Below are 57,671 nucleotides of genomic sequence, written 5' to 3' on the forward strand. Positions count from 1 at the left end.
CTTGAGCAAAATCTTTGGTAAAATCATTCATGAAGGAGTTCTTCTTTCTGTATGTGTTTTTTTGTTCAAACCAATCATACGAGAAAGGAACTCCTTTTTCTAATGTTTAAAGAAATAAATTTAAGGAATCATTCATCCTTACACAAACTATTTTACAGTCTCTAGTTCTACAGTAATGAGAACAAACTAAGGAGATGAATGGTTTAAATAATTATATTGATCATACTTTGTTAGTTCCGAGTGCTACGGAAAAGGAAATTGATAGAGTTGTGGCAGAAGCAAAGCAATATAGGTTTCATTCGGTATGCGTCAACTCTGCTGAGTAAGACACGTTAGTCAACTTTTGAAAGGTACTAATATTAAAGCTGTAACAGTAATTGGTTTCCCTTTTGGCGCATGTTCAACGATTGCTAAAGTTGAAGATGTAAGGGTAATGTTTGAAGCCACTGATGGTCAAATTGGTATAAAAGCAGCTGGCGGTATTCCATACTAGGACTGAAGCTGAATTAATGTTAAATAATAGAGCTACTGGTTTAGGAATTAGTTCAAGTTTAAATATTATTGATGGATAGATGTGATGTTCTTTCTGTGTAATTTTTAACTTTACTTATAAAAATCCCAAAATCAAAAAATCCTACTAAATCCCAGTACACATTATGTACTGAATTAGCAGGATTTTTATTTAGAGCAAATGTCTAAAACTAGCTAAATAATTTTTTAGATTTTTATTTTACAAGATTGACTTTGTTAATGTTGACACTCTTTATATATTTGCTTTCGCCGACTCTGTAAGCATACTTCTTGTAATGTTTGAGTGCCTTGTATTGATCACCGTAAACAGTGATAGTAGTGCCTTTCTTGAGAAGTTTATGTGATGCTTTCTTACCATTAGATTGGTAAACAAATGAATTTCTCTTCAATGTCACTTTAGTACCGGTAACATTTCTTACACGAATATATGCATCCTGGCCGACAATCTTATAGAAGTGTTGACCGCTAAATGTGTAAACCTTAAGTTTCCCTTCTTCGGTAACTAGATTAAGAAAACTGTAAGCTTTGGCAGAACTCTTTGTCTTTTTAAGGTCTTTAGTATAAAGAGTTGACTTGAACATTACTTTAGTGTCCTTGCCATCTTCTGTTGTACTCTTGTTGTCATTTTTCTTGGTGTCTTTTTCATCGTGAGCAGGAGTTACAGTTTGATTGCCCCAAAGTTGGTTGCTGCTTGATGCAGTATTATTATTTCCTGGAAGCAATGGAGTAGAAGGCTGGGTAGACTTTTCAGCTAATGCTTGTTCAGCCTTGTCTAGATCCTTAGCAGCATCTTGAAGGTCAGACAATTTAGCATTCTTGTCAGCTAAGACATCTTCAGCCTTCTTTAAAGCATTGTTAAAGTTCTTCTTAGATTCATCAGTGTATTTATCAAGATCCTTCTTTTTACCAGCATCAACCTTAGTTTGAAGATCTTCCTTAGCCTTAGCTAATTCTTTATCTTCGCTAGGCTTGTTGTCATCCTTGGATGGTTCAGCAGGCTTTTCAGCTAATGCTTGTTCAGCTTTATCTAAAGCCTTAGCAGCATCTTGAAGGTCAGACAACTTAGCATTCTTGTCAGCTAAGACATCTTCAGCTTTCTTCAAAGCTTCATTAAAGTTTTTCTTAGATTCATCAGTAAATTTGCTTAAGTCCTTCTTTTCGCCAGCATTAACTTTAGCTTGAAGATCTTCCTTGGCCTTGGCTAAATCTTCATCTTCACTAGGCTTAGTTTCTTGATTAAGATCCTTAACTTCTACAGACTTAATTTTGGATTCATTGCCATATTTATCAACTGTCTTGAATTGTACGGTCCCGTTTTTAGTAAGTTTAAAGCCATCGACTGGTACATCATTGAATGTTTTTCCATTATCAATGCTGTAAACTACCTTAGCTTCAGCTTCATCAGTAGTTGCTTTAAGGGTTGCGGATTTACCATCTTTTGCAACAACTTGTTCTACGCTAGGCTCAGCTAAAGTCTTAGCAGGTTCATAGTAGACAACTAATGCTTGTGAACTCGAATTCCCTTGGGAATCAGTTACTTTAACGTTGAAAGTATTCTTACCTTTCTTCAAATCAACTTCGTGCTTAAAGTTCTTTTTGATACCTTCTTTACTATTGTAATCAACATCACTCCAACTAGTTTCAACGTCATTACCATTGATTGACAAGTCATAGAATTTATAGTCATCACTTACAGTACCCGAAATCGTAAACTTACCCTTATTAGTGTATACAGTGTTTTCACTGTCTAAGTTTAGAGTAGGAGCTTCAGCGTCTACATAGAAGCTCAATCTCTCTTGAGTAGTTTCTCTAACAGTTGAATCACCAATCAATGCTGAAAAGATCTTAGCGCCATGAGTGCCAATGTTTAGTACTACTCTAAATGTTTGATCTGAATTAATCTTTACGTTTTTACCACCAATTTGCAAAGTGGTAGTTGGTCTTTTTACTTTACCAGTAAGGATTAACTTACCAGTCTTAGGATTGTAGTTTTTAGTCTTGGCATTAACGTTACGAGTACCCCACTTGATACCGTTATTGAAGGTAACATCACTACTTGAAACAGTAGTTTTACCACGATCACTAGATTTAATTGTTTGTACTACGCTAGATGAGTTGCCGTCAGCGTCAGTTGCAACAAGAGTAAAACTATTTTCACCAAAACTTACTGGTAATTCAGTACTAAATGTGTGATCAGCGTTAAGTTCAACTGGAACATCTTTCTGACCTTTTTGTTTAATCACTAAAGTCTTAGTGTCAGCACTTACTTTACCCGAAAGTTTTGCAGTGCTTTCAGAAGTTTGGGCTAATGTGGCTGATTTATCTTTGGTTACATCATAAGTATCATTCTTATCAACTGATAGGCTTTCAACTTTAGCTGGGACTAAGCTTACAGTAATGTCTTGTTTCTTAAGCAAAGTCTTATGATCAGAATCAGCATAAAGAGCAATAGTAGTCTTGTAATCGTCTTGAGAAAGTGGAAGTTCTGCGGTAAATAACTTGTTGTCATCACTTTCTACGCTTAAGTCATGAGTATGACCATCTTTATCAGTGTAAGTTCCATAGATTTTACTTGGGTAAGTACCAGAGAATACATAAGTACCACTTTTTGCATTGTAGTTCTTAGTTTGTGATGAGATCTTGTCTGGCAATCCACCATTTCTAAGAACTAAGCCGAAGCTGGTTTCACCTGGCTTATTGCCTTCACCTGAAGTAGTACCTGCATTTGCGGCATTATCGAATAATGCAACAGAAAAGCTATTTGTGCCTGCTTGAAGTGCCTTTACCTGAGCTGGAGATAAGTCGATTTCAACTTTCTTGAACCCATCTTTATCCGCTTTAACAGTAGGATCATATTCTAGTTGACCTAAGACACCATTGACAGAAACGTTTACTTCACCACTTAAACCACTAAGTTCATCTTTTGCTTCTGCAGACAAGTAATAACGAGTTTGTTCTTGTCCTTTAGCATCTTTGATCTTGCTTGATTCTAATTTAAGGTTCTTTACCACAGGTGCAACACTGTCAACTTTAACTGGGATATCATAATGTTGTTCAGTATTTGTTCCGTTAACGGTTGCAGAAATTCTATAAGTATAGTTTCCGTCAGGAGCATTAACAGTCTTGTTAGCTTGCTGATCGAAGTATGTACCATCCCAAGAAGGAGCGTCGTTAAAGTAAGTATAGCTTTGCTCTTGTGACTCATAGTAAGTCTTGGTTGCATTACTCAAAGAGGCTAAAGTATTGATTACTTTACCATTCTTATCCAAAATTTGGATCTTAACGTTGTTAGCATTTCTATACAAGTAGTAAGTAGGCTTAAACCATTTGTATTGTGCATTTTTAGCATTAGAGATTGCAAATTTTGAAGGATCAAAACGTAAGTTGCCAGAGGCATCTCTACTTAAGCCTGGGTTAGTATTATCAGCACTGTTACCTACAGTTACTAAAGTACCAAACATATTATTGTCAGGTTGGAATACATCTGGATCATTAAGACTAGCAAAGATTGGAAGATCTGAACTTGCCCAATCACCAAAGAAGCCCATATATGGGAGACGTAATTGTGAGGAGTCTGATCCATTAAATGTTAGGAAACCTTCAACATATTGATTTTCATTAAAGTTAGCAGGTAAAGTCAGAGTTAAAGTGAGTTCCTTAGTAGAATTTGCAGGAACTACAACGTCACCACTAGCTTTAATTGAAGCTCCGTCAATCTTCTTATCATATAAAACTGCGGAGCCATCAGTAGCAGAGGTGTAAACATCAGAATCTTTACCATTATTTGCTAATTTGTAAGTTAAAGGTTTATTAGTACGATTAGTAAATTTAACTTGGAATTTAAGATTTCTATTTTTAAAACTCTTGAGTTCTACACCAGGATAGCCATTACTGCTGACTACAGTTGAAGGATTTTTAGCTAGAGCTTGGATAGTAGCTTGGGCGTTGATAAAACCAGCACCTTGTCTACGTGGAGAAACGATAACATTATCATGGCTGATATCAGGTTGAATACTTGCAGTATTCATTTCTAAAGTTTTGATAAATGCAGTTCTTTCTTCTGGACTCATTTTTTGATAAGTTGTGTAGAAAGCACCATTCTTGTCATTCATTGTTTGACTAACAAGTGCTTGGGTACCAGCAATAAATGGAGAAGCCATTGAAGTACCAGACATGTTAGTGTAACCATTGTTGTTTTGAGTGGACCAGATATGTCCACCAGGTGCCGAGATATCTGGCTTAAATGCTAAGTTAGAAGCAGGACCATATGAAGTGAAATCAGACATTAAGTCTGTTTGACGAGCAGAGTTATTCAAAGCCTGGACAACAATGCTTACTTTCAATGCTTCATCAGGATGGGCTTCAACGTATTTTACTAATTCTTCTCCTGCTGAGGCTGATAAACCGGCAGTAGGGAAGCCAGCAGTAAGTGACATACCAGTCATATCGCCAGGTTTATTGTTAACAATTATTAAACCAGCAGCACCGGCTTCTTGGGCGTATTTCTGCTTATCAGTAAAAGTAAGATCACCACGTTTGACGATTGCAATTTTACCTTTCACAGCAGAAGTATATTGTTTGGCAGCACCTGTGCCTAATTTGTCATTCTTGTCTTTTACGACGTAAAATTTTTTATCATTAAAGAAAGCACGATCAGTACCTTCTGAAAGTTGAGTAGCTTCTGGATTTACAATAGTAGTTTTACCATCGGCAGATGTAATAGTCACTCCATCAGTAGTAGCCTTAGTATTTTCAGCAGAAGCAACAGTTGTTGCACTTCTTGCAGTACCGGGACTACCAAGAGTTTCCATGTCAGGGTTACCGTAGTAAGCTTTATTAACACCTTCAGTTTCTGAATTTGAAGTACCGGAGTTACCAGCAGAAATTACGGCTGCAGTACCTTTTTTAGTAGCACGTTCAACAGCAGCAACTTCTGGGTCATCTTCATTTTGTTGACCAGAAACTGAACCTAATGACATGTTTAAGACATCAGCGCCAAGCTTAGCAGAGTCGTCGATTGCGCCAATGATACTAGTAGAATCAGTAGAAGCTGAGCTATCTGAATTAGAAAAAGCTTTCATAGCTAATAACTGAGCTTCTGGAGCAACGCCAACAACGGAGTTAACAGAGTTAGCAGCAGTACCGTTGGCAGCAACAATACCAGCAACGTGCATTCCGTGTTGTTCGCTAGGATTATCATCGGTAATATTGTCATTATTGTCTGAATAATTGTGACCGTATGGTACTTTATCAGTAAAGTAACGACCATAACCAGTTTCTTTAGTAAAGGCATTAACTTTATCTTTGGTCAATTTTGCCTTGGAATCATCACTTAAGCGCAAATCCTTATGGTTCGGATCGATACCAGTATCAATGATAGAAACAACAGTACCTTCACCTTTGTATTTATAATTGTTCCAAACGGTTGAAACGTTAGCCATATCATCGGCTGAAGAGTCATTAGCGTAATAAACTTTGGCTAAAGTTACAGATTTAACGCCAGGAATATTTCTTAATTTTTGAATATCTTTTACTTTTGCCTTGGTAGCAAATCCATTAACTACGTAACCGTAACTTTTACCAATTGCTTGGTTAGTAATAGCTTTAACTTTTTCCTTAATAGAAGCTTGATTGGCAATTACTTCTTTGGAAGCTTGCTCAATTTCTGCGCTGCTTGAATTAGCACTTACTGAGCCATTAGTAGCAGCTGGTGCAGCTGACAATTGAACAATCACATCAACGTATACGTCTTGCTTTTGCTTAGGAGTTAAGTGCTTAAGATTAACTCCTTTTGCTGCTAATTGTGCTTCAATTGCTTTGTTAGTTAAACCGGTTGTAGCAGATTCTGCTGCTTGAGTACTTTTTGCAACAGTTTTGGTTTGACTTTCAACACTAGCCTTAACTTGTTGTTCGGCAGTGGCAAACACAGATACGACAGATAGGGTAGCAGCACAAACCAATACCCCTGCATATTTATTTCTCTTCATAAAATAGCCCTCCAAAATAATTAATAATAAGGCTTTAATTTTTAATTAATATTAATAATTTTTATTTCAATTTAATATTACTAATATTAATCAAATATTATATTGAGAAAGATCATAAAAAGCAACAGAAATTTCATACTAATTTTTTTATTTTGATTAATAAATGAAAAATAATTTTAATCTCAAGAAGACTTATTAATTCTGAAAATAACATCAAAAAGAAAAAAATGATTTTAAAATTGTATAGCTTATTATTTGTTATTTTATAATTTAGTTGAAATTAAAGTTAAAATCTGCTTTAATACTTTTAATAATTTAATGATATATTTTTTGGAGCAGACAAGATGGATAAATTATTAAAAAATTTAATGATGACTGCAACTGTTTTTTCTTTGTTGGGCTTGGCTGGATGCTCTACATCAAATAATGCTGAAGTTGCACAATATGGGAAAGATAAGAAAGTTACTCAAGAAGAATTTTATAAAGAACTTAAATCGTCCCCCTCAAGTAAGACCATTTTAGCTAATTTATTAATTTATGATGCTTTAAAAGCACAATATGGTAAAAAATTGGATGTTAAAAAAGTCAATACTGAGTACAGCAACTATAAGGAACGTTATGGTTCACAATTCGATAACTTTTTAGCCCAGGGTGCATATACTAAAGCATCTTTTAAAAGAATGATTCAAATCAATTTACTTAGTCGAATTGCTTTGGAATCTCAAATTAAGCCGACGGATAAACAATTGAAGGCAGCATGGAAAGATTATCAGCCTTCAGTCAGTGTGCAGCATATTCTGACTACTAGTAAAACAACAGCTGAACAAGTTATTGAGCAGCTAAATAATGGTGAGAGTTTTTCAAGCTTAGCTAAAAAGTATTCTGTAGATAGTTCTACAAGTAGCGATGGCGGAAAATTAGCTGCATTTAATCAAGAAAATAAAAATTTAGATTCAACTTTTAAAAATGCAGCATATAAGCTTAAGGATGGCGAATATACCAAAACGCCAGTAAAAGTCACTAATGGATATGAAATAATAAAAATGGTTAAACACCCAGATAAGGGAAATTTTGAAAGTAGCAAGGCAGAACTAACTAAGGAGCTTTATAATAAATGGGCTGCAAACTCTACTGTGATGAAAAATGTAATTAGCCAAGTGTTAAAAGATCAAAAAGTAAAAATCACTGATAAAGACTTGCAATCGGCATTGGATCAGTATAAAGGTTCGACAATGTCAGCAGCAAATTGATAACATAAAAATATTTCTAGGACATAATCAACTGTTGGGTTAGTAAATGTAAAGTAAGTTCCATTGAATTTATTTGAAAGCATGCCCTCAATCTCGTAAACTTATAAATATATAGAAAATGAGCAAAAATTACAAAAGTTAGTGAAACAAGCTGTGGATAACCTTGAAACTTTACTTAATACTTTTAATGAAATCAAGAAGCTAATGAATAAGCAATTAGATGAAGAGATGTATGATTATTAGCGTTGTTGACTGTAAAAAATGCTACCTTGGTTTGAGTTGACTGGACTAGTTTTAACGTTTAGTATTTCATAAAGATAATTAACATGACTAAATACTACACAAGCGGCGAATTTGCGGAAAAAGTGCATGTCTCGATTCGTACGATTCGCTATTATGACCAGAAGAATTTATTAAAACCAGCTGCGCGTACTAAGAGTGGTGCGCGGCGATATACAGATCAAGATTTTGCCAAATTGCAACAGATTTTGCTACTGAAATATCTGGGTTTTTCACTTAATGAAATTCGAGAGATGACGATCGGGGCGGGGGATGCACAATTTTTACTGGGTTCCTTGTAAATTCAAAATCGCTTGGGTTTTTAGCATTAATGGTCATAATTTTATCAAAACGATGCTTAAAGTAGGCAAAAGTCATGATGAAGTTAAGGTGGTTAATGACCAAATTGGTACGCCAACTTATACTTTTGATCTAGCACGCTTGCTGGTTGATATGATAGAAACTGATAAATACGGTTATTACCATACGACTAATAGCGAATTGTCTGAGACTGCTAGCGGTTTTGACGATAATGGTACTAAAACAGGCTATATTTCTTGGTACGATTTTACTAAAGAAATTTATCGTCAAGCAGGCTACGATACCAAGGTAACACCGGTAACGACTGAAGAATATGGTTTGTCCAAAGCGGTGCGGCCATTTAACTCACGCTTGGATAAGAGTAAGCTGGTTGAAAATGGTTTTAAGCCTTTACCAACTTGGCCTGATGCAGTTCACCGATATTTAGAGATTTTGAAGAAGCAAGGCTTTTTTGAAGAGTTGAAATAGACAAAAGATGAGGATTTGATGCTTCATCTTTTTTTTGATTGTCAAAAGGAATGCAATCAAGGCGTAAATATGTGAAAATGTAATTGCTTACGGCTTTTTTGATAATAAAGGGGTTTTTTCCATGACTGAAGATGCAAAACTAAAACAAGTAATTAACAAAGTCAATAATGCAATTGAGTGGATTTACAGTCTTGGCTGCATTGTTCCTAATTCTTTGAATACTGAACTCGATTCTGATGAAGACGATCTTTATCTTTACCTACAAACGCCTAACAATTTAATAATTCCGAGCATGTTTTTAAATGATCAAACTTATGATTATTTACTTGAGCAAGATGACGCTTCTAACGGTGAAGGAATTATTGTTAGTTTAGCAGGTAGTTTTTTTGATGCCACAGCTCCTGAACGACGTGCTGAACTTGATTCTACACAATTACGTCAGGATGTGGATTATCTTTACAACGTTTGGTATAGGTTGACGCGAAAAAATGAAACGATTAATAATTACTATCGTGATACAGCAGGTACCTCTATAGTGGAAATACGAGAAAATTTGCAAAAGGCTTTAACTGCTAGTGGCTTATATGGAGCAGATATATTAGCGCAGACTGAAAGCAAATTGGCAGAGCTGCCAGACGCGTATTTATTGGCTATTTCTAAGGAAGTCCAGCGCTCAACTGATGATGCTGAAGCAATTGGTCGTTTAGTTCATCATATGACAATGGAGATCCCCAATGATTCATACTTGTTCAAGCCAGATCCTGACTTTTCTTTGTTAGAAGATGCATCTGCTAATGTTGAGCAAACTGATAGTGATAATTCAAGCAATTTGATAGGTGATCCAATCGAGCGACCAGAGGCTGAAAAATTGGCTACTAAATTTCGTCAGGCTAGCGAGCTATTAGTACAAAATAATCTTATTCCTGTAGGTGCCTTTGGAATAGAGTATGATGAAGCACAACATGATTTGATTGTGTATTTGCAGTCGCCTAATGATGTGATGATTTTTCGAAATGATATTCTAGGTACTAAGATTGCAACAATGATTGAAAATGAGAGTGTAGAGCAATGTGCGGCTCATTTAGCCATTTCGTTTATCCTTAATTTTGCCCGTGATTTACAAGACACCGCAGGACAAATTAGTGATGATGATTGGGATGCTTATTGTGCCGATCTAGACTACTTATATCGTTTGATTTTTGGCTTTTCTCTCAGTATCCCTGACGTTGACAACTACCTAGCTAGCACTAATGAAAGATCATTGAATGATTTGCGGCAAAAACTGCGTAGCTGTGTTCAAGCTAGCAACAACGAAGACAAGAATGATTTAATTGAAATTATTAATAAGCTAGGCTATGGGTACCTCTATAGTTTACAAGCGTACATTGATTCGATCGGCGATGATCAAGCTGCAGATGCAATTACCAACTTTTTAGGTCACTCACTAATTTATTTACCTAACCAAGATATTGATGCTGGTTTTACTGCAGATCCTAATTTCTCTGTTTTAGATGAAAATAATCCACATGATACCTGGCAAAATGGTTCAATCGTCATTGACAATAATCAGGGTGATGCTTCAGGAATTGTAGCTGAGCTATATCCTAAAATTCAATCTGCCGCAGAAAATTTGGCTCAACGTTGCGATTTTGAACCTGGTTCAATCAATGTGCAGTACTCTGCTAAGCAAGGGTTATTAGGGATCCTGTTCCAAACGCCAGGAAGAGTTTTGAGTCCTTCTTTTGCTTGGAATGCACAAAATGCGGCTCAATTAGTTGAGATGGAGCCGGAGCAGTTAGAAACTCAACTAACGCTTGATTATGTTTTTGGTGCCTTTGGTGAGGCAATCGATGACCTCGCTAGTGAGATTAGCAAGAACCAAGGCAAAATAGACCAGGATAGTGTTGAACTAATTAATGTTGATTTGGCTTACAATTTTGAGAGAATTACTAAACTATCACGTACCTACGCTGACATGGATCTAGCACTTAAAGAAATGATGGGTAATGATTATGCGGAAAGAAAAATGCGCGACTTTTTGACTACTTCAATGCAAGTAGATGATAATGATGCGGCTTATCAGGTGGATGGACTGTTGATTCGAGCCACTTATACGCAGCTCTTCGCCTTATATCGCTTAATGCATGACTGCAAATTGCTGGAACCGAAGGCAACTACTATATTTGACCTGTTAAAAAATCAAGTAGAAAACCCAATCAAGTTCGATGTAGTCGATGATGTTGATTTGTTTGAAAATGATCATGATGATGAATAGTTTTTAAGGAGAAAGTAATGATTATTAGACGAGCAAGAAAGTCGGATTTTCCCTTTGTTTATCCGATATTAAAACAAATTTTTGATGAAATGCAGATGAAGTCGATTGAATCTTTGCCAGAAGATCAATTCTATAGCTTAATGAAATTAGGGTTCATTTCCGAGGATTATCGCTATTCATACCGCCGAATTTGGGTAGCTGAAGATCATGGTAAGGTGACCGGAATTTTAGATATGTATCCTTATAAGGACCAGAAGATCATCGATGTAGTCCTGCGTCATAACTATGCAAATGCTGGTTTACCCATTTCAACCGTGATTTTTGATGATCAAGAAGCTTGGCCACACGAGTGGTATATTGATGCGTTAGCTGTACATCCCGACCATTGGGGTGAACACATTGCTAGTCGTCTGATGGACGAGGCAGAACAAGTAGCGTTAGCTCATGGCTATCATATTATCAGCTTAAATGTGGACAAAGAAAATCCACGTGCGCAAGCTTTATACAAGCATAAGGGTTATGAAGTGCAGAAGTCGATGACGATTGGTGACCGCACTTACGATCATATGATTAAGAAAATATAGAGAAAAAGCAGCATTCCTAGAGTATAAGCTTTGGGATGCTGCTTTTATGTTTATTCAAAAAAGTGTTGGTATTCAATTACTGTGACATTATTTTTTTGCGCATATGCTTTGAAACCAGGCGTTGCCTCTTTGGCAAAAAAGTAAAGATAGCTTTGTTTAATCTTGGGTACTAGGAACGATCTTTCAACTAAAGTATCAATCATTTCCGGTTTAATCTTATCTTTTGCTCGCCATTTACATTCACCGATAATAGCTTGATTATTAGTGAAATCAGGTGCAACAATATCAATTTCTTCTTCACGCTTTTTAGCTGGATTAGGGCCCCACCACTGACCAATTGTACGAATGCCAATTGGTAAATCATTTTGACGCCAAAGCCAATCGCCACTAGCTTGTTCAAATACTGGACCTAAAAATCTGGGTAATTCACTCATAATATAGTCTAATAAGCGATCAACTTGTCCTCTAACAATTAAATCTGTCTCACCGTCGACAAACTTGAACCAGAAACGAAAGAGACCATCAACAATATAATAGTAAGCTTTGCGGTTATTTTTATTAAAAAGTGGTTGCTTTTTTTGAATGACGCCAATATCTATTAAATTTTTTAAATAGGGTGTAAGAGAGCTAGATGTAATATCAGTTGCTTGCACAATATCGTTGTAGTGATTGGAACCATTAGCAATAGTTTTGAGAATAGCATTATATGTAGCTGGATTGCGCATTTCTTCCTGCATTAGAACGTTCGGTTCATCACGCAGAGGAGCAACTGGTGAGAAAAACATTTGTCTAATATTATCTCTCAATGAAATCTCGGGATTGATATAAGCCAAGTACTGAGGAATGCCACCAGTGATGCCATAGTAACCTAATAAGTCGCTTTTATTAACACTAGGCAGCATTGTTTCTGATTCAAATAAGTCAAATGGTTCTAGTTTTAATTGCCCAGTTTTTCTGCCATAAAGTGGGCTCTTGTACCCCAGGACCTGTCTTTCCATGAATGACATCGATGACCCACAAAGAATTAACATGACATTATTGTATTTTTTATAGACATGGTCAATTACGTATTGAAGAATAGAGCTGACAGAATGTTCTGATCTGGCTAAAAAGGGATATTCATCGATGACAAAGACTAATTTTTGTTCTAAATGATTAGCAATATTTTGCACTTCTGTAAAAGCTTTTTCAAAATCAGCGTAGGATGCAGTATTAAAATCATCATTTTTTAAATCGTTGATTTTTTCTGATAAATTCTTGAGATTCATATCACCTGTTGATTCTATTCCTTGATAGTAAATAGCAGGTTTATTCTGAATAAACTCACTAATCAAGGCGGTTTTACCAACTCGTCTACGGCCATAGATTACGATCATCTCGAAGTTAGGACTCTGATATTTAGCATTGAGGTCATTGAGTTCATTATTTCTACCGACAAAATGTTGCATAGATTTATTCCTTTCTTTTATTTGATTATAACATAATTACGATTAGCCTTATTATAATTATGCTAATCGTAATAAGGTTAATTTCAGTGAAATACTTTTGTTAAAATCCGAACAATTTAGGCTAATTGTAGCCAATAAATAAACAAATTATTTACTTTTAGTACTTCATAGCTTTAACTCAGTCTTAAATCATGTTAAAATCTTATCAATGACAAAATTATGAATTCAAAGGGTAGACAGATAATGAACAACGACATTGAGAAAATTTTGTTTGATCAAGCACAATTAGATAAGCGCATGGATGAGATGGCTGCTGAATTGAATCAAAAATATGAGGGCAAGCAGCCGATTGTCATTCCCGTTTTAAATGGGGCAATGATTTTTGCTAGTGACATGATCAAGCGACTTAACTTTAAATTGACAGTTGATCCAATTAAGGCTTCAAGTTATGCCGGTACCGAATCAACAGGCAAGGTAAAGATCACTCAAGATATAAAATCTGATGTTAAAGATCAACCGGTAATTTTTATGGAAGATATTATTGATACAGGTCGTACGCTTCAAGCTTTAAGTGAAGTGATGAAGGACCGCGGTGCTGCTAGTGTTGAAGTAGTAGCGATGCTCGATAAGCCGACAACTAGAGTAGTTGATTTCCATGCTGATTACTATGGTTTTCAAGCTCCAGATGCATTTTTAGTAGGGTATGGTCTTGACTATAACGGCTTATATCGTAATTTACCTTATGTCGGTATTTTAAAACGTAAAATTTATGCTTAATGTAAAAAGTTGCTAGTATTCGTTGCTAGCAACTTTTTTTAATGTGATGGAGAAAAAGGCATTCAACGTCAGTATAAACTGTGATGACATTGTCCTGATAGTCATGAGCAATCCAGTCTAGAATTCGAATAAGAATCAAACTTGAAATGCTTTGGATATGCTTATTAGAAAGATTACTATTGAATAGTAATTTTTGCATTTCACGAAAAAGAGCTTGGTCAACTTGTGTTCGAATTTGACTTGAGGCAAGAGAATGTACATTTCGATAGTAGGTGGCATTAGTTTCAATTTCTATCAGTAAGTTGTGTGCTTTTTTATGTAAAGTACTTGATTGGGGATTGTTGAAGCAAGAATTGATTTCGAATTGCAGTACTTGACTAAATAGATCATTCAAATTTTTAAAGTTGCGGTAAAAAGTTCCGCGACAGATATTTGCAGCTTCACAGAATCTTTGAACTGAATACTTGTAAACAGTTCCTTGTGATAGGTCTTTTTTTAAGGCTTGTGCAAAGAATTGGATATGTATCCTGTCTTTTCTAGTTTTTCTTCTTGTAGTAGTGAAATACATCTTTATCCTCCCTTTTTTATGTTCATTGAACATATTGATATATAATATACCAGTTGCTATTTAATATAGCAATCCTTTTTTTAGATAACAATAATGTAATAGATTGTGTAAGCGAAAATCCCGCATGGATAACGCAAAAATTGCTTTTGAAAAAGTTTATTAATTGTAATCATAATTTACTATACTGTTATTAATTATGTACAGTTATTGCTGGAAACATTGATTTATCAAGGATTATAGACAAAATAGTAATAAGATAATAACTTAACACACTATTAGTATTAGCTAATGTATACAAACAATTAGATAGCTTAATTGAAAATGTGTGAATATCTGCATTTTTTTGACAGGATTTTGATGAAAAATGGGCAAAAATAAAAGAGCTCAAATAGTTGACTGAACTACTTGAGCTCTTGGATTAGGAAACTGTATTAAGTTTTTAACTACAGCGTTAGTTTTAATGATTGAATTTTCTGTAGTTTTGGATGTAACGTTTAGCAACACCCATCATGTGAACACTAACCTTGCTTTGGTCATCCTTTAAGCCACTGAAACTAATACCAAAGTATTTAGTCTTAGCATCGTAGCTCTTAGTACGGCAACCAAGTAAATCACCAGCGTGTTCCCATTCAGTGTATCTAGATGAGTCATTCATCTGACTGTCAGAGCCTGCAAAACCGCCAAAAAGCATTTGCTTTACGTTAAAGTAAATTTGGTTTTTCAATACTGACATTGGACGTAAGTTAGTATTGTATGTTGAAGAGATAGGCAAGCCAGCTTCATCTTCGTAGACTTGACCTACTTTTGAGTTAAGGCCAGAAGCCTTAGCTGCGCGTTCAATTCCAGTAACATAGTGGTCGGCATCCCAGCAAGATCTGTTATGGTTGTAGTATTCGTTAGCTACACGATTTGCAAAGTGCAAAGCACCTCGCTTGTAAGTCCAGTCTTGCTTGCCAAGTTGATGACGTGCAGAATTAATTAAGCTTAAAGTGTATTGGCTCAGTTCTTTTTGTTGAGACGCAGTTAATTTAGTCACGTTAACTAACGTATTATCTGAACCCGCATCACTATTGGTGTTTTCCTTCATGCCTTTTTTAGAAGCATCAATCAAAGCCTTACTTGCTTTACCAGTTTGGTTCCATTTAATAATGGCACTCTTGGTGTAACCAGCGGGTAATGTGATAGAAGCAGCTTGAACAGTAGAGTTGTTATTATTTGAAATAGCAACACTTCCACCTGCTAAAGCGGCTGCGATACCGATAAGTGATAATAGCTTAACATTCTTTGTCATTTTTCCTAATCCCCCTATATTACGAAAAGAATTCCCAATTTATAAGTCATTTTTTTGCTTAAGGAGTAGTCAATTCCTTAAAGATCGTTATATGTCTCTTCATGGAATGATACTAACATTATTAAAAACAAAGTCTATATATGAACAGCTTTAATAACGTATCTTGTTAAATAAAAACATATATGTTATTTTTTAGAGTGCTAGTTTATCAAGACTTAGGGCGACCTAAAATAAAAGCTATACGACTAATAAATAATTCAAAAGTTTTTTAATAAAGGCTAAATTTATATAAAAAAATATATAATTATAACCTAAGTTATCTATAAATTATCAAGTACTAATGACTAAGAGTTGGGATAAAATCAGCGTTTAGCAAAGATATGTTTTAAAAATATTATATTGTATAGAAAATAGCAGAAAGATATTAAAATTATAATTAATTTCAAAATTACACTACAAAATATGGAAGTGAAACTAGTTTGAGTCGTATTTTTTAATTAAAGCTATACGATCATCAAATACGGACTATTTATTTTTGTGGTTAAAGGAATATTCAAATTATAGTTTATCTTGGTCATGAAACGATTATTTTTTTCATTTTTACACTATTACTAATAAAGGCAAGTTAAACATCTGATTTGTTAGGCTTAAGGCAACATTTAAAAATATTTCGCGTAGTGAAACGCGTTCCAAAACTTGAAACAAAGTCTGAAGCTGGTGAAAACGAATACATTTGTGGAAGAAGATGATATAAATATATGCGTAAGGCAAATGAAACAGAGATAAAAACTTAGTTTTATTTAAAGGAGAAAATAGATTATGGATGGTAAGAAATATTCAGTAGTTATTGCTGGCGGTGGTAGTACTTTTACTCCAGGATTTGTCCTTGATTTAATCAAGAGTCAGGATAAATTCCCATTAAGACAGTTGAAGTTCTATGATAACGATGCTGAACGGCAAGAAAAGATTGCCAAAGCTGTTGAAATTATCATGAAGGAAAGGGCACCACAAATTAAGTTTTCTTACACAACTGATCCTAAAGAGGCCTTTACTGATGTAGATTTTGTTATGGGATCAATTCGTGTTGGTAAATATCACATGAGAAGCTTGGATGAAAAGATTCCATTAAAATATGGCGTGAATGGTCAAGAAACTACTGGACCCGGAGGAATGGCCTATGGTCTTCGCTCAATTCCCGCAATTTTGCAAATTATTGATTGGATGGAAGAATACTCACCAAATGCTTGGATGATCAACTACTCCAACACAATTGCAATCGTTGCAGAAGCTTGCCGTCGTCTTCGTCCAAATGCTAAGGTAATTAACATTTGTGATATGCCGATTGATGATATGGACAGAATGGCTGCCATTTGTGGTTTGGACAGTTGGCATGATATTGACTTTAACTATTATGGTTTGAATCACTTTGGCTGGTGGAAAGAAGTTCGCAACAAGAAGACTGGCGAAGACTTAATGCCTAAGTTGAAGGAATACGTCAAAGAGCACGGCTATTGGGTAGGTGGCGATTACGACAAGGATACTGAAGCTTCTTGGGAAGCCACCTTTAAGAAAGTTGCCGATGAATATAAGCTAGAGCCAGAAACTTTGCCAAACAATTACATGCAATACTACTACTTCCCACAATATGAAGTTGCTAATGCTGATCCGAAGCATACTCGTACTGATGAAATTCGTGAACACCGGCAAAAGATTGTCTTTGGCGAATGTGAAAGAATCGTAAAGGTGGGAACTGCTAAGAATAATATTTGGGATATTTCAGGTTTGCACTCTGAATATATCGTAGATATTTGTCATGCGATCGCATTTAACACTCATGAAAAGTTCTTAGCTAACTGTGCTAATAACGGTGCAATTTCTAATATGGATCCAGATTCAATTGTTGAAGTACCAGCATTGTTTGGTGCTGATGGCATTCAACCAATGGCTACGGGTAAAGCAGGTCGCTTCCAAAGAGGCTTGATGATGGAACAACAAACTTGTGAAAAATTGGTTGTTGATGCTTATGTTGAACATTCATACAATAAGATGCTACAAGCATTTGCATTAAACAAGACTGTACCAGATGCTTCCGTTGCTAAGAAGATTTTGGATGACATGATTCCAGTTAATGCTCCATACTGGCCAGAACTTAAATAATTAATTGTCATAACATAACTTCAATTCAAGAATAAAAATTAAGGTAGTTACTCAAATAGGGTGGCTACCTTTTTTGAGTACGACATGATATTCTTTTCTTAATAAGAAACAGTGATGAGAAAGGAAACAGAATGGATTTAGAAACAGCGGTCATGAAGAAAAAGGAAAGTTTTAATGAGACCGATAAAGCGATCGTTAGCTATTTATTGAAATATCCTGAAGCAGCAAGTCAGTTGAGTTTGCTGGAATTAGCTCAGAAATTATACGTTTCTAAGTCCGCTATTTTTCGCCTAAGCAAAAAATTGGGATTAAGTGGTTTCAGCGAATTGAAATTTGAATTGTCCGAGTTAGCTACACGAAAGGAGCAAAACGTTAAGAACAAGCAAACGCTAGATTTCAATACGGATTTACAAAAGATCATTGCTGAAACTTTTAAATATTTTAAGGGATTAAACTTACAACCATTTTTTGCGGATTTAGATCAAGCGGAAACGATCTATCTTTACTCTACTGGCTGGCAGCAGCAAATTATCGCGGAATATTTGGCGCATAACTTTTTCTTAATTGGTAAAAAAGCAATTATTTTGCCTAGTGCACGCGACGAAGTGGCATTATTAGGGCGGTCTGCACGGGAAAATGACATGCTGTTTGTTATTTCATTTGGTGGTTTTAATAAAACAATTATTGAAGAACTTAAGAAGATTGATGTCGTGAATACTGAACTGAAATTGGTGTCACTGACTAGCTGGCAAACGGGAAAATTAGCCTCTCTTAGCGACTATAGCTTTTTCTTCAAAACTACGCCATTTCAATTTAGTAAGCAAAATGCGGTAACTTTTAGTTCGGCCTATGTTTTAATTGATCTAATCATGAATAGTTATGGTCGACATTGTGATTTGAGATAAAGGGGAACAAGATGAAGAAAATATTATTGCTATCAACTGGGGGAACTATTGCTTCCGTTGCTTCTGATGCAGGCCTAGTACCCAAGGAAACCGGTGAAGAGTTAATTAAAATGTTGGGAAAGTTGCCGTACGACATTCAAGTCCGCGATATTTTGCAATTAGATTCTTCTAATATCCAACCAGAAGAATGGAAATTTATTGCAGAAAATATTTACAAATACCGCAATGATTACGATGGAATTGTTGTTTCACACGGTACTGATACTATGGCTTATACGGCATCAATGTTGTCGTTTATGCTGAAAAATATTAATATCCCGGTTGTGCTGACGGGAAGTCAGGTACCAATTAACGTGGTCCTAAGTGACGCTCACGATAACCTACGGTTGGCTTTTGCAGCTGCAGCAACTTGTCCACCTGATGTTTATTTAGCCTTTCATAATAAAGTTATGCTGGGCTGCCGCAGTGTAAAGGTGCGGACTACCAACTTTGATGCTTTTGAAAGTGTGAATGTACCACCAGTAGCAACCGTTTCTTCCGATGGATTAGTTTTTAATTCAGAACATTTTCAAAGAGAACATGACGGTCAGCCAACCTTGAATACCAAAATTAATTCGCACGTATCGTTGGTGAAACTATTTCCAGGTTTTGATCCTAATCTGCTTTTTGCGATGGTTAATAGTGGTTGCCGTGGAATTGTTATTGAAGCGTATGGTCTAGGCGGGATGAACTTTATTCGCCGCAACATGGTAGCCGCAATTGGTAAGCTAATTCGTCAAGGTATTCCCGTTGTAGCCAGCAGTCAATGCTTGTATGAACGTAGCGATTTGACCAAATATGAGGTGGGGCGTGAGGCTTTGCTGGAAGGAGCTATTTCCGCTTGTGATATGACTTCTGAGAGTGCGATTACCAAATTAATGTGGGCTTTAGGGCAAGGGATGGACGTCCATCAAATTGCTGATTTTTTTGATACAAATGTTGCTGGAGAAGTAACTCTTAAGTAAAGGTAAATAATATTACAATTATGTTAATTGTAAGCGCAGCCATTCCCATAACGATCGGCTTTTTATATAATAAGAAATATAAGGAGCTGGGAACATGAAGAGTACAGTTTTACAGAAAGTTTGGCTTGTATTTGCTGCTATAGGAATTGGGGCTTCCCTTTTTGTTAACAATTCGCATCAACTGATCGAATCTAATGCAACTACAATTTCAAACGCAATTATTAATACGAAATAAAGATGACAGTCACTTAGGTGGCTGTTTTTTTGTATAATAAAAGAATTGGATGTGAACAAGATGGATTTTGAAGAAGCTAGAAATAAATTACAAATGATTGAAGAAATGCTCAATCGGATGCCCTTGATTCATGGAGAAAATGATGTTTTCAAGGTTACTGCTGATGAGATGGATGACTTTTTAGCCAATGTAACGCCTGATATGGATGGCAAACAAGTGACGGAACAAGGAAAAAAGATTTTGCACACTTGTCTACAAGTACTTAAGTTACGGCAAAAGGATGAGCGGCTAACACCTGAACAAAGTAGCTTATTAGCAGATATTGAACAGATTAATTAATACAAAAATATGTTAAAATGGTTCTATAGAAATCGCTTACAAAGAGGTACGCTTTATGGAACTTTTAATTGCAACTCATGAAGGGTTGGCTGCGGGGTTAATGTCTGCACATGATATGTTGGCAGGCAAGAATGATCAGATCCTGACAATTGAATTAAACGACACAGGAATCAGAGATTTTAAGGCTCGTTTTGCTAAAGTCATGAATAAATATCAGAATAGTCAGATTTTGGTGCTAACTGATTTAAAAAATGGGACACCCCACTTAGTCGCTTCGGAATATGAAGATATGTATCCTGAGCGAGTACGGGTAATTAGCGGTGTTAATTTGCCAATGGTGCTGGAGCTTAGCCATAAGATGATCAATGCTAGCTTGAATGAAAGCACCGAAAAGGCAATTCAGATTGGTCGTAGTCAGATAGATGTTGACCAATTGGCAGCAGCCAAAGTTTAATATCAAAAAAGACGATAGCGTTGTAATGCTACCGTCTTTTTGTAACTAATTAATCTTCAATTAAATTATTGTCATTAATAAAAATATTTCTAAACTTTGCCCAACCTTTTACTAACTCAACTTGTGCAATTGAAAGTAAAGCTAGGGTAACTACGATTAACCATTGTCCAGCTGACAAACTGGTAATGTGAAATGCATCTTGCATTGCTGGGACAAAGAGAATAATACCCATGAAAAATGCAGAGATAATGAATGACACTGTTAACCATGGATTATTACCAGATGATCTTTTCCAGATGGGATCAGTATTTGAATGCTGGTTAAATGAACGAATCATTTGGGCCAATGCTAAAATACTGAAGGCCATGGTTTGTCCGACAACTTGATTGCCGATTTCTTTACCAATGAAGTAACCAATTAAAGTAAGCAGGGCAACAAATATTCCTTGGGTAATAACCCGAATAACTAGGTCTTTTTCGAATAAAGTACCAGCTTTAACTGGCTTGTGTTTCATAATGTTTTTACTTGCTGGGTCTACGCCAAGAGCAAGGGCAGGTAGAGTAGCTGTAGCTAAGTTAACCCACAAGATGTGTACTGCCAATAATGGCGCATCCCAGTTAAAAATAGTTGCCGCAAACAAAGTGGTAATTTCAGCAATGTTACCAACTAGCAAGAACTGAATTACTTTTTGGATGTTGCGGTAGACGCGGCGACCTTCCTTGATAGCGTGCGCAATTGTGGTAAAACTATCATCAAGCAAGATCATATCAGCCACGTCCTTAGCCACGTCTGTACCCGTTACACCCATAGCGACACCGATATCGGCAGCCTTTAAGGCAGGTGAATCGTTTACTCCGTCACCGGTCATAGCTGTTACCTCACCATTTCGCTTTAAGCTTTGAATGATGCGCAGTTTGTCAGCAGGAGAAACGCGAGCAAAAACGGTAGCCTTTTCAACAGCTTGATCTAATTCTGCATCAGACATTTGGTCTAATTCAGTTCCCGAGATTGCTAAGTCACCTGTCTGATAAATGTTTAACTTTTTCGCAATTGCCAAGGCAGTTACCTTGTGGTCACCGGTAATCATAATTGTGCGAATACCGGCTTCACGGCAGGTTTTAACTGATGCCGCAACTTCTTTTCGTGGTGGGTCAATCATGCCGACAATCCCGATAAAAGTCAAATTATTTTCCAAATCAGCATTTGCTTCAGGTAAGTTATCCACTATTTTGGTAGCAAAGCCTAGTACTCGTAAAGCGTCAGCTTGCATTTGGTGAGACAAGTGGGCAATTTGCTTTTTGTCTTGGGGTGTAATTTTACGCACGCCATTGTCAGTCATAATGTGTGTACATAACGGCAACATTTCGTCCGATGCACCCTTAGTGAAGACCGTTAATTGACCGTCAATTTTGTGCAATGTTGTCATCCGTTTTCTGTCCGAATCAAAGGGTTGTTCGAACAAACGGGGGAATTCTTTCTTTAAGTTGGATTGGTTAAAGCCAAGCTTTTGGGCAAAAGGAATTAAGGCTATCTCAGTTGGATCACCAATCTCTTTTTCACCATTCAAGCTGGCATCGTTACAAAGAGCGCTAGCATAGGCCAAAGTTTGATTGGTTTTATTTGCTGCAAGCTGATCAACTGCGTGACTTTGGCTGAAGTCATTCGTTGCTGCCTGTGTAACAGTCATTTTGTTTAAGGTTAAAGTACCAGTTTTGTCGGAACAGATGACAGTGGCGTTACCTAAGGTTTCGACTGCTGGCAACTTTTTGATCAAAGCGTTACGCTTAACCATGCGTTTAACGCCTAAGGCCATAACAATTGTCGCGGTTGCTGGCAGACCTTCTGGAATAATTGAAATTGCCAATGAGATAGCAACCAAGAATTGTGGTAAAAGTGGACGGCCATAGAAAGCACCAATTGCAAAGACCAAACTACAAATAATTAAGCCGATAATCGTTAAGACCATGCCGGCTTTAGCTAATTTGCGTTTCAATGGTGTTTGTACTTCAGTTTGATCTTCTAACATGCCAGCAATGGCACCCATTTCTGTTTGCATCCCAATTGCTGTCACGACGCCTTGACCACGACCATAAGTCACAATTGAGGAAGAAAAAGCCATATTGATGCGGTCACCAAGAGCACAATCTGGATTTAAAACAGCAGCTGCGTCTTTTTCTACCAGTACTGATTCACCAGTAAGGGATGCTTCTTGAATTTTCAAGTTAGCTGTTTCAATTAAGCGCAAATCGGCTGGAACCATGTCCCCATCAAGCAAGATAACAATATCACCAACTACTAATTCCTTGGCCGGTATGATTAATTCTTTGCCATTACGAATTACATGAGCAGTTGGCGCAGATATGTCACGTAACGCAGCTAAAGAAGACTGTGCCTTTTTTTCCTGAACTACTCCAATAATGGTATTAAGAACCACGATTGTCGCGATAATAATGGCTTCGGTATATTCGCCAAACATAGCAGATAAGAGGGCAGCTACTAATAAGATACCGATCATTGGATCAAAAATCTGCTCTTTGACCATTTGGATTACTGTTTTAGGAGGTTTAGCTGCGAGCTCGTTTAAACCAGCTTGCTGGCGTATTCGAACTTCGTCTTCAGTTAAACCAGTTTCGGTTGTTTTTGTATTTGTTAATACCTCAGACTGTTCGACAGCCCAAGGTTTTTGCCTGTGATTATCCATAGCGGACTAACCACTCCTTTCGTAAAAAAATAATGGAAAACGACCTACTAGCATAAGCCGTTCCCCATTTGAGAAACTTGTTCAGTTTTCATTTGCGTATCGGCAGCGTCATAGGCGCTTCTCGGTATGTAAATTATATAATATATAGTTTATCATATTGTGACATAGTGTCAATATGACTAATCATGGTGAAAGAGTTCTTTAATTTTTCTTAACCAATTGTCTTTAGTAGAAGGAGTAGTTTTCGTTTGTGACTCAGAGTTAGTTTGCTCTATATGCTGTTTACTGGAAAAATGTTTAACATGTTTCGTCTTTTTTGGTGCAGATGCGGACTGTTTTTTCTTATTATTTTGATGATCATGCAATTTCATTATTTTTGGTTGCTTATTTTGGCGCACATAATAATGGTCTTCATCAGTTTGTGCTTCCATCGCAATATCGGGACGCAAATAATATAGGTCTTGACCGTCATAGCTGTTAATTAAAAAGACAAGAATATCGTGTAAATCACAAATACAGTGCCAGGCTTGCTTTTGATCTGGTTCAATTTGGTTATCGTGGACAGCAGCGTTGCCCATGCGGCGTATTTCGTCAAATAAATCCATGATCGAAAGAGGGTAATCTAGTTCATTGCGTAAATAGTGTGTATTATTACGCAAATTACGGTGTTCGCCATCATGAACTGTGTAATATGGACTGAGATTTTCTAACTTAAAAATTTTTTTGATTAGACTCTCTAATAGAAGACGTGAATTTGAAATAACGTCACGATAATCATCAATTGTGTATAATTTGTGGATTTTTTCAGCGGTAGGAAAGGCTTCCTTGAAGCTGCTATTTTTTACAAAATCAAAATTTACTTCCACTGTGCAATCCCCTCCAAAATAAAATAATGCTACTAAATATAATAAGAACTTCGTCTTGATTTGTGAATAAAAGATGTTTGCTTTTTTTGATCAACTTGTTAATCTAAGTTAAAAGGATTTGTGAAAAGGTGTTTTGATCAATGAAAAAACATAAGAAAATTTGGATATCGGGAGTTATTATCCTGTTAATTGGTATTGCATGGCTAATTGGCAATTTTTATTACACTAAAGAACGTCAAATTGACCGCATTGTAGCTAAAATGCAGGATCCTAAAACTGAGCTGGCTCAGTATGTCACGGCTTCAACGCCTGATATGGATGTGACAGATAAATCGCTGAAGCCGCTTCAAAATTACTTTAAAGAGCATCACAGTGCAGCTAAACGTTTAGCCTATAATTTGCGTCATAATCGCGATCATGGTGAAATCAGACTGATTCAAGATGGACGCAATTTTTTGCTTTTTCCAAAATATAAGTTGTGGATACAAGTATATCGCCCACAGGTGAAGACCAATCACGCTAATTCAACTTTGACGGTTAACCAAAAGGATTATGGTGAAATGGAAGGTGGCAACCAGAATTACTATCAAGATTTAGGTATGGTCTTTCCTGGTCGCTATCATATATTAGTTAAATCTAAGGTTAATGGTCGCCATTTAGATGCTGATTCGATTGTTAACATTTGGTCAGATAAGACTGTTGATATGAAGATCAAAACGGCCACTTTCCAAGTGCGCAGCGTTCCTAATGGTACGATCTATATCAATGATCGTAAGGCGGGTAAATTGAACCAGCATGGTAGCTATACTTTCAAGGATTATCCGATTGCTAAGCGAATGGAAATCTATATTAAGAGTAAGGCAGATGGTCAAACTATTAAGTCCGAAAGGGTAACGGATTTGTCGCAATCGATTAGTTCAGAATTTTCTAATAGTGAGGATGACGTCACTGATTATGATGGTACTGCTGAATATCAAGGCAATGGCGAAAAAGATGTCTATCAGGATGCAGAAGGTGACTATATTGTTAACCCGATTTGGCCTGGCTTGATTAAGGTGGGGGATGCAGCTAAGCTATTGTACAACACCCTTAAGTCGCCAAATGCAGATGACTTTGAAAATGGAAAAGAAAATGCAGACTATAAGAAGATTGCTAAGCAACTAAAGGAATGGCATAAAAAGAAGAGTATCAAGAAATTAAGTGTAAAGATCAAGGTGCTCTCTGTTTTACCAGGTAAGCGTAATTATAGTCGGATTAACTATGAAGTAACCTTTATTAAAAAGTATAAAGATAAGAGTAAAAAGAAAGAACGATTGTCGTATCAAAACGCTGTTTTCCACCAAAAAGATGGCAAACAATTGATTCAGACTTTGGGCGACTGTAAGTTAATAAAAACTAAAACAAGTGACTAAAGATTAGTTAGAGTAAGACTTCCTACTGTTAAAAATAATAGGAAGTTTTTTAATAACAGTGAAGCTATATAAAAATATTGTTTTGCAAAAATAATTAAACAAACAAAATAAGATTAGGCCCGATTCGCCTAATCTTATTTTGCTATAAATGCATTAAATTCCACTTAGGTATCTTAATTTCGCCTTTCTCACTCATTGTCATAATAGTGATTGAAGCATTCTTAGGACCTGGAACCAAAGGAATATGGTCACCATAACGATACCAGAGACTTCTAATAGTGAAGCCGTGAGTAACTAGCAGAATGTTTTCAGCGCCATCCAATTGACTGATTAATTTAAAACCATCATCAAGACGAGCCCAATATTCTTCAGCGTTTTCTGCTTGGTGATAAGGATCGGCTTCTTTAATCCAATCCTTAATAGTATCGATGCTCTCATGAGCAAACATTTCTTGCCGTGTTCCGTAGCCGTGACTGCCACCAATCATTCGCCAAGCCATTTCGGAATCCATTCCTTCGAAGTAGCCGTAGAATTGTTCTCTGAAAAATGGACTAGCGATGTGCTGCAATTCGTCTTTGTTGGCGTTATATTTCATGATGATCTCACAGGTATCACTTGCTCTCTTAAGATCACTAGACAATGCAATGTCAAAAGGTACTTCGCTTAAAGCTTTACCAGCTTCTTCAGCGCCTTCAATTCCTGGTGTAGTTAATGGTGTGTCACACCAACCTTGCATCTTATTGTAGCGATTGATATAAGTTTGACCGTGACGGACGATATAAATTCTTTTCATATTTTTCTCCTCGTAAAAAGCTCACACTTTATTGTAGAAAAAAGAGGTGAGCTTTTAAAGTTAATTATTTTCGTGGTAGATCTTTTTAACAGTTTTAATATCTTGCGGTTGAATCGTATAGATCGAACCCTTTGGGTACATGACTGAGACATTATTAGTGTGGTTTAAGCCAATTGCGTGGCCTAATTCGTGTTCAGCAGTATTAACGATTCGATTGTAACTGTAACCATACCATTCGTTTTGCAAATAGTAACGGTTCAAGTTGACCGTGGCCTTTAACAAATGTCCTGTAGCAGGGTTATAGGTAGTTGCTGTTTCTCCTGCGGCATTAGTGTCGCTATTATCGACTGTATTAATGACGATTTGAGCGTCTTTTTTATCATTTATTTGGTGAAAAGTAAAAGCACCGGTACGATTCCAAGCGTTCATTGCATTGACTGCAGCTGATCTTAGTTGAGCATTATTGCTAATATCGATATAAACCTTAGCTTCAGGATTTGACCATACACGATTGTCTGAAGAATCGTCATTTTCTGTTTTATCTGTGTCAGTTTTGATATTAGTAGTCTTTTTTTCGTTATTGGGAGAAATGGTCGTTTCGTTAGTTAGAAGTTCGTTAATTCGATAGCTAAGTGTAGCTAGGGAGTCTTGCGTTGCGATACGAATATTGGGATTGTTCTGATAAGTCCAAACGCCAAGAGCGATAAGAGCAAGCAAGAGAACATTTCTCAGTAATTTAAAAAATCTTTTCATGTATATATCACCCCCAATATGTCAAGATTATAGTCTCTAAAGTTAAAGTTTTCATCAATTTTTATTTATATTTTTCTCACGAGCAGGAAAACTATTATGAAAGCGCTATTCATGGTAAAATAGTATGCGAATTTTTAAAGAAAAGGTGATTAGATGGCTACAGCCAAAACTGAAAAAAACGAAAAAGAACTTGAACAAAAGCACCTTGATAATATTATGGGTCAGATCAAGGACCGCGAAAAAACTTTAAAAAAATCTATCAAATCAGCTGAAGGCGAAGCAAGAGAGCTTAATTCACACTTTTTTGACGATGTTAAATTGGATTATGATGGTTATTCCACTTCAATGGAAACAGCACTGTCAATCCACCAGCAGCAACAATTATTGAGTGAACGTGAACATGCTTGGCAACATTCAGCTAAGCAGCTAGAGACTGTAGAGCGTTTAGAGAAGCGACCATATTTTGCTCGGGTTGATTTTAAAGAAAAAAATGAGGACCGAACAGAGACGATTTATATTGGTCTAGGTTCTTTTGCAGACAAGGACGATCACTTCTTGATCTATGACTGGCGGGCACCAATATCTTCAATTTATTATGATGGTAAATTGGGTAAAGTTTCTTACAATTCGCCTGAAGGTGAAATTACAGTTGATATGACTAAGAAACGCCAATTTATGATTGAAGATGGCAAGATTGTGAACATGTTTGACACTGATGAGTCAATCGGTGATCAAATGCTCTTGGAAGTTTTGTCAGAAAAATCATCAACGCAGATGAAGTCAATCGTAACGACGATTCAACGCGAACAAAATAAGATTATTCGAAACACCAAAGCAGATCTGCTTTTTGTCCAGGGTGCGGCAGGTTCTGGTAAAACCAGTGCGATTTTGCAGCGGATAGCCTTTTTGCTTTATCGTTATCGTGGCAACCTGACTTCAAGTGATGTAATCATGTTCAGTCCTAACCAGTTGTTTAATGACTATATTAAGAATGTTTTGCCTGAAATGGGCGAACAAAATATGGTTCAAATGACTTACTGGCAGTTCGTTGCGCGACGGTTGCCAGGTATGGAAGTTGAAAACTTGTTCAGACAGTTTGAAGATCAAACCGCAGACAGCAATATTTCTAAGTTTAAGGATTCAGTTAATTTCTTTAACTTGTTAACTCGTTATGCAGAGCACTTGAATAAGCGCGGTGTTATTTTCAAGAATATTTATTTCCGTGATAAGAAGAAGCCTTACTTTGATAAGGAAAAAATTAAGGAGATCTATTATTCTTTCAATGAAAATTACAAGTTGGCCAACCGAATTGATGCAACGCGTGAAGAATTGATCAAGATGTTGAATCGAAAGATTACGCCAGAAACTAAGAAGGCTTGGGTGGCACACGCTATTGAAGGAATGAGCCAATCTGAATTAAATGAGTTATATGATCGACCTGATCAAGAATTTGAGTCTGAGGCTAAGGAAGAGGCCTTTTTAGGTAGAAAAATTGTATTATCAGCCTTGAAGGGCGTGCATAAGCGTATTTTGCACAACCACTTTTTGAATATGCGAGCACAATACCTGAGCTTTTTGCGAGCTGTACCTAAGATGGTTGATCTATCTAAGTGGAATATTGATGAAAATGATTGGTTGGCTCATGTGGAAGAAGTTAAGAATAACTTTAAGCAGCACCATATTGCCATGAATGATGTTTCAGCTTACTTATATTTGTATGACATGATCACTGGTCGCAGGACTGACTTTGAGATGCGTTATGCCTTCATTGACGAAATTCAAGATTATACTCCATTTCAATTAGCTTACTTGAAGTATAATTTCCCACGGGCCAAGTTTACAATGTTGGGTGACTTGAATCAGGCTATTTTTACTAAGGATGAAAGTCGTAGCTTACTTAAGCAGATCTCTGGCTTATTTGATCCTGAAAAAACTGATGTGGTGCAATTAACGAAATCATATCGTTCAACTAAGGAATTGACCAATTTCACCAAGCAAATTTTGCGTCAAGGCGAAAAGATTGAAGCCTTTAACCGTAAAGGTCCTAAGCCTATAATTTGGGGCAGAAAAACCGATGATGAAGCAATTGATGTTTTAGTTAACGTTTTGCATAATAATGAACAAAATAAGCGTACGACAGCTGTTATTACCAAAGACTTAGCTGCAGCTAAATTTGTGCATGAAGAATTAGCTAAAAAAGGTGAAAACACGACCTTAATTGCGACTGCTAATCAGCGACTAGTTGATGGTACTCTAGTTGTGCCTTCTTACTTGGCTAAGGGACTAGAATTTGATGCGGTAGTCATGTGGGATGCCTCTAAAGCTGCTTACCATAAATTGGATGAAACTCAACTTGTTTATACTATTACCTCTCGTGCAATGTATAAGCTAGATATTATTTATACTGGAGAAAAGAGTCCATTGCTTGATGTTGATCCAGATACTTATGAAGAAAAATAATTGACAAAAGTTGCTAGATCATTTAAGATTTATTCAACATTAAAAACAACTTAGAACAGAAATAGTAATACTAGTCAAAGTAATAGAGAGTCTTTGCTGGTGGAAATAAGATATTTGCTAGTATGAATCACATCTGTGAGTTGGTCTTCTGAACAAAAGTAGGAAAATCCGGGATAGCCCGTTATAGCTAAAGGTTGATTATTGAACTTATTGAGGCAAGTTGCGTGAGCAATTTGTAAACATGAGGTGGAACCGCGATTACATTCGCCCTCGTAGCCGTTTGGCTATGAGGGTTTTTCTTTTAAAATAATCAACCTAGTGAGGCATTTCTGCGTGAGCAGGTGCGAACATGAGGTGGAATCACGAGCAGTCGTCCTCTTAGGTTAATCCTAAGAGGGCTTTTTTATTAGGAAAGAAAAATGAAGGTGAGAGTATGTCATTAAAATATATTGCAGAAATTTTACCCGCTCTTTTGTCAGGAGCAGGCATGACGTTAAGTATTTTTTTCTGGACCTTAATTTTAGCAACGCCATTAGGAATTTTGGTCTCATTAGGTGAAAAAAGTAAGTTTAAACCATTACGCTGGTTGGTTAACTTTTATGTTTGGATTATGCGGGGCACGCCCTTATTATTGCAATTGATCTTTGTCTTTTATGGCTTACCAATTATTCATATCGTCTTTCCCCGCTATCAAGCAGCCTTGTTTGCTTTTATTTTGAATTATGCGGCTTATTTTGCGGAAATTTTTCGTGGCGGCTTCCAATCGATTGATGAAGGCCAGTTTGAAGCAGCGAAAGTTTTGCGCTTGAGCCGCTGGCAAACGATGACCAAGATCATTATTCCCCAGGTAATAAAAATTGTTTTGCCTTCAATTGGAAATGAAGTAATTAACTTAGTTAAGGATTCATCATTAGTTTATGTCATTGGCTTAGGTGATTTGCTTAGGGCCGGCAATGTAGCAATGGCTAGAGATGTAACACTGGTACCGTTAGTTTTAGTAGGTGTAATTTATCTACTGTTGATCGGTATTTGTGCTTTTGTTTTGAAAAAGCTGGAAAACCACTTTTCTTATTACAAGTAGTTGAGGTGAGAATATGTTAGAAGTGAAAAATTTGAGCAAAGAATTTAACGGTCACCAAATTTTGCGTGACATCTCCTTTACCTTGAAAGATGGAGAAATTATGACAATTGTAGGCCCATCTGGAGCGGGGAAAACCACCTTACTAAGAATTATTGCCGGTTTGGAAACAAAAGATGCCGGTGAAATTTTGATTGACGGTAAACCTTATGATTCAGGCAAGGTTGGCGTTGTTTTCCAAGATTATAATCTTTTTCCTAATTTGAACGTTTTACAAAATATCACTTTGGCACCTACTTTGGTATTAAAAAAGAGTAAAACTGAAGCAGAGCAGGATGCACGATTATTGTTAAAACGTCTACAAATGAGTGGGCGTGAACAGCAGTATCCTTATGAGTTATCAGGTGGGCAGAAACAGCGAGTAGCTATCGCTAGAGCTTTGGCTATGAAGCCGCGGATTCTTTGTTATGATGAGCCAACTAGCGCGCTAGATCCTAATTTACGTAAAGAAGTTGAGAAAATGATTTTAAGCTTAAAAAAATCGGGTTTAACCCAGCTGATTATCACCCACGACTTGAATTTTGCAGAGAATGTGGCGGATCAGATGCTCAAGGTTCGACCGTTAAGCGAGGATTAGGCAATGAAAAAATGGATTTTAGGTATCGTCTTGGCCTTAACATTATGTTTAACTGGTTGCCAAAGCGTACAAAAAGAAGCTAATACTCAAGATACATGGAATAGGATTGCCAGAAAAAAGCAAGTGGTAATTGGCTTAGACGATAGTTTTGTACCAATGGGTTTTGAAAAGAAAAACGGCCAATTGACGGGTTATGACATCGACTTAGCTAAGGCAGTCTTTAAACAATATGGCATTAAGGTTTCTTTTCAAACGATTGATTGGTCAATGAACGTTACAGAGCTGCGTAACGGTACGATCGACTTACTCTGGAATGGTTACAGCATTACGTCAGAACGACAGAAAAAAGTAGCTTTTAGCAAGCCATATTTACGTAATCGCCAGGTTATAGTTGTGAAAAAAGATAGTGGCATTAGTTCATTTAAACAAATGAAGAATTATGAATTAGGAATGCAAACTGGTTCAACAGCAGAGCAGTGGTATGAAACTAAACAAGACGTGCTGCATGCTAAGAAAACAGTTTTATATGATACGATCTCTAACTCATACTTGGATCTGAATGCAGGACGAATTCAAGGAATTCTGTTAGATGAAGTTTATGCCGACTATTATATTGCTCACATGGCTAAAAGTAGCGAATACAAGGTAATTCAGAATGATCGCGTGCCAATGGACTTGTTCGCTGTGGGGATGCGTAAGGGAGACAAAACTTTGCGTCAGAAGGTCAATCAAGGTTTAGCAAGATTGCAAAAAAATGGTCAATTGCGTAAACTTAATGAAAAATGGTTTGGCAGAAACAATAGTTGGTTAGGCAAGTAATATGAAGATAGATAATTTTACTTTTAAAAAGATTGATGAAATGACAGCTAGAGAATTCTATTGCGTAGAAAGATTGCGCAACACGATTTTTGTGGCTGAACAGAAGATAACTCTACCAGATTTAGATGATGCCGACTTAATTGCCTTTCAAGTCTATTTACTCAATCAAAAACAGACGACTGCCTTAGCGACTTGTCGTCTGTTTCAAGAAGATGGTAAATGGATGCTAGGACGCGTTGCTGTGTCAAAAGAAGCGCGCGGACAACAGCTAGGATCGAAAATGATTACAGCTGTGCATAAATTTTTACGGCAAAATAAGATTGATGCAATTTACTGTCACGCCCAAATGCGGGTAAAGCCTTTCTATGATAGCTTGGGCTATCAAGTTGTAGGCGAACCGTTTGATGAAGGCGGCGTAGAACATGTGATGATGAAGAGGGACTTGGCTTAGGCTAAGTCTTTTTTGATTACTGGCACGATTTGATTAACTAAAAACTCATTTCCTTGATCAGTTAAATGTTGCCCGTCGGCTTGATAATATGTCGATTTGTCTTTTAAGTTTCTCATTGCAGGTAAAATATCCACAAATTGTGCACCATGTGCCTTTGCGACTTTTTGGGCGATATTGTTAAAAAGATCGAGTCTTTCAGCACCATAATATTGAAAAATGTCACTTTCTGGATTGGGATTGCACAATCCCACAACAATGGCTTTGCCTACTGCACTAAGGATTTGAGCCAAGTTCTTTTCGTAGCTTTCTGGACTAATGCCCCAAGCTGTTGCGGCATCGTTATTGCCGTATTCAACAACAACTAGATCATGTTCTGGGGGAATTTGCTCCAAATAATCGACGCCTTCAACTGTGGTAGCACCGCTTTTAGAAATGTTTTCCACCTGTGCATAATTAATTAGTGCCTGTTGAAATAAATTAGTTACTAGGTTTGTATTTTGACCATTACGATATCCGTTAAAAATGGAATCGCCGAATAGGATTATTTTTTTCATATTTTTAGCGCTTTCTATTATAATAAGTTAGTGTTTTAGAAGGAATATGGATACGATATATGAGAAATTATACGAGTTTTAACAGAAATGAATGGGCTAAATTAGCTCCCTTAGATAAAGTCAATATTACCAAAGAAGAATTAGCTGATATCAAGTCTTTAGGAGACGTGATTGACCTAACCGACGTGCATGAGATCTATACCAGTTTGATCAGTTACTTACACTTAGTTTACCAACAAAAAAAGAATGCGCAAAAAGCACAAATCAAATTTTTGCATAAAAGTTTTTCACCAGCTCCGTTTATCATCGGTATTTCGGGTTCGGTTGCAGTTGGCAAATCAACCACTGCGCGTTTATTACAATTGTTGCTCAGTAGAACCTATCCAGAATTAAAGGTACACTTGATGACCACGGATGGTTTTATTTATCCTAATGAGGAATTAAAACGGCGCAATTTAATGCCCCGCAAAGGTTTTCCAGAAAGCTATGATATGGCTTTACTTAGCAACTTTTTGCGTGATGTCTTGAGTGGCAAAAGCGATATTGTTTATCCGTTGTATTCTCAAGAATTAAGCGATATAGTACCTGGGAAATATGGTCATGTAAAAAATCCTGATGTATTGATTATTGAAGGAATTAATACATTGCAATTGCCCGAGAGTGGACAAGTTGTGACTAGTGACTTTTTCGATTTTTCAATTTATATTGACGCTGAAGAAGATTTGATTGAAAAATGGTACATGCAACGCTTTAGAAAAGTACTTAAATTAAATAAAAATAAGCCAGATAATTTTTACTATAAAATGGCTAATGGACCGCTGGAAGATGCAATTCAATTGGCTGAAGAAACCTGGCAGATGGTTAATCTGGTCAACTTGCGTGAATATATTGCGCCAACCAAGGAACGTGCTAGCCTGATTTTGCATAAGACTGACGGACATTTGATTGATCGGATATACCTGCGGCACATCTAATTTGGTATACTAGGTATTATGAATACGATTTATTTACTGTTGATAAAAAAATTTGCTTTGCCTCCAGCGTGTTTAGACTAGTCGAAAGGTAAGTTTAAATTAAAGGGAGAAGAAATAATGGTACAAGCAATTAATTTGAAAAAAGGTATGATTTTTAGCCAAGATGGCAAATTGATCAAAGTTTTAAAGGCTAACCACCATAAGCCAGGTAAGGGTAATACCGTTATGCAAATGGATTTGCGTGACGTTAAGAGTGGTGCAGTTGTCCACAAGACCATGCGTCCAACTGAAAAGGTAGACTTAGTTGAAGTAACTAAGAAAAAGGCTCAATACCTTTACGGCGAAGGTGATACTTATACTTTCATGGATACTGATACTTATGATCAATATGAAGTTTCAGCTGATCAATTGGGTGATGACGTTAAGTTCTTGATGCCTAACATTATGGTTGATATGGACTTTACAGATGATAACAAGATTATCGGTATTGAATTGCCATCAACTGTTGAAATGACCGTTAAGGAAACACAACCAGAGATTAAGGGTGCAACTGTAGCTGGTGGTGGTAAACCTGCTACTATGGAAACTGGCTTAGTTGTGCAAGTTCCTGATTTTATCAAGAATGGCGAAAAGCTAATTATTGGTACTGAAAACGGTGATTACAAGTCACGTGCAGATAGTCAACCTAGATAAAAGATAAGAAAATAATCCTCAACTTGTGCATAAGTTGGGGATTATTTTAGATTACAGCCTTTGTTCTAGCATTAATTTTTACGGTATGTTTGTGTTCACCGTGGATCATTTTAACTTTCCAAATTGAGTGATTATTGTCATCAGTTAACTCCCATGAAATTGGTGTCCCTCCACTAAATTCTTTTAGGGCAATTTCATTAGCTTCTTGGCGTGAAATTGTCTTTTTTAGGTTCAAGGACGCATCTTTTTCGTAGTCATAGTCAAGCACCTGCGTAGATTGACCTAGGATTTTGTTATTAGTTGCGTCAACCTGAATAGTGCAGTCTTTACGGTCATCATAACCCACTATGTCATAAACATAGATATCTTTACTTAAACTAAGCGTGATCGATTTGACTACTGCATGTGTATATAATGATTTGAATTTCTGGACGGCGGAATCCTGTGAGAGATTAATCTGTGGCAAGTTATTGCTAGAATAGCTGATCGTTTCCGGCTTAGCTGCTAAATTAGTAGTTCGAATGGTAAAGTTACTTACTTTTGACGACTGATTATTTAGATAGATCGTTGTCCCAATTATTCCAACAAGTAACCCAGTGATAATGCTGCTGGTAATGATAAAAAATTTTCTCATGAATTCCACCTCGTTGTTATGTTCTATATGTTTACTGATATTATATATTACATAACCGCAAAGTGACAGTTTATCACTAGGTGTTTTAAATTTTCTTATGGCTTTTGGTACAAAAATGCAATATTTTTAAACAAAAAGAAAAATTAATGCTAAAAGCGCGGGTAGCATTTGTACTAGGAAGATTTTTTTAGTTGCAGTGAATCCGCCATAAATTGCTACTATGACAATCAAACTTAGAATTAATTTCCATACGTTAAAAAGAATAGGGATAGGAAAAATAAAGAAAGCAACGATCAAAATTACACCCAACATCCCATTGTAGATACCTTGGTTAGCTAGTGAAACTTGAGCAGCTTCTTGTTTAACAAAATTGATATCCATGTCGAAAGCCTTAGCTTGTTGTTCAGGTTTACCAAACATTTCTAAGAAACAGATACCGATATGCTCAATAGCCACGATAAATGTTAGGATTGTTCCAATAAGTGTGAAAAGAGTGTAAGGACCATATTTTATAATTTCCATAAAAATTCCTCCAAATATTTTTCTATAATTATACAATAGCTAAGTGTAAAATAGTTTGCGGTGACGCTTAGTTACAAATTAAAAAGGAGCCAAATCCAATTTAGGACTTGACTCCAAAACAAAAAGACCAGTAGTCTGATGTTAAGCAAAAAATACATTAGAAGCTGGTCTTTTATGAACTCAATTGTAACTGAAATCGTAGGTATTTTAAAGTCTGAAACTAATATTATTAAACGTGAAAGAGCTTTGGCAGTCTTCTTTCTCAATTTGATTAGGAACTTAATGGCCTTAGCCTTGGAACAAGTCGATCAAGAGCTAAGCGAATCAATGAAGAATCAGGGCTACCAGATTGAAAAGAAGAATCAACGTTCAATCAATATGGCTTTTGGTGAAGTAACCTATGCTAGAAGAAGATATGTAAAAGCTGGTACGGAAAGCCGCTATCCGTTAGATGAATTGATGGGCTTTGATAAATATAAGCATTACAGTGTTTTAGCCGTCAGAAATATTTTAGAAGTAAGCAGCGCTGCCACCTATCGCAATACTGCCTTAGCTGTTAATTGCCTTTCAGGCTTTAATATTAGCCATGCTCAGTTTGGCAATCTGGTTAAAGCTGCTGGTCAAAAGATTAAAGAACAACAAGAAGCTGACAGTCGCTATGAGGCACAGACATCAAAGAAAAAAGTGCCAGTACTGTATCTGGAAGGCGATGGCGTCATGATTAAGGCACCAAAGGTCGGTTAGAGTTTCATCGCTATCAGGTTTGTGAAGGCATTCGTAATGTAACTTACAAACGCAGAGAGCGAGTTAATGCCAAGGAATTTGTATCGTTAAGCCGTTTAGATGCTTTGAATGAAGCTAAAGAATATTTAGCTAACGCTTATGATTTGACTGACACTTTGATTATTAGTAATGCCGATGGCGGAGCTGGCTACACTGAAAAAGACTTTGACGAAATTGTCAGTCGTTGTGCTAAACATGAGCACTTTTTGGATATTTTCCACCTAAACCAAAAGATTAAAGATCGTCTTTGCTTTGCCCCAGAGCTGCAGGGTAAATTGATCCATGCCTTAGAGTTTAAGTACGACCGTGGCTTAGTGAATACAATCTTGAATACCGCTGAAAGTAAACTGATTGATGAGCTAGATACTGCGCAAAACCATGAGCATCTGGCCCGACTTCGCAGCTATATCGATCGCCGCTGGAGCGATATCAAACCGTTCGAAATGCGCAATTTGAAGGCTGCTAAAGCAATCGGTACCTGTGAGAGCAATCACCGCAAGTACACTTATCGGGTTAAGGGACAAGGCAAATATTGGTCTAAAGCTGGCGCAGAAGGCATGCTCAGAATCTTAACCTGCATCAAGAATCATGACTTAGAGCAATGGCTCAACAGCGACTTTGAGACAGGCAGGCTGATCAGTTTGGACCGCAAGAAATTACAGGCAGCAGCTAGAGATAGCTTAAAGCGACGCCATGAAACGCATATTGGAATTAAACACGGAGGGTTAACAACAGAAGTTGCTGGCGGAAGTTATTTAAGTAAATTCAATCGAATGTTAAACCACATAAATTATTAAGAAATCAAGGTCAGACTAATGGTTTTTAGGCTACCGCAAAAACATTGACACTTACATACAATAGATTTTTGTTGACAATCGTGATCGAATAAATTATGATTATTCTTATCAAAAGTAAGAAGGAGGATGAATCACATGTTTAAGCGTCAAATGCAATGTCAATACACTGAATGTTGTTGTACAAACAGCATTTGTTTGACATGCTCTGATGTGGTGATTCATCTTAAGACTATTACTGATTAACTAGTTAAAAAGTTGTGGTTCTTAATGGGATGTATTCCGTGTTGGAGTACATCCCATTTTTTTGTTTGAGAAAGGAAAATTTATGTCGAAACTAAAGGGAGTTTTAGCAGGAGTCGTTACTATTTCATTAGGAATGCTTCTTGCAGCATGTGGTAATGGCAATAGCAGTAGTAAGTCGGCAGCTCAAAGTGGCACTTTAAATTTAAGCACCACAGCTCCATTAGATACTATTGATATCAGTAAGTCTACCGGATTTGGTCAAACTGGCAATGTATTCGAAAGTTTTTATCGTCTTGGTAAAAATGGTAAGCCAACAGCCGGCTTAGCTAAAACTGGGACCGTATCTAAAGATGGTAAGACCTGGACGTTTAAGATACGTGATTCTAAGTGGTCCAATGGTGATCCGATTGTAGCGCAGGACTTTGTTTATTCTTGGAGAAGAAGCTTGAATCCTAAGACCGCTTCTCCGTATGCCTATCTTTTTAGTGGCGTGAAGAATGCTGACGCAATCATTGCAGGAAAGAAATCACCTAATGCATTAGGAATTTCTGCACCGGATAAAAAGACAGTAGTGGTTAAGTTAAATCGCCCGATCGCTTACTTTAGAGTATTGATGGCTTATCCACTATTTGGGCCGCAAAACGAAAAAGTTGTGAAAAAGTATGGCAATAGATATGCAACCGAAGCTCAATACCAAGTCTACTCAGGTCCTTTCAAGATTAAAGGATGGAACGGAACTAATGACACCTGGTCATTTGTTAAAAATAATGATTACTGGGATAAAAAATCAGTTAAGTTGAACAAGATCCATTATCAAGTGGTTAAGTCCAACAATACTGGTTATCAGATGTATCAACAAGGTAAGCTGGATTTAACTCCGCTTTCAAGTGAGCAAGTTAAGAACTTAAAGAGTAATAATGACTTTACTCAATATCCATATTCACTTGTTAGATTCTTACTTTACAATTTTAAAGACAAAAATCAGATTAATCGTGTAGCTTTAAACAATAAAAATATTCGTTTAGCTTTATCACTTTCAATTGATCGCGATGTTGTAACCAAAAAAGTTTTAGGCAATGGTTCAACTTTGCCAACAGGTTTTGTGGCAAATGACTTAGCTTCAAATCCTAAAACAGGTATAGATTTTGCTAAAGAACAAGCAGTGAAAAATACAGTTGATTATAATCCAGCTCTAGCCAAGAAATATTGGCAAAAGGGATTACAGGAGATTGGCCAAAAGAGTTTGACTTTTGATGTTTTATCTTCAAATGATGAAACAGACAGTGATCAATTGACCCAATATTTGCAGTCACAATGGACCAAAGAATTGAAGGGAATCAAGATAAATATTACCAATATTCCTGATAAATCAACCACCAGTCGAGCACAGCAAGGCAACTTTGACATTTATCTATCACATTGGGGCGGCGACTTTAACGATCCAATGACCTTTATGCAAATTCCAATGACTGGCACTTCATATAATTATGGTAAGTGGTCTAATTCTACATACGATAATTTGGTTAAAAAAGCTGGTAATCAAGATGCCAATAATCCTGAAAAACGCTGGAATGATCTGGTTTCGGCAGCTAAGATCGTAAACGGCAATCAGGCAATTACACCAATATATCAACAAACAACTGCATATTTACAAAATAAGCGTGTTCACGGCCTTATTCATAATACTGCTGGTACGCAATGGTCATATAAGTATGCTTATGTAGATTAATAAAAAGGGAGCAATCCCTTTTTATTTTTGCAGTAATTTAAGTAAAATATTAAAAAATATTGAATAAATGCATAAATAGAGTATTATTAACTTAATTATTTTTAATATAAGGAGAATCGATGGAATTACTGCAATATTTTAAAAAACTAAAGTGGGAATTTTTATTTGTTACATTTTTAATAGTCATTAATGCAGGCTTTTTGACACTAGCCGGAATATCTAGCGCAAATGCTTTAAGTGCAGTTGCCAAATTAAAAGCTGAGCGTTTTTTCATGTGGGTTGCTTTAATGGGCGGTGCCTATATTTTTTACGCGATTATCAACTGTCTAGTTAATGTTGAGCAAACCCGTTTGGCACAAAATGTGGATAAATTAATTAGAAACGATATTGCGCAAGATCTATCACAGACGAGTTATTCAGGCTTTCATCAACAAACGGTAGCTACTTACAATTCTTGGCTGACCAATGACATTACAACCATTAATAACTTTGGTGTCGAGGATTTCATGATGATCATTAGACAAATCAGTGAAATTGTTTTCGGTATGCTCACTTTGGCGTACTTCAATGTCAGTCTTGTGGTCACTGTGATTATTTTGACAATTATTATGGGAGTGGTTCCCAATTTGTTTTCTAAAATTTTGGCCAAAAGGTCATTAGAATATACCCATGCCAATGAACGTTTGGTTAATTCAATTAATGATGTGTTGAATGGCTTCAATACCTTATTTCTTGCCAATTTACCGCAAACAATCGTCAAAAAGATCAATGGCGCTTCTGATGATGTTAAAAAACATGCGCTAAATTATAGTAAAACAGCCGGGATAACTCAGGCGATTACCAATGGTCTAGCCTTTATCAGTCAAGTTATCATTTTAGGGCAAACAGGCTGGTTGATTTTGCATCAATTAACGCCAGTCGGGACCATCAGTGGGGCACAATTTTTTGCCAGTACAATTTTCGCTGAATTAAGTGGGATTAGTTTTAATTGGCAAGAATTCAAATCAGTTAAACCAATTATAGAAAAATTTAAGACTATACCGCTTAAAACTGTTGATGGAGCTTTGCCTGCTGATTTTAAACTAAGCAATCTAGAATTGGATAAAGTTTCTTATCAGTATTCTGGACAAGATAAGCCTATCTTTGAGAATTTGAATTTAAATTTTAAACTGAAAAATAAATATATTCTGATGGGGGACTCTGCTGCAGGAAAATCAACTCTGCTGAATTTGATTTCTGGCTTACTTAGAGATTATCAGGGGAAAATTGAAATTTCTGATGTGGAATATAACCAGATTTCAGATAAGGATTTGCATGATCAGATTACATATTTGCAGCAAGATCCATATATTTTTACTGCTTCTCTAGGGTGGAATTTAACTTTGGGACGCCAAGTTTCAAAAGCAAAAATTTCTGAAGTGATCAAAGAATGTGGATTAGAGGATCTAATTGTTAAGTTGCCTGATGGCATGGATACTGTTTTAGCTGACCAAGGTAAACAGTTGTCCGGTGGGCAAAAACAGCGTGTTGCTTTTGCACGTGCATTGCTGCGTGATACACCAATTTATCTGTTAGATGAAGCTACTTCTGCCTTAGACAAAGCTTCTAGCGTACAATTAGAAAGATTGATTTTGACGCAAAAAGATAAAACCGTAATTATGGTAACTCACCACTTAAGAGATGAAGTTAAGCAGTTAGCTGATCAGGTAGTAGATCTAAATGAACTAAAGAAAAATTGATGAATTAACTAAAGGGAGCGATCCCTTTTTTAGTTTTTATATTTTATTGTTGCAATTACAACAAAATTTAATATAATAATTTCTAAGGTGAAAAAAATGAAAGAAGATATTTTACGTCAAATTGGCACAATTGCTCGGGCACTTGATTCGATTGCTAACATTGAATTTAAAGAAATGCAATTAAATCGGGGACAATATTTATATCTGGTGCGGATTAAGGAAAATCCAGGGATTATCTCGGATCATTTAGCTGGGATGCTTAATGTTGACCGGACAACGACAGCCCGCAGCATTAAAAAGCTAGAGCAAAATCAACTAATTAAGAAAGAAAACGATGCAGAGAATAAAAAGATTAAGCATCTGTTTGTGACTGATTTAGGTAAGCGACTAGCAATAAAAATTGAAAAAGAAAATACTTACTCAAATGAACTAGTTTTATCAGGATTAAGTTTAAAGCAAAGAGCGGAATTAGCTGCTTTACTAAAGGTTGTAGAAGACAATGCCAGCGAAAACTGGCGCTTTGTTAAAAATGGTGGAAAGAGGGAATATTGATGGATTATACAATTAAGCCTATTACTACAAGTGATGTTGAAAAATTACAGAAAGTTTCACGTGAAACTTTTAAGGCGACTTTTGATCCTTACACTGCACCAAATGATATGGCACGCTTTTTGGAAGAAGATTATGAAACAGTAAAGTTAGTCAAAGAAATTGAAAATCCGAATAGTCGTTTTTACTTTTTAATGGTGCAGAATGAAATAGCAGGCTATTTGAAAATCAATGTTGGGGATGCACAGACAGAACATTTGCGTGAGAATGCCTTAGAGGTGGAACGAATTTATTTGCGTTCTAGTTTTCAACATCGCGGCTTAGGAAATGTGTTGCTTGATTTTGCGGAAAAAACGGCGCGTGAAGAAGGTAAGGATTATATGTGGTTGGGTGTTTATGAAAAAAATGTGCCAGCACAGCATTTTTATAAGCGGCATGGTTTTAGTAAAGTGAGTCAACACACTTTCCAAGTGGGGAGTGACCCACAAACTGATTGGCTGTTAGTGAAGAAATTGACCAGAAATTAAACATACGAAAAGGCACAACTTGAAGAATAATGTTGTGCCTTTTTCTATGTGTTCTTATTCGTTAATCATCGTGTTCAGTTAAAATAATCTCCCTAGTATGGGCGTTGATTTTAACGTCTGTTTCTTGATGACCATTTTTAACTGTAACTTCCCAGTATGTTTTACCGGTATCTTCATCTTGTTCTAGTTTCCATTCCTCACTAGTACCTTTAACGTGTTCTTCTGCAATGCGGCTAGCGTCGTCACGGCTAATGGCACCTCTGAGGGCCAAGGCCTTTTGATTGCGATCATCATGATCTAATTTTTCTGAATGAACGTGGCCAATTTGACCAGTTTCTGCATTGATATTAACAGAGTATTCATTGGTTGAATCGAATCCCTCGATTTCGTAAAGGTAATGATTACCTTCACGACTTAATTCAATACTTTTAAGCTGCTTACCACTAAATTGTTTTTGAAATTTGTCAATGGCTTCTTGTTGGCTGATATTGATCTGAATATTATCTTTTCGAGATTGTTTGCTCACTGCTGACTCAGAATTGTGTGTAACTTTTGAGGAAGTAACACTTTTTTGAGTAGTCGTCGCAGTGTCGTTTTGCTTAGAACAAGCTACTACTGTTGTTAATAAAGTTGCGCTTAGTAGTGCGACACTTGTAAGTTTAGTAAATTTCATTCTATGTCCTCTCGTAATTAATCACGGTCAACACTAATTACTTTTTTAGTAATTGCGTTAACCTTAACTTCACTTTTTTGACCATTCTTACTGATGGTTACTTCCCAGACATGCTTTGAACCTTCCCGGTCTAATGACCATTCAACTGCCTTTCCAGCTACTCTTTTTTGAGCAATTTTAGTAGCAGTAGAGCGAGAAATTGTCTTGCTTAAGCTTAAAGCCTTTTTGCCACGTTCATCGCGATCTAATTTTTCGGAATGCGATGAGATAGTTTTGCCAGTTGAAGCATTGATTTTCATTTCATATTCCTTGCTTGAAGTGAAACCTTCAATGTCGTAAACGTAGCGACCATTTTCTTTATCTAAACTGATTGATTCAATCTTGGCAGTCTTGAACTTTGCCTTAAACTTTTTAACAGCTGTATTTTGTGAAACCTTAATTTTGCTTGAAACAGCTTGCACAACATTAGTTTCGTTAGCTAAATTTATTGTAGCAATTGCGGCAGTTCCTAAGCCGAGTAATGCTGCACCGGTAATAGTAATTTTCTTTAAGTTAATAGTCTTCATAAAAAATTCTCCTCTAAAATCGTTAATAATTTTTGTTTTGCTTTACTTGATATATTTATCTTACTAGGTAAGCGGCTTAAAAAAACTAAGATTTAATAGAGTTTAAATGAAGATTTCTTCATTTTTCTAGTGGAAGAGAAACTGTGAAGACTGTTCCTTGAGGAGCGTTATCTGTAACTTTAATTTTTCCATTATACTTATCAACTTCAGCTTTGACAATTGCCAAGCCTAGGCCAGATCCTTTAATTTTACTCGAATGAGAAGTGTCTTCACGATAAAAACGTTGAAATATTTTTTCGCGATTTTTCGCGGCAATACCGATGCCGTGATCTGCTACTTGAAAGAGTATTTGATTTTCTTTTTGAGTTAATGAGATGTTAATATCGCTATGTTCAGGCGAATATTTAGCAGCGTTTTCCACTAAATTATGCACAATGTTTCTAAAATCTGTTGGATTGATGAGGAAAAATAGTTCTTGCGGCATGTCAGTGTGTATTTTATGTGGATAAACTGCTTGAATTTCAGCGGTTATTTCATTAATAATTTTCACCAAATTAGTTTGCGTTAAATTTGTATTTCTCTCTATTCTGCCTAAAGCGAGTAGGTCATTAATTAAGCCTTCCATCTTTTTGGATTCAACGTCAATATAATCTAATGATTTGGGGATGATTTCAGGTTTATCTTTTCCATGTCGTCTGATTAGGTTAACATGACCGCGAATTGCAGCGATCGGAGTTTTTAGTTCATGCGAGGCATCACTAACAAATTGTTGTTCCCGCTGTAAAGCCTTATTTTGAAAAGTAAGCAAATTATTAAATGATTTAGCAAGCTGTTTAATTTCAAGTGGTTGATTAGGAACTGTAATTTTAGTTGTAGCCCCATCTTTTTGAATATCTTGAATTTCACTATTCATTGTTTGAATTGGACGGCTCCATTTATGTGATAAACGTCGAATAAGTGGGATACTAATCAAAATAGCGGCTAAGTTAATAATTAACATTGTGCAAAATAGCCAAATAATTAAATGAAATAACCTATCAATGTTTAGAGCAACATTGATTTTAAAATTATGCTTTTGCTCATCTTTTAAAAAGTAAATGTGCTTGTTTGAATAAACTAAATTTTGATAGTGTCTCTGCTCGTTAATATACTTAAAAGTTTCATGCGCATCTTCAGAGTAGTAAGTTTTGCCATGTGGCGTAGTCAGAGTAATCGCATCGCTGTCTTGCTTGGCTAAATATGCGTCTAGCATTGCCGACCAATCATATTGTGAATCTAGATTATCTTTAACAGCTCTAACAACCTGCTCACTTTGTCGTTCAGCTTGATAATAGATGTAAGCAGAAGAAATAATTAAGAAAGCTACATTGACTAATATTAAAATAGCTACAAATAGCTTTACGAATAAGTATGTTAATTGTTGGGTAGTTGATTTAGGATCAGCTTTTTTCATGATTATCATCTAATTTTCTCAAACAATAGCCCAAGCCGCGCATGGTTTTGATGATTTTCTTATAGGGCTCGCCTATTTTATTGCGAATAGTTCGAATATAGACGTCGACAGTGTTGGTTTGACCAACGAAGTCATATCCCCAGACTGTATCAAGTAATTCATCACGACTTTTAACTTGCTCAGGATCACGCATCAACTCAGTGATTAAAGCAAATTCCTTAGGAGTAAGATAAATTTGCTCGGTGTCACAGTAAAATTCATGCTTAAGCAGATCAATTTTTAATGGGCCAAATTCTAGGGAAGTATCAGGGACGTCATTTTGCTGCCGCATTTTTTCCAGTCTTCGCAAGACTACCCGAATTCGTGCCAGCAATTCCTCGATTTCAAATGGTTTGGTGAGGTAGTCGTCTAGTCCCTGATCAAGAGCAGAGCTTATATCAGAGGCAGAATTTTTGGCGGTAAGCATAATAATAGGGACATCACTTTGCTTGCGGATTCGCCGCAGGACAGTCATGCCATCATATACTGGCAACATCCAATCAAGCAAAATTAAAGTTGGCTTTTCTTGAGTAAAAAGGTCTAATGCTTTTTTGCCGTCTTCAGCCCAAACAACTTGGTAATCCTCAAATTCTAATTCAGTTTTGACGAAGCTAGCGACGCTTTCTTCATCCTCAACTAGCAGAATTTTGACATCTTTTTCATCCATATCATTTTCCTTAAAAATAAAAGGCCGGAAATCGATTCCAGCCTGAATATCTGTTAATTAATTTTCGCCCTTAAATGTACCATTTTCTACTTCACGAATAAAGTCAGCTAAGTGCTTATAATATACGTCAGGGTTGTCAACCATGTGGTGGTGACCACCGTCAGGTGTAGTTACTAAGCGTGAGTTAGGAATCTTCTTTTGCATAATCTTAGCAGTTGAAATTGGCATAGTTTCGTTTTCACCAAAGGTTAATAGGGTTGGCACCTTGATCTTGTGTAATTGATCTCTGAAATGCCAGTCTTTTAATTTACCAGTAATTACGAATTCATTGTCGCCTTGGAAAGCGTTGTAAACAGCGGTTCCACCAATGTCTTTTAAGTGGTAAAGCTTAGATGGTTGCTTTCGGTCAACGAAATTAATGTTTAAAATTTGTACGTCATCTTGATAGCGTTGATTATCATAGTCGTTGTTCTTTTCACATTCGTGCATGAAGTCGATTTCGGTTTGTGGTAAAACTTCTTGGCGTCTTCTGTTAACTGAAGCAACGTACTCATCGATTTCATCAACCATTGAGGAGATAATTGCACCTTTCAAGTGTTGACCATATTTAACGGCGTATTCTTGAACTAATAGACCACCCCAGCTTTGACCGATTAAATAAATGTTATCAAGTCCTAACTTTTCACGGACTTCGTCAACCTCATCTAAGAAATATTCGTAGGTTAAATATTTCTTGGCAATTTCAGGATCAGAGTAGTCAGGCTGATCTGAATAAAGCGAACCAAGCTGATCGTACATAGTAACTTGCACGTTCAAGCCTTGCTTTTTCAATTGTTCTGCAGTGTCTTCCCAATATTCGTGATTGCCGCCAGGACCACCATGCAAAGCTAGAAGATGAATGTCGCCTTCACCTTGGGTGTTGGTCCATAAGTGATAACCGTTGTCTAAAGTAATAATTTTAGTACCAGTCTTCATTAAAAGTTCCTTTCTGCTTTTCATTAAAAATTAAAATGATTACTCTAATTATCGTATCTAATTGAGAAAAAGACAAGCTAGCGGGTATAATGTTTCTAACGGGATAGAAAAGGAGAAATTAATGAGCCTGAAGTACGCTAAAAAAAGCCAAATTATTAGCTATACCATTTTGGCCGCAATCAAGGCCTGCAACATCGTCTTTGTAGCTTATATGGTACAAATTATGTTGAATGTTGCTTCGTCAGGATCGCATGATTATCTGCATTTGATTCGCCTGGCTGCTTTGACTGCCTTAGGTCAGATGTGTTTTATGGCCAGTAACTTTGTCTATGAAACGGTAAAGATGGGCATTATTCGTGACGTGAATATGACCTTTAAGCGCGCTAACTTGCGTTATTTGGTTGATCAAGGTGAGCCTGATATCAAGAGCGGTTTATCACTGATGACCAACGATTTAAAACAGATTGAAACTAATCGGATAACGGCACAATTGGATATGATTTTCCAAGGTTTGTCGTTTTTCGGGGCAATTACTTTTGCTTTTTATAGTTCATGGCAGATGACCCTAGTATTTTTGATTGCTACGCTTGCGCCAGCATTAGTTCAAATGATTACTAGTCCTATCATTACACGTAAGTCCAAGATTTGGGCAACGACTAACGCTAACTATACGCAAAATGTGTCCGATTCATTAAATGGGGCACAGGCTACCAAGCTTTATAACGTGCGCACCAACATCGTTACACGAGCAGCTGGTGCGGCCCAGGCAATGGAGAACGCTCTGCGTAATATGACATTGACTCAAGCTTGGGCACTAGAATTAATTTATTCAGCTGCTGAATTGTTTTGCTTCATCGTACCATGTACTATTGGCGGTATTATGATGATGCAGGGAAATTTAAAGGTGGGTACATTAGTAATGATGGTCGATTTGGCCTTGAACTTTATCACGCCAATCGTGACTCTTTTTAACGAATTTAACCAAGTCAAGTCGACTGTGCCAATGTGGGAAAAGACCCAGCGCGCTTTGCATCACGTGCTGAAAGATGATAAGCAGAAGATCGATCATTTTGATGGTATGGAGGTTGAACAACTATCTTATGTTACAGGTAGTGATCACAAACGCATCTTTGAGAATGTGAACTTAACAGTTAAGCCGGGTGAAAAAGTTCTATTGATGGCGCCAAGTGGTTGGGGCAAGACCACCTTGCTTCGCTTGCTATTAGGTTTGAGAAAGCCCAAAGATGGTAAAATTTTGATTAATGGTACGGATGTAACGGGAAATTGGGATGCTGCCCACAATTATTTTTCCTATGTTAATCAAAAGCCATTCATGTTTGATGATACATTGCGTTTCAACATTACGTTAGGACGTAAAGTGAGTGACGAGCATTTGAAAGAAGTTATTCATGAGGCTGGTCTAGATGAATTGGTAAAGGAACAGGGTCTAGACAAGGCTGTAGGTGAAAACGGTAGTGGCTTGTCGGGTGGACAAATCCAAAGAGTAGAAATTGCCCGTGCGCTTTTATCAGATCGGCCGATTTTGCTAGCTGATGAAGCGACAAGTGCACTTGACCCGAACTTGTCGTTAGGCATTCATAAGACGCTGTTGAAGAATCCACGTATTGCTGTTATTGAGGTGGCTCATAAGATTTCACCAGAAGAAAAAGCGATGTTTGACGTGATCATTCATTTGGACACTCATACAATTGAGACAAAGATGTAAAGAGTTGATCGTTGATCAGCTCTTTTTATATAAAATAATATATAATTTAGCTAGCGAAAATATTTTATAAAATATATTAAAATCGTTGAACTGAAACCACTTACATCATATAATTAGGTTAACAGAGTTCATACGAGGAGGTTTTACTATGGCTGAACCAAAATGGCTTAAAGATATGAATGCCGATGAATACTTAAAAGAAGATTTCGATGCAAAGGGCAAGTCTAAATATACAGTTGAGGGAATTGATAAAAATGATCCTGATTGGTTAGATAAAGCCGCTAAGAAAGTCCACGCTGCAGAAGGCGACGACTACGTTAAGCTTGATAGTGGTTTGTTAACTGTTAATCAAATTAACTGGATGCTGCAAAATACTATTGGTGAAATGACTTTTGTTGACAGCAACAACCAATTCTTGTGGTACAACCGTCCTAAGGATCCAAATGCTAAGATGAAGGCTAAGCGTACACCAGAACAAGTTGGTGACACTATGAAGGCAATTCACCCAGACGTTCGTGACGTTATTCCTAACGCTAAGAAGGTTGTACATGCGTTACGCACTAAGGAAAGTGGACACGATGATGTTTACATGCCTGTTCCTACTGGTAATTTGAAGGAATTGGTTTTGCACTACTACAAGCGTGTTGAAGATGACGAAGGCAATTATGCTGGTATTTATGAATGGGTACAAGATTTATATCCACTTGTTAAGTACTTCTGCGAAACTACGGGCCAAAAGTTGGTTGTAGATGATGACGCAACAACTGGTGCAACTTATCGTAGAAATTCTGATCCAGACGCCGCAACTGGTGCATCAACTAAAGCTGCAGAAGTTAAAGAAGAAAAGCACGAAGAACCAGATACTACAACTGGTGCTTCGCAACATTAATATCAATTGCAATTAAAAAAGTGACTCAATCGAGTCGCCTTTTTTAATTAGATAATCTGACTGCGATCATTATTTCATCAGGCAGATTTTCACAGGTGATATTCTCCTTAGGATAAGCAAAGTAAGGAAAAACTTCGTAATTTTCAGGAAGATGAGTGTTGATAAATCTCTTGAGCTGGTGGTGAGTGATAGTTTCATTTGCCGCCAGGTTAATTCCAGAATAAGTGCCAACCATGTTGCCTTCAGGATCGTAATAGTTGATAGGCAATTGGTAGTTTGGAGTGTTAGTTGCCTTAGTAGGAAGAATTTGTTGGAATATTTTTTGAGGAACATAAATTAGTTTGTTTTTTAGCATATATATACACCTCTATCATTTTTGTGACATAGTGTCATTTTACTAAAAAACATAGTTTTAAGCTACTTTTTAATTTTGACTACAACATATAGATATAGTTTATGCTAATAACACAATATTTGGTTGAATTCAATCTTGTATAAAATTTATCTTTCTATTAGGATAGATATCGATGTGCTTTTTTGTATAGCACGGATAAGGCACAAGATCTTGTATTTTGCGACCTAAAATAAAAAAGGGGAATGTTGAATAGGATGGAAAGAAAACACGAAAATTATTTTGTTTGGCTATTTAATCAATTGAAAGGCTGGCCAGTTCAAAATTACTGTTTATGGTTTTTTGCGTTTGGATTTCAATTAGCTTTGCTGATTCAAGGCAAAATTACAAGCGTAACTTTGATTACTTTTATTGGTACGCTTTTGGGTACACTTTGTGTATTGGCAATTAACGCTACTAAGGCAATTAATGGTTGGTTGGGGTTGATTTCAGCTGCTTGTTTTATCTATGCAGGTTGGTCAGCTAAGAATTATCTTTCCATTTTTGAACAGATTGCTTATATTGCAACTTTAGATTTACCAGTTATCATTGCCGTTAGATCATGGAATGACGATACTAAGAATCATTTGAGAAAATTTGGTTCAAAGGAATGGCTTATTGCTATTGTTGGAACTTTACTTGTTTATGTTGTATCCGGCTTTTTGATTGGTAAATTTACCAATGATCCTCGTCCTTGGATTGATGCTATTAGTTTTGCTATTTCATTAACTGCTGGGATCATGTGCTTTATGCGTTACAACAATCAATACTTTTGGTGGACTGCTAGTGGCGTCTTCCAGTTGATTCTTTGGGGCGTAACTTATGCTCAAGGTGATGCAAACTTAGCCATGGCAATTAATTCATTGATCTATGTAATTAATGATGTGTTAGCCTTCACTGTTTCACCATGGTTTAACATGGGCCGTCGCAAAGCTGGATTAAAAGAAATTCAAAAATAATTAATAATAGTGAAAAGTGAATAATTTCTAGTAAAAGTAGTACGAAAGTGCTACTTTTTTTCTGTGTTAGAATGAAAGAAAAATATGAAGGGTGAGGTAGAGCATGACCTTTTATACAATGAAATATATTCAAAATAACCAGAATACTAATCAGGCAGTATTATATGCTTTGATGTTGGTGGCGGCGTTAGCAATGATAATTTTTGCTTTGCTATATTTACATAACCGTTTTGCAACCAAGTATCGCGATTTGGGTATTATTGCCTTATTATTTTTGCTTTTGTTTGCCGGTACGCAATATGAAAAATATGTGCAACTTAATACGCAAAAATCACAGGCGATTCAAATCGTGCCATTCATCAAATCGATTGCTAAAGATGAAAATGTTTCGACTTCTGATGTTTTAGTTAGTTCAACGGTTTTAACTAATGGCATGATCGTAAGGATTGATTCTAAAAATATTGATTATCAGTTAAACCTTAATGATGATCGCAATACTTACACATTAACGCAAGCCCATGTAATTGATCATAAAGTAGAGGTAATAAAATAATGCAACTAGATTACACACAATTATTCATTAAGTTTGCTCTCGGTATCTTAACTTTAATCATTCAAATCAATGTCTTTGGTAAGTCTAATCTGGCTCCTACGACTGCATTAGATCAGTTGCAGAATTATGTTTTAGGTGGAATTATTGGTGGCTTGATTTACAATCCTAGTATTACAATTCTTCAGTTTTTCCTAGTTCTAATTGTTTGGACGTTGGTTGTTTTTATTTTGAAATTCAGCCGTGATCACAATAATTGGATTAGAGGGATTATCGATGGTAAACCTGTTCAAGTAATTAAAAATGGCAAGGTGTTAGTGGGAAACTGCATGAAAGCAGGAATCTCCGCTAATGAATTAATGTTTAAATTGCGCAGTCGAGGTATCTACTCTGTTGAAAAGATTAAGAATTGTATCTTTGAGCAAAACGGGCAATTAACTATTATTGAAAATGATGAAGCTAACATTCGTTTCCCAATAATTAGTGATGGTCAGGCTAATATTGATGTCTTAGAGTTGATTCACAAAAGCGAAGCTTGGTTAGAGCAACAAGTTGAAGAGGCAGGTTATAATAGTATCAGTGATGTTTTCTTAGGAGAATACATTAATGGACAATTACGCTTGACAGGTTATTCAAAGGGAAAGAGATAAAATGGCAGATTTAGTGACAGCAAAAAAATGGCTGAAAAATGCTAACACGGTGATCGTAACGGCTGGTAATGGCATGGCCAAAGAAGAGGGACTAGATATCCTAAGTGAAGAAGGCTTTGATGATCAATTTGGCAAAATTGCAGATAAGTATGATGTGCATACAATTGGGGATGCATTAGATAAGAGGTTTGATACTTGGAGCGAGCAATGGGCTTTTTGGAGTGAGCTAATCAACGAATATTCCTTACAATATGAGCCTAGTGAGACGATGCTTGCTCTAAAAAAGCTAATTCGTGATAAAAAATATTTTATTGCGACCAGTACATTCGGGCACTTTTTTGAAAATGCAGGCTTTAATGAAAATCGAATTTTCAATGCCTTTGGTGATTGGACTAAAATGCAGTGTTCTAGCGGGATTAATCATGGTCAAAAGGATAACCGTGAAGTAGTAGAACGCTTTATGACGGCAATTAAGAACGGCAACGTAACGGCAGATTTAGTACCAAAGTGCGAGGACTGCAATAGTCCAATGGAATTGCATATGCCGCTGAATGCTAACTTCTTCCCTGATACCGATGCTAATACGCGTTTTCGTTGGTTTCTAACGGGAGCCGAGGACAAGAATGTCGTAATTTTGGAATTAGGCGTAGATGAGACCAGTCCTCAATTACTTGATCCAATGGTAAAGCTAGTGCAGCAATTTCCTAATTGGCATTATATTGCCGCTGATTTAGCTGATGCAGATTTGCCAGCTGATCTTAAGAAACGAGCAATGGGTTTTGATAGCAATTCGCACGAGATGCTGATGAATTTGATTAAATAATTAAATAGGTGAAGAATGAGTATTTACATAAAAAATGGAATTTTACATGTAACCGGTGCGCAAGACAAGTTGCGTAAAAAAGGACAGGAAAAGCCTGACTTTTTGACCAATTATACAATGCTTGATATTGAAACAACGGGCTTATATCCTTACCGTGATCGAATTACTGAATTAGGTGGGGTTAAGGTACGTAACGGTCAAATTGTTGATCAATATACTAATTTGGTGAAGTTTTCCAAGAATAATTCTGTTCCTGCTTTTATTACTAAGCTAAATGGAATTACTGAAGAGCAAATTGTGAAGGAAGGGATTCCGGCTGAGCAGGCTATTCGTGAATTTCGTGAGTTTATTGGTGATGACGTTATCATTGGGTATAACGTCAATTTTGACTTGAACTTTTTGTATGATTTAAGTCAAAAATATGGCTTACCAGTGCTTGATAATGATTACGTTGACGTATTGCGTTTGGCGCGGACATATTATCCACGCGAGCGCCATAACCGTCTGCTTGACTGCATGCAGCGGGCTGGAATTGCTCAAGTTGAGGCTCACCACGGTTTGCAGGATTCTCTTGATACGATCAAGGTTTATGATGACTTTGCCCAGCACTTTACTGATGATTTATTGGAAAAGGCACAAAGCAAGATTAAGAATATCGACCTAACTACTGGCGAATTGGATTATGTTGACTTAGGTTGGCACAATCCGGTTCAAAATAAGAATATCGTTTTGTCTGGCAATATTCATATGAACGAAGCTGAAGCGGGCAAGATGATCAACAATATGGGCGGCCAAGTTGACAATTCAGTGTTAGCAACGACTAATTACTTAATCATGGGTGATCAAGATTTCTTTAGAAAAGATAATCAGGATTTGAATGCAGCACGTGATTTGATCAAAAATGGTGCTAAGATTAAGCGTTTTTCGGAGACCTTTTTCTTAAGCATGCTTGATGATTGGGCTCGTAGTTAGAGGAAAAAGATGACACGAAGAAGACGAAAAAAACAAGGAACGGTTGTTTCATCATTAATTGTCTTAATCGCGATTTTATGGGGAGTTTTTACTAAAGCTGGCAGCGATCCAAATGGTAGCCAGTTTTTGCGTGACTTTACTGGCAATAATGATGAACATGTAACTAATACAATTAGCGATGCATCAAAAGCCAAGACCAATTATGGAGGTCTATCGCCAACTGATTATCAAAAATTAGCTAATTTGAATTTTAAGAGTGGCAGTCGCGCTTATACCGAAGTCAACCATGATAAGTCGACTTTGGTCAAAGGCGCATGGAAGATAAATCGGGTGATTTACTCTAACCTTGATTCATTGAATCGAACATCGCGCTCTAATACAGCCTTTTTGGAAAAGCGCAATGTGGCTAATGATAGCTTGCGAGTAAGGCAATATGTTGAACCGACTGGCTGGCACTATAATCACCGTAACGGTACCCAAATCTATAATCGGGGCCACTTGATTGCCTATTCAGTCTCAGCTGGAATTGATCAAAGCGGCAATTATGATCCACGCAATCAATCAGGGGACCAAAATAATCCTAAGAATTTGTTTACGCAATCCGCTTATTCTAACCAAAAGATTCAGACTATTTTTGAGGCTAAGGTTAGGAGAGCACTGCGGCAGAATAAGCGTGTAATTTATCAAGCAACTGCTGTTTTTCGTGGTAATGAGTTAATGGCCCGCGGCGTGAATTTGCAGGCCGTTTCAACTGATGGCAGTTTAAACTTCAATGTCTATCTCTATAACGTGCAGCCCGGTTATGTTTTTAACTATAATAACGGTCGAGCAAAAGTTGATCGGCAAATGCAGGTTAATGAGTAGTAGAATTAATAATATGAAAAATTATTACTGAAATAAAAAAGGAAGTATAAACAATAATGAAAAAAGATAACTGTACTGCAATGCTAGTTGGTAAGGACGCTTCAATCGATGGATCAACCATGATTGCGCGTGACGAAGACGGTTATGGTGGCATTAACGAAAAAGTTTTTGTGGTAAACCCAGCCCGTCATTATGATGAAGATTATGTATCAAAATATAACGGCTTTAAGATGCACCTTGAGGGCGATGGCTGCAAATGGACTGCTGTCCCTACTGCTGATGATTCAGAAGGTCGCTGGGACGAGCAAGGCATTAACGAATATAACGTTGCCATGTCAGCCACTGAAACTGAAGCTACTAATGCTCGCTGCTTAGGACATGATCCTTTAGTAGCAAATGGAATCAACGAAGACTCAATGGTTTATATTACTTTGCCATTCGTGAAGACTGCTCGTGAAGGTGTTAAGCGCTTAGGGCAATTAATCGAAAAATATGGTACCGGTGAAAGCAACGGTATTGCCTTTTCAGACAACAAGGAAGTTTGGTATCTGGAAACTGGCGCGGGTCACCAATGGGTTGCGGCTCGTGTTCCTGATGATTCTTACGCAATTTGTCCTAACATCATGGTGATTCAAAATGTTGACTTTGATGATCCAGACAACTTTATGTATTCAGCTGGTATTCGAGAATTCGTAGAAAAGAATCATTTAAACAATAGTACTGACGGTAGCTTTTCTTTCAGAGATATTTTTGGTACTAAGGATGAAGCTGATGCTTTTTACAATACTCCAAGAACTTGGTATGGACAGAAGTTGTTTAATCCAAGCATTGAACAAGACCCAACTAGTCAAGAAATGCCATTTACGCGCGTTCCCGAAAAGAAGATTGGTGTTGAAGATGTGCAAAGATTTTTAACTAGTCACTATAACGGTACACCATACGATCCAATGGACACTTTTTCATCTGGTTCAGAAAAAGAACAAAAGATGTTCCGTTCTATTGCTTTAGACAGAAACCAAGAATCAAGCATCTTGCAAATTAGAAATGATGTTCCTGCCAAGATGGCTGCAATTCAATGGATTAATATGGGCTTTTATGCATATTCACCATATGTTCCTTTCTACACCAATATTGAGGATACACCACTTAACTATAAGGTGGCAGATCATATGGTTGATCCAGATAGTAGTGCTTACTGGTTGTATAAAACTTTACAAGTGCTTGTTGAACCACGCTATCACCAATATATTTATGAGATAAACGCCTACCGTGATGATTGTCAAAGCTACGGTATTGGCCGAATTGATCTTATTGATGAAAAAGCTAAAAATATGGAAGGCAGAGAGCTTATTAAATATTTAACTAGCGCTAATGATGAAACTGCTGGTGTGATTACCAAAAAGACTAAGAACTTGATGAGCAAGTTGGTTCGTCAAGCCTTGAATAGTTCAAAATATCAATTTGAACGTGGAGATAACTTATGATAAAAAAAGCCATGACTAATTCATGGCTTTTTTTGGTACCTACCACAATATTTAGTAAACCCGAATTTTTAAAAAGAAATAAGTGAAAAATAAAAGCAAATGCGAACAAAAGCCGAATACTTGCTGAGAAGCATTTCACAAAGTCGTTGAAACCCCGAATTTCAAATGAAAATTATTTGTTATTTTCGTATATTTAGCTTAGAATTAATAGAGAAATTTAAAAATTTAAATCAATATATAGTGGTGCGTGAAACTTATGAATGATGAGAAATTCGTGGAAGTAAAGAACCTTAAAAAGGTTTATGATAACGGTCATGAAGCAATCAAGGATGTTAGCTTTTCCGTAAAAAAAGGTGACCTTGTATGTTTGCTTGGCCCATCTGGTTGTGGTAAAACAACCATCTTAAATATGCTAGCTGGTTTGCTTAATCCAACTAGCGGTGACATCCTTTTTGATGGCAAGTCAGTTGTTAACGTAGCACCTAAGGATCGTCAGATCGGCTATGTTTTCCAGAACTATGCCTTATATCCACATATGACTGTACTTCAGAATGTAATGTTTCCTCTGACTGTGGGCAAGCAAAAGATGCCTAAGGATGAGGCGAGGAAGATTGCTGAAAAATATATGGCAACGACCCAGATTACCGAACTTGCTGATCAAAAGCCGGGCAATTTATCTGGTGGTCAACAGCAGCGTGTAGCTATTGCCCGTGCTTTAGTGCAACAACCTAAGATTCTGCTGATGGATGAACCATTGAGTAACTTGGATGCACGTTTACGGTTGAAGATTCGTGAAGAAATTCGTGCTTTAGTTAAAAGTGTGGGTATTACCACCTTGTTTGTTACTCACGATCAAGAAGAAGCCTTGTCAATCGGTGATAAGATTATTCTCTTTAATAATGGTGTGATCCAACAAGATGACTTAGGACAAAACTTCTATCTTGAACCAAATAACTACTTTGTTGCTAATTTTGTTGGTAATCCTGTGATTGATAACTTTAATGTAAAGGTTAATGGCGGCAAGATTACTGGCTCAGATTTTGAAATTAACGTGGACGATTTAGACAAGGATCGTTTTAAACGTGACTTAACTGACGGCGAGTACGTTTTATCCGTTCGTCCAGAAAATATTTTGCCAGTCGAAGAAGATGGTGCAGTTTCAGCTAAGGTTGATGATGTCGAATTAATCGGTCGTGAACGAATTTTGAAGTTTACCCATGATGGGGTACAAGCTCGTTCATTAGTCAACCTTGAGACACCAATTAAGCCTGGTGATAATATCAATTTGAAGATGCGTCTTGATCGAGTATTCCTGTTTACTAAGGAAGGAGAGCGTGTCTACTAATGAAGAGCAATCAGAAAAAGGCGTGGCTCTTTTTAGCGCCAACAATTATCTTTGTTAC

51 protein-coding genes, 3 pseudogenes and 1 other annotated feature (1 of these 55 running past the window's edge) are annotated in these 57,671 nt (G+C 36.7%); of the genes and pseudogenes, 37 read left to right on the forward strand and 17 right to left on the reverse strand.

The window, feature by feature from the left end; all coding sequences use genetic code 11:
* Positions 1–343: 343 nt before the first annotated feature.
* The gene (locus CP352_RS11055) at positions 344–493 is read left to right on the forward strand and encodes a hypothetical protein (protein WP_158227694.1); all 150 of its coding nucleotides are present in this window, start codon (positions 344–346) and stop codon (positions 491–493) included.
* 232 nt (positions 494–725) lie between these two features.
* Here CP352_RS11055 and CP352_RS05675 read toward each other — a convergent pair whose 3' ends face one another.
* Positions 726–6,518, reverse strand: a complete 5,793-nt coding sequence (locus CP352_RS05675; protein WP_089151045.1) for a S8 family serine peptidase — start codon at positions 6,516–6,518, stop codon at positions 726–728.
* Positions 6,519–6,862: 344 nt separating this feature from the next.
* On the opposite strand from CP352_RS05675, the gene CP352_RS05680 reads away from it, so the two are divergent.
* The 5 genes and pseudogenes from CP352_RS05680 to CP352_RS05700 all read left to right on the forward strand — a co-directional run bounded on the left by CP352_RS05680 (position 6,863) and on the right by CP352_RS05700 (position 11,695).
* Positions 6,863–7,768, forward strand: coding sequence for a peptidylprolyl isomerase (locus tag CP352_RS05680; protein WP_065989973.1), 906 nt, complete (start codon positions 6,863–6,865; stop codon positions 7,766–7,768).
* Positions 7,769–8,094: 326 nt separating this feature from the next.
* A pseudogene (locus tag CP352_RS05685) lies at positions 8,095–8,346 on the forward strand (MerR family transcriptional regulator); the annotation flags it as partial.
* A 7-nt stretch (positions 8,347–8,353) separates the two neighbouring features.
* Positions 8,354–8,836: pseudogene (locus CP352_RS05690) on the forward strand (NAD(P)-dependent oxidoreductase); the annotation flags it as partial.
* A gap of 121 nt (positions 8,837–8,957) precedes the next feature.
* Positions 8,958–11,111 carry a hypothetical protein gene (locus CP352_RS05695; protein ID WP_089146079.1) on the forward strand — a complete coding sequence of 718 codons (2,154 nt, stop codon included), beginning with the start codon at positions 8,958–8,960 and terminating at the stop codon, positions 11,109–11,111.
* Between the two features lie 20 nt (positions 11,112–11,131).
* The gene (locus CP352_RS05700) at positions 11,132–11,695 is read left to right on the forward strand and encodes a GNAT family N-acetyltransferase (RefSeq protein WP_089143445.1); all 564 of its coding nucleotides are present in this window, start codon (positions 11,132–11,134) and stop codon (positions 11,693–11,695) included.
* A gap of 50 nt (positions 11,696–11,745) precedes the next feature.
* Here the strand turns inward: CP352_RS05700 and CP352_RS05705 are convergent, their stop codons facing one another.
* The gene (locus CP352_RS05705) at positions 11,746–13,143 is read right to left on the reverse strand and encodes an ATP-binding protein (RefSeq protein WP_089143436.1); all 1,398 of its coding nucleotides are present in this window, start codon (positions 13,141–13,143) and stop codon (positions 11,746–11,748) included.
* Positions 13,144–13,386: 243 nt separating this feature from the next.
* Here CP352_RS05705 and hpt point away from each other — a divergent pair, with 243 nt between their 5' ends.
* Positions 13,387–13,920, forward strand: coding sequence for a hypoxanthine phosphoribosyltransferase (gene hpt / locus CP352_RS05710; RefSeq protein ID WP_005726960.1), 534 nt, complete (start codon positions 13,387–13,389; stop codon positions 13,918–13,920).
* Between the two features lie 25 nt (positions 13,921–13,945).
* On the opposite strand, the gene CP352_RS05715 is transcribed toward hpt, so the two are convergent.
* Together CP352_RS05715 and CP352_RS05720 are read right to left on the reverse strand one after the other, a co-directional pair.
* Positions 13,946–14,488 carry a TetR/AcrR family transcriptional regulator gene (locus CP352_RS05715; protein WP_005723891.1) on the reverse strand — a complete coding sequence of 181 codons (543 nt, stop codon included), beginning with the start codon at positions 14,486–14,488 and terminating at the stop codon, positions 13,946–13,948.
* A gap of 457 nt (positions 14,489–14,945) precedes the next feature.
* On the reverse strand, positions 14,946–15,779 hold the full coding sequence (locus CP352_RS05720; RefSeq protein ID WP_065989965.1) for an SEC10/PgrA surface exclusion domain-containing protein: 834 nt from the start codon (positions 15,777–15,779) through the stop codon (positions 14,946–14,948).
* Between the two features lie 819 nt (positions 15,780–16,598).
* Between CP352_RS05720 and CP352_RS05725 the strand changes: the two genes are divergently transcribed.
* The 6 genes from CP352_RS05725 to CP352_RS05750 all read left to right on the forward strand — a co-directional run bounded on the left by CP352_RS05725 (position 16,599) and on the right by CP352_RS05750 (position 20,873).
* The gene (locus CP352_RS05725) at positions 16,599–17,936 is read left to right on the forward strand and encodes a 6-phospho-alpha-glucosidase (protein WP_005718261.1); all 1,338 of its coding nucleotides are present in this window, start codon (positions 16,599–16,601) and stop codon (positions 17,934–17,936) included.
* 131 nt (positions 17,937–18,067) lie between these two features.
* Positions 18,068–18,841, forward strand: coding sequence for a MurR/RpiR family transcriptional regulator (locus CP352_RS05730; RefSeq protein WP_023488350.1), 774 nt, complete (start codon positions 18,068–18,070; stop codon positions 18,839–18,841).
* Between the two features lie 11 nt (positions 18,842–18,852).
* The gene (locus CP352_RS05735) at positions 18,853–19,845 is read left to right on the forward strand and encodes an asparaginase (protein ID WP_005718263.1); all 993 of its coding nucleotides are present in this window, start codon (positions 18,853–18,855) and stop codon (positions 19,843–19,845) included.
* Between the two features lie 94 nt (positions 19,846–19,939).
* Positions 19,940–20,080 carry a hypothetical protein gene (locus CP352_RS11140; RefSeq protein WP_005725642.1) on the forward strand — a complete coding sequence of 47 codons (141 nt, stop codon included), beginning with the start codon at positions 19,940–19,942 and terminating at the stop codon, positions 20,078–20,080.
* A 45-nt stretch (positions 20,081–20,125) separates the two neighbouring features.
* Positions 20,126–20,419: a hypothetical protein gene (locus tag CP352_RS05745; RefSeq protein WP_035443341.1), complete on the forward strand. Its 294-nt coding sequence runs from the start codon at positions 20,126–20,128 to the stop codon at positions 20,417–20,419.
* 55 nt (positions 20,420–20,474) lie between these two features.
* Positions 20,475–20,873 (forward strand): PTS sugar transporter subunit IIA, encoded by a 399-nt coding sequence (locus CP352_RS05750; protein WP_005723897.1) that lies wholly within the window; start codon positions 20,475–20,477, stop codon positions 20,871–20,873.
* A gap of 49 nt (positions 20,874–20,922) precedes the next feature.
* Here the strand turns inward: CP352_RS05750 and CP352_RS05755 are convergent, their stop codons facing one another.
* On the reverse strand, positions 20,923–23,574 hold the full coding sequence (locus CP352_RS05755) for a calcium-translocating P-type ATPase, PMCA-type (RefSeq protein WP_089143438.1): 2,652 nt from the start codon (positions 23,572–23,574) through the stop codon (positions 20,923–20,925).
* A gap of 179 nt (positions 23,575–23,753) precedes the next feature.
* The gene (locus CP352_RS05760) at positions 23,754–24,440 is read right to left on the reverse strand and encodes a DUF4145 domain-containing protein (protein ID WP_035443344.1); all 687 of its coding nucleotides are present in this window, start codon (positions 24,438–24,440) and stop codon (positions 23,754–23,756) included.
* 140 nt (positions 24,441–24,580) lie between these two features.
* On the opposite strand from CP352_RS05760, the gene CP352_RS05765 reads away from it, so the two are divergent.
* Positions 24,581–25,852 (forward strand): hypothetical protein, encoded by a 1,272-nt coding sequence (locus CP352_RS05765; protein WP_005718273.1) that lies wholly within the window; start codon positions 24,581–24,583, stop codon positions 25,850–25,852.
* Between the two features lie 142 nt (positions 25,853–25,994).
* On the opposite strand, the gene CP352_RS05770 is transcribed toward CP352_RS05765, so the two are convergent.
* Together CP352_RS05770 and CP352_RS05775 are read right to left on the reverse strand one after the other, a co-directional pair.
* Positions 25,995–26,645, reverse strand: coding sequence for a histidine phosphatase family protein (locus CP352_RS05770; RefSeq protein ID WP_005718274.1), 651 nt, complete (start codon positions 26,643–26,645; stop codon positions 25,995–25,997).
* A 60-nt stretch (positions 26,646–26,705) separates the two neighbouring features.
* Positions 26,706–27,398, reverse strand: coding sequence for a M57 family metalloprotease (locus tag CP352_RS05775; RefSeq protein ID WP_005727351.1), 693 nt, complete (start codon positions 27,396–27,398; stop codon positions 26,706–26,708).
* A 153-nt stretch (positions 27,399–27,551) separates the two neighbouring features.
* Between CP352_RS05775 and helD the strand changes: the two genes are divergently transcribed.
* The 5 genes from helD (at position 27,552) to CP352_RS05800 (ending at position 32,843) form a co-directional block, all read left to right on the forward strand.
* Positions 27,552–29,858, forward strand: coding sequence for an RNA polymerase recycling motor HelD (gene helD, locus CP352_RS05780; RefSeq protein ID WP_013086836.1), 2,307 nt, complete (start codon positions 27,552–27,554; stop codon positions 29,856–29,858).
* Positions 29,859–29,900: 42 nt separating this feature from the next.
* Positions 29,901–30,133 (forward strand) — a binding site (T-box leader).
* Between the two features lie 158 nt (positions 30,134–30,291).
* Positions 30,292–30,939: an amino acid ABC transporter permease gene (locus CP352_RS05785; RefSeq protein ID WP_089145335.1), complete on the forward strand. Its 648-nt coding sequence runs from the start codon at positions 30,292–30,294 to the stop codon at positions 30,937–30,939.
* Between the two features lie 13 nt (positions 30,940–30,952).
* A complete protein-coding gene (locus CP352_RS05790; protein ID WP_023488342.1) occupies positions 30,953–31,573 on the forward strand; it encodes an amino acid ABC transporter ATP-binding protein in 621 nt (206 codons plus the stop codon).
* Positions 31,574–31,576: 3 nt separating this feature from the next.
* Positions 31,577–32,392, forward strand: a complete 816-nt coding sequence (locus tag CP352_RS05795) for an amino acid ABC transporter substrate-binding protein (protein WP_089145336.1) — start codon at positions 31,577–31,579, stop codon at positions 32,390–32,392.
* 1 nt (position 32,393) lies between these two features.
* Positions 32,394–32,843, forward strand: coding sequence for a GNAT family N-acetyltransferase (locus CP352_RS05800; RefSeq protein ID WP_089150401.1), 450 nt, complete (start codon positions 32,394–32,396; stop codon positions 32,841–32,843).
* Here the strand turns inward: CP352_RS05800 and CP352_RS05805 are convergent.
* The gene (locus CP352_RS05805) at positions 32,840–33,397 is read right to left on the reverse strand and encodes an SGNH/GDSL hydrolase family protein (protein WP_005725650.1); all 558 of its coding nucleotides are present in this window, start codon (positions 33,395–33,397) and stop codon (positions 32,840–32,842) included. The two genes, CP352_RS05800 and CP352_RS05805, sit on opposite strands and share 4 nt — an antisense overlap.
* 59 nt (positions 33,398–33,456) lie before the next feature.
* Between CP352_RS05805 and coaA the strand changes: the two genes are divergently transcribed.
* Both coaA and efp read left to right on the forward strand, forming a co-directional pair.
* On the forward strand, positions 33,457–34,371 hold the full coding sequence (gene coaA, locus CP352_RS05810) for a type I pantothenate kinase (RefSeq protein ID WP_013086830.1): 915 nt from the start codon (positions 33,457–33,459) through the stop codon (positions 34,369–34,371).
* A 117-nt stretch (positions 34,372–34,488) separates the two neighbouring features.
* A complete protein-coding gene (gene efp, locus CP352_RS05815; protein ID WP_005723909.1) occupies positions 34,489–35,064 on the forward strand; it encodes an elongation factor P in 576 nt (191 codons plus the stop codon).
* Between the two features lie 46 nt (positions 35,065–35,110).
* On the opposite strand, the gene CP352_RS05820 is transcribed toward efp, so the two are convergent.
* A complete protein-coding gene (locus tag CP352_RS05820; protein WP_023488332.1) occupies positions 35,111–35,698 on the reverse strand; it encodes a PepSY domain-containing protein in 588 nt (195 codons plus the stop codon).
* A 126-nt stretch (positions 35,699–35,824) separates the two neighbouring features.
* Positions 35,825–36,220 (reverse strand): DUF1304 domain-containing protein, encoded by a 396-nt coding sequence (locus tag CP352_RS05825; RefSeq protein ID WP_013086828.1) that lies wholly within the window; start codon positions 36,218–36,220, stop codon positions 35,825–35,827.
* Positions 36,221–36,394: 174 nt separating this feature from the next.
* On the opposite strand from CP352_RS05825, the pseudogene CP352_RS05830 reads away from it, so the two are divergent.
* From CP352_RS05830 to CP352_RS05850, 5 genes and pseudogenes are all read left to right on the forward strand, one after another.
* A pseudogene (locus CP352_RS05830) lies at positions 36,395–37,800 on the forward strand (ISLre2 family transposase).
* A 325-nt stretch (positions 37,801–38,125) separates the two neighbouring features.
* A complete protein-coding gene (locus tag CP352_RS05835; RefSeq protein WP_089143344.1) occupies positions 38,126–39,772 on the forward strand; it encodes a peptide ABC transporter substrate-binding protein in 1,647 nt (548 codons plus the stop codon).
* 119 nt (positions 39,773–39,891) lie between these two features.
* Positions 39,892–41,511, forward strand: a complete 1,620-nt coding sequence (locus tag CP352_RS05840) for an ABC transporter ATP-binding protein (protein WP_089143345.1) — start codon at positions 39,892–39,894, stop codon at positions 41,509–41,511.
* A 96-nt stretch (positions 41,512–41,607) separates the two neighbouring features.
* Entirely contained in the window at positions 41,608–42,063 is a 456-nt protein-coding gene (locus CP352_RS05845) for a MarR family winged helix-turn-helix transcriptional regulator (protein WP_089143346.1), read from the forward strand.
* The gene (locus CP352_RS05850) at positions 42,063–42,587 is read left to right on the forward strand and encodes a GNAT family N-acetyltransferase (protein WP_057726739.1); all 525 of its coding nucleotides are present in this window, start codon (positions 42,063–42,065) and stop codon (positions 42,585–42,587) included. Before CP352_RS05845 ends, CP352_RS05850 begins: the two co-directional genes overlap by 1 nt.
* Before the next feature lie 61 nt (positions 42,588–42,648).
* On the opposite strand, the gene CP352_RS05855 is transcribed toward CP352_RS05850, so the two are convergent.
* The 5 genes from CP352_RS05855 to CP352_RS05875 all read right to left on the reverse strand — a co-directional run bounded on the left by CP352_RS05855 (position 42,649) and on the right by CP352_RS05875 (position 46,960).
* Positions 42,649–43,260, reverse strand: coding sequence for a PepSY domain-containing protein (locus tag CP352_RS05855; protein WP_089150780.1), 612 nt, complete (start codon positions 43,258–43,260; stop codon positions 42,649–42,651).
* 17 nt (positions 43,261–43,277) lie between these two features.
* Complete coding sequence (locus tag CP352_RS05860) at positions 43,278–43,826, reverse strand: PepSY domain-containing protein (RefSeq protein WP_013086824.1); 549 nt, start codon at positions 43,824–43,826, stop codon at positions 43,278–43,280.
* A 118-nt stretch (positions 43,827–43,944) separates the two neighbouring features.
* Positions 43,945–45,279 carry a cell wall metabolism sensor histidine kinase WalK gene (locus CP352_RS05865; protein ID WP_179210821.1) on the reverse strand — a complete coding sequence of 445 codons (1,335 nt, stop codon included), beginning with the start codon at positions 45,277–45,279 and terminating at the stop codon, positions 43,945–43,947.
* Positions 45,266–45,985 carry a response regulator transcription factor gene (locus tag CP352_RS05870; RefSeq protein WP_089143348.1) on the reverse strand — a complete coding sequence of 240 codons (720 nt, stop codon included), beginning with the start codon at positions 45,983–45,985 and terminating at the stop codon, positions 45,266–45,268. Before CP352_RS05870 ends, CP352_RS05865 begins: the two co-directional genes overlap by 14 nt.
* Positions 45,986–46,042: 57 nt before the next feature.
* Positions 46,043–46,960, reverse strand: a complete 918-nt coding sequence (locus CP352_RS05875; RefSeq protein WP_005722412.1) for a prolyl aminopeptidase — start codon at positions 46,958–46,960, stop codon at positions 46,043–46,045.
* Positions 46,961–47,081: 121 nt separating this feature from the next.
* Here CP352_RS05875 and CP352_RS05880 point away from each other — a divergent pair, with 121 nt between their 5' ends.
* The gene (locus CP352_RS05880; RefSeq protein ID WP_089150782.1) at positions 47,082–48,686 is read left to right on the forward strand and encodes an ABC transporter ATP-binding protein; all 1,605 of its coding nucleotides are present in this window, start codon (positions 47,082–47,084) and stop codon (positions 48,684–48,686) included.
* Positions 48,687–48,834: 148 nt separating this feature from the next.
* Positions 48,835–49,575: a PAS domain-containing protein gene (locus tag CP352_RS05885; RefSeq protein ID WP_089147261.1), complete on the forward strand. Its 741-nt coding sequence runs from the start codon at positions 48,835–48,837 to the stop codon at positions 49,573–49,575.
* Positions 49,576–49,618: 43 nt separating this feature from the next.
* Here CP352_RS05885 and CP352_RS05890 read toward each other — a convergent pair whose 3' ends face one another.
* Positions 49,619–49,930: a hypothetical protein gene (locus tag CP352_RS05890; protein WP_061205181.1), complete on the reverse strand. Its 312-nt coding sequence runs from the start codon at positions 49,928–49,930 to the stop codon at positions 49,619–49,621.
* Between the two features lie 254 nt (positions 49,931–50,184).
* Here CP352_RS05890 and pnuC point away from each other — a divergent pair, with 254 nt between their 5' ends.
* The 9 genes from pnuC to CP352_RS05935 form a co-directional block, all read left to right on the forward strand.
* Positions 50,185–50,925 carry a nicotinamide riboside transporter PnuC gene (gene pnuC, locus CP352_RS05895; RefSeq protein ID WP_013086814.1) on the forward strand — a complete coding sequence of 247 codons (741 nt, stop codon included), beginning with the start codon at positions 50,185–50,187 and terminating at the stop codon, positions 50,923–50,925.
* Between the two features lie 103 nt (positions 50,926–51,028).
* Complete coding sequence (locus CP352_RS05900) at positions 51,029–51,478, forward strand: DUF3290 domain-containing protein (RefSeq protein ID WP_023488319.1); 450 nt, start codon at positions 51,029–51,031, stop codon at positions 51,476–51,478.
* Entirely contained in the window at positions 51,478–52,125 is a 648-nt protein-coding gene (locus CP352_RS05905) for a DUF421 domain-containing protein (protein ID WP_061205182.1), read from the forward strand. The genes CP352_RS05900 and CP352_RS05905 overlap by 1 nt, the downstream gene beginning before the upstream one ends.
* Before the next feature lies 1 nt (position 52,126).
* Positions 52,127–52,948: a hypothetical protein gene (locus CP352_RS05910; protein WP_005726588.1), complete on the forward strand. Its 822-nt coding sequence runs from the start codon at positions 52,127–52,129 to the stop codon at positions 52,946–52,948.
* 15 nt (positions 52,949–52,963) lie between these two features.
* Positions 52,964–53,920, forward strand: a complete 957-nt coding sequence (locus CP352_RS05915; RefSeq protein WP_013086811.1) for an exonuclease domain-containing protein — start codon at positions 52,964–52,966, stop codon at positions 53,918–53,920.
* Between the two features lie 9 nt (positions 53,921–53,929).
* Positions 53,930–54,784, forward strand: a complete 855-nt coding sequence (locus CP352_RS05920) for a DNA/RNA non-specific endonuclease (RefSeq protein WP_005720689.1) — start codon at positions 53,930–53,932, stop codon at positions 54,782–54,784.
* Positions 54,785–54,840: 56 nt separating this feature from the next.
* The gene (locus tag CP352_RS05925; RefSeq protein WP_089143350.1) at positions 54,841–56,268 is read left to right on the forward strand and encodes a C69 family dipeptidase; all 1,428 of its coding nucleotides are present in this window, start codon (positions 54,841–54,843) and stop codon (positions 56,266–56,268) included.
* A 256-nt stretch (positions 56,269–56,524) separates the two neighbouring features.
* Entirely contained in the window at positions 56,525–57,613 is a 1,089-nt protein-coding gene (locus tag CP352_RS05930) for an ABC transporter ATP-binding protein (RefSeq protein ID WP_005726585.1), read from the forward strand.
* Positions 57,613–57,671: the 5' end (the start) of a carbohydrate ABC transporter permease gene (locus CP352_RS05935; protein WP_089143351.1), read on the forward strand. Its footprint extends 808 nt past the window's final position; only the first 59 of its 867 coding nucleotides appear in the window; its start codon is at positions 57,613–57,615; its stop codon lies off the right edge, out of view. The genes CP352_RS05930 and CP352_RS05935 overlap by 1 nt, the downstream gene beginning before the upstream one ends.

It is taken from the genome of Lactobacillus sp. UMNPBX1 (assembly GCF_002554085.1).
Classification (GTDB): domain Bacteria; phylum Bacillota; class Bacilli; order Lactobacillales; family Lactobacillaceae; genus Lactobacillus; species Lactobacillus crispatus.

What these genes read in the sequence shown, in the direction of transcription:
- CP352_RS05680 (WP_065989973.1), top strand. Translation starts at nt 6,863, where the DNA reads ATGGATAAATTATTAAAAAATTTAATGATGACTGCAACTGTTTTTTCT.
- CP352_RS05855 (WP_089150780.1), bottom strand. Translation starts at nt 43,260, where the DNA reads ATGAAATTTACTAAACTTACAAGTGTCGCACTACTAAGCGCAACTTTA.
- CP352_RS05860 (WP_013086824.1), bottom strand. Translation starts at nt 43,826, where the DNA reads ATGAAGACTATTAACTTAAAGAAAATTACTATTACCGGTGCAGCATTA.
- CP352_RS05785 (WP_089145335.1), top strand. Translation starts at nt 30,292, where the DNA reads ATGTCATTAAAATATATTGCAGAAATTTTACCCGCTCTTTTGTCAGGA.
- CP352_RS05735 (WP_005718263.1), top strand. Translation starts at nt 18,853, where the DNA reads ATGAAGAAAATATTATTGCTATCAACTGGGGGAACTATTGCTTCCGTT.
- CP352_RS05885 (WP_089147261.1), top strand. Translation starts at nt 48,835, where the DNA reads ATGGCTGAACCAAAATGGCTTAAAGATATGAATGCCGATGAATACTTA.
- CP352_RS05750 (WP_005723897.1), top strand. Translation starts at nt 20,475, where the DNA reads ATGGAACTTTTAATTGCAACTCATGAAGGGTTGGCTGCGGGGTTAATG.
- CP352_RS05730 (WP_023488350.1), top strand. Translation starts at nt 18,068, where the DNA reads ATGGATTTAGAAACAGCGGTCATGAAGAAAAAGGAAAGTTTTAATGAG.
- CP352_RS05905 (WP_061205182.1), top strand. Translation starts at nt 51,478, where the DNA reads ATGCAACTAGATTACACACAATTATTCATTAAGTTTGCTCTCGGTATC.
- CP352_RS05720 (WP_065989965.1), bottom strand. Translation starts at nt 15,779, where the DNA reads ATGACAAAGAATGTTAAGCTATTATCACTTATCGGTATCGCAGCCGCT.
- CP352_RS05820 (WP_023488332.1), bottom strand. Translation starts at nt 35,698, where the DNA reads ATGAGAAAATTTTTTATCATTACCAGCAGCATTATCACTGGGTTACTT.
- CP352_RS05795 (WP_089145336.1), top strand. Translation starts at nt 31,577, where the DNA reads ATGAAAAAATGGATTTTAGGTATCGTCTTGGCCTTAACATTATGTTTA.
- CP352_RS05695 (WP_089146079.1), top strand. Translation starts at nt 8,958, where the DNA reads ATGACTGAAGATGCAAAACTAAAACAAGTAATTAACAAAGTCAATAAT.
- helD (WP_013086836.1), top strand. Translation starts at nt 27,552, where the DNA reads ATGGCTACAGCCAAAACTGAAAAAAACGAAAAAGAACTTGAACAAAAG.
- CP352_RS05775 (WP_005727351.1), bottom strand. Translation starts at nt 27,398, where the DNA reads ATGAAAAGATTTTTTAAATTACTGAGAAATGTTCTCTTGCTTGCTCTT.
- CP352_RS05875 (WP_005722412.1), bottom strand. Translation starts at nt 46,960, where the DNA reads ATGAAGACTGGTACTAAAATTATTACTTTAGACAACGGTTATCACTTA.
- CP352_RS05805 (WP_005725650.1), bottom strand. Translation starts at nt 33,397, where the DNA reads ATGAAAAAAATAATCCTATTCGGCGATTCCATTTTTAACGGATATCGT.
- hpt (WP_005726960.1), top strand. Translation starts at nt 13,387, where the DNA reads ATGAACAACGACATTGAGAAAATTTTGTTTGATCAAGCACAATTAGAT.
- CP352_RS05925 (WP_089143350.1), top strand. Translation starts at nt 54,841, where the DNA reads ATGAAAAAAGATAACTGTACTGCAATGCTAGTTGGTAAGGACGCTTCA.
- CP352_RS05725 (WP_005718261.1), top strand. Translation starts at nt 16,599, where the DNA reads ATGGATGGTAAGAAATATTCAGTAGTTATTGCTGGCGGTGGTAGTACT.
- CP352_RS05910 (WP_005726588.1), top strand. Translation starts at nt 52,127, where the DNA reads ATGGCAGATTTAGTGACAGCAAAAAAATGGCTGAAAAATGCTAACACG.
- CP352_RS05765 (WP_005718273.1), top strand. Translation starts at nt 24,581, where the DNA reads ATGAAAAAACATAAGAAAATTTGGATATCGGGAGTTATTATCCTGTTA.
- CP352_RS05675 (WP_089151045.1), bottom strand. Translation starts at nt 6,518, where the DNA reads ATGAAGAGAAATAAATATGCAGGGGTATTGGTTTGTGCTGCTACCCTA.
- CP352_RS11140 (WP_005725642.1), top strand. Translation starts at nt 19,940, where the DNA reads ATGAAGAGTACAGTTTTACAGAAAGTTTGGCTTGTATTTGCTGCTATA.
- coaA (WP_013086830.1), top strand. Translation starts at nt 33,457, where the DNA reads ATGAGAAATTATACGAGTTTTAACAGAAATGAATGGGCTAAATTAGCT.
- CP352_RS05770 (WP_005718274.1), bottom strand. Translation starts at nt 26,645, where the DNA reads ATGAAAAGAATTTATATCGTCCGTCACGGTCAAACTTATATCAATCGC.
- pnuC (WP_013086814.1), top strand. Translation starts at nt 50,185, where the DNA reads ATGGAAAGAAAACACGAAAATTATTTTGTTTGGCTATTTAATCAATTG.
- CP352_RS05930 (WP_005726585.1), top strand. Translation starts at nt 56,525, where the DNA reads ATGAATGATGAGAAATTCGTGGAAGTAAAGAACCTTAAAAAGGTTTAT.
- CP352_RS05880 (WP_089150782.1), top strand. Translation starts at nt 47,082, where the DNA reads ATGAGCCTGAAGTACGCTAAAAAAAGCCAAATTATTAGCTATACCATT.
- CP352_RS05705 (WP_089143436.1), bottom strand. Translation starts at nt 13,143, where the DNA reads ATGCAACATTTTGTCGGTAGAAATAATGAACTCAATGACCTCAATGCT.
- CP352_RS05825 (WP_013086828.1), bottom strand. Translation starts at nt 36,220, where the DNA reads ATGGAAATTATAAAATATGGTCCTTACACTCTTTTCACACTTATTGGA.
- CP352_RS05800 (WP_089150401.1), top strand. Translation starts at nt 32,394, where the DNA reads ATGAAGATAGATAATTTTACTTTTAAAAAGATTGATGAAATGACAGCT.
- CP352_RS05915 (WP_013086811.1), top strand. Translation starts at nt 52,964, where the DNA reads ATGAGTATTTACATAAAAAATGGAATTTTACATGTAACCGGTGCGCAA.
- CP352_RS05715 (WP_005723891.1), bottom strand. Translation starts at nt 14,488, where the DNA reads ATGTATTTCACTACTACAAGAAGAAAAACTAGAAAAGACAGGATACAT.
- CP352_RS05900 (WP_023488319.1), top strand. Translation starts at nt 51,029, where the DNA reads ATGACCTTTTATACAATGAAATATATTCAAAATAACCAGAATACTAAT.
- CP352_RS05920 (WP_005720689.1), top strand. Translation starts at nt 53,930, where the DNA reads ATGACACGAAGAAGACGAAAAAAACAAGGAACGGTTGTTTCATCATTA.
- CP352_RS05790 (WP_023488342.1), top strand. Translation starts at nt 30,953, where the DNA reads ATGTTAGAAGTGAAAAATTTGAGCAAAGAATTTAACGGTCACCAAATT.
- CP352_RS05850 (WP_057726739.1), top strand. Translation starts at nt 42,063, where the DNA reads ATGGATTATACAATTAAGCCTATTACTACAAGTGATGTTGAAAAATTA.
- CP352_RS05890 (WP_061205181.1), bottom strand. Translation starts at nt 49,930, where the DNA reads ATGCTAAAAAACAAACTAATTTATGTTCCTCAAAAAATATTCCAACAA.
- CP352_RS05835 (WP_089143344.1), top strand. Translation starts at nt 38,126, where the DNA reads ATGTCGAAACTAAAGGGAGTTTTAGCAGGAGTCGTTACTATTTCATTA.
- CP352_RS05840 (WP_089143345.1), top strand. Translation starts at nt 39,892, where the DNA reads ATGGAATTACTGCAATATTTTAAAAAACTAAAGTGGGAATTTTTATTT.
- CP352_RS05755 (WP_089143438.1), bottom strand. Translation starts at nt 23,574, where the DNA reads ATGGATAATCACAGGCAAAAACCTTGGGCTGTCGAACAGTCTGAGGTA.
- CP352_RS05865 (WP_179210821.1), bottom strand. Translation starts at nt 45,279, where the DNA reads ATGAAAAAAGCTGATCCTAAATCAACTACCCAACAATTAACATACTTA.
- CP352_RS05845 (WP_089143346.1), top strand. Translation starts at nt 41,608, where the DNA reads ATGAAAGAAGATATTTTACGTCAAATTGGCACAATTGCTCGGGCACTT.
- CP352_RS05870 (WP_089143348.1), bottom strand. Translation starts at nt 45,985, where the DNA reads ATGGATGAAAAAGATGTCAAAATTCTGCTAGTTGAGGATGAAGAAAGC.
- efp (WP_005723909.1), top strand. Translation starts at nt 34,489, where the DNA reads ATGGTACAAGCAATTAATTTGAAAAAAGGTATGATTTTTAGCCAAGAT.